This window comes from Pseudoxanthomonas dokdonensis, from assembly GCF_001431405.1.
GTDB classification, from domain to species: domain Bacteria; phylum Pseudomonadota; class Gammaproteobacteria; order Xanthomonadales; family Xanthomonadaceae; genus Pseudoxanthomonas_A; species Pseudoxanthomonas_A dokdonensis.
The window spans coordinates 1-56,783 of record NZ_LDJL01000012.1 but is presented as its reverse complement, the minus strand read 5'-3'; the positions used below and the strand labels follow the sequence as shown (position 1 = coordinate 56,783).

Annotated in this window: 53 protein-coding genes, 1 pseudogene and 1 riboswitch (1 of these 55 running past the window's edge); of the genes and pseudogenes, 32 read left to right on the top strand and 22 right to left on the bottom strand. The window is 65.4% G+C overall.

Translation table 11 applies throughout. The features are described 5' to 3' along the window. The 3 genes from ABB29_RS12595 to glnE form a co-directional block, all read left to right on the top strand. Positions 1-26, top strand: partial view of a DUF493 family protein gene (locus tag ABB29_RS12595; protein WP_057659618.1) — the 3' portion only. Its footprint begins 253 nt before the window's first position; only the last 26 of its 279 coding nucleotides appear in the window; its start codon lies beyond the left edge, outside the window; the stop codon is at positions 24-26. Further along, positions 14-682, top strand: a complete 669-nt coding sequence (lipB, locus tag ABB29_RS12590) for a lipoyl(octanoyl) transferase LipB (protein ID WP_057659616.1) — start codon at positions 14-16, stop codon at positions 680-682. The genes ABB29_RS12595 and lipB overlap by 13 nt, the downstream gene beginning before the upstream one ends. A 67-nt stretch (positions 683-749) precedes the next feature. After that, entirely contained in the window at positions 750-3,611 is a 2,862-nt protein-coding gene (gene glnE / locus ABB29_RS12585; protein ID WP_057659614.1) for a bifunctional [glutamate--ammonia ligase]-adenylyl-L-tyrosine phosphorylase/[glutamate--ammonia-ligase] adenylyltransferase, read from the top strand. A 596-nt stretch (positions 3,612-4,207) separates the two neighbouring features. On the opposite strand, the gene ABB29_RS12580 is transcribed toward glnE, so the two are convergent. Continuing rightward, the gene (locus ABB29_RS12580; protein ID WP_057659612.1) at positions 4,208-5,185 is read right to left on the bottom strand and encodes a mitochondrial fission ELM1 family protein; all 978 of its coding nucleotides are present in this window, start codon (positions 5,183-5,185) and stop codon (positions 4,208-4,210) included. Positions 5,186-5,312: 127 nt separating this feature from the next. Between ABB29_RS12580 and ABB29_RS12575 the strand changes: the two genes are divergently transcribed. From ABB29_RS12575 to ABB29_RS12555, 5 genes are all read left to right on the top strand, one after another. Further along, positions 5,313-5,906 carry a malonic semialdehyde reductase gene (locus ABB29_RS12575; RefSeq protein ID WP_057659611.1) on the top strand — a complete coding sequence of 198 codons (594 nt, stop codon included), beginning with the start codon at positions 5,313-5,315 and terminating at the stop codon, positions 5,904-5,906. A gap of 35 nt (positions 5,907-5,941) precedes the next feature. After that, complete coding sequence (locus ABB29_RS12570) at positions 5,942-6,523, top strand: YceI family protein (RefSeq protein WP_057659609.1); 582 nt, start codon at positions 5,942-5,944, stop codon at positions 6,521-6,523. A gap of 150 nt (positions 6,524-6,673) precedes the next feature. Next, on the top strand, positions 6,674-6,871 hold the full coding sequence (locus ABB29_RS12565; protein WP_057659607.1) for a zinc-finger domain-containing protein: 198 nt from the start codon (positions 6,674-6,676) through the stop codon (positions 6,869-6,871). A gap of 140 nt (positions 6,872-7,011) precedes the next feature. Beyond that, positions 7,012-8,151: a glycosyltransferase gene (locus ABB29_RS12560; RefSeq protein WP_057659604.1), complete on the top strand. Its 1,140-nt coding sequence runs from the start codon at positions 7,012-7,014 to the stop codon at positions 8,149-8,151. Then, the gene (locus tag ABB29_RS12555; protein ID WP_057659603.1) at positions 8,123-9,460 is read left to right on the top strand and encodes an O-antigen ligase family protein; all 1,338 of its coding nucleotides are present in this window, start codon (positions 8,123-8,125) and stop codon (positions 9,458-9,460) included. Before ABB29_RS12560 ends, ABB29_RS12555 begins: the two co-directional genes overlap by 29 nt. Before the next feature lie 22 nt (positions 9,461-9,482). Here ABB29_RS12555 and ABB29_RS12550 read toward each other — a convergent pair whose 3' ends face one another. Further along, the gene (locus ABB29_RS12550) at positions 9,483-10,394 is read right to left on the bottom strand and encodes an LpxL/LpxP family Kdo(2)-lipid IV(A) lauroyl/palmitoleoyl acyltransferase (protein ID WP_057659601.1); all 912 of its coding nucleotides are present in this window, start codon (positions 10,392-10,394) and stop codon (positions 9,483-9,485) included. 34 nt (positions 10,395-10,428) lie between these two features. On the opposite strand from ABB29_RS12550, the gene waaA reads away from it, so the two are divergent. The 5 genes from waaA (at position 10,429) to ABB29_RS12525 (ending at position 15,575) form a co-directional block, all read left to right on the top strand. After that, the gene (waaA, locus tag ABB29_RS12545; protein WP_057659599.1) at positions 10,429-11,733 is read left to right on the top strand and encodes a lipid IV(A) 3-deoxy-D-manno-octulosonic acid transferase; all 1,305 of its coding nucleotides are present in this window, start codon (positions 10,429-10,431) and stop codon (positions 11,731-11,733) included. 172 nt (positions 11,734-11,905) lie between these two features. Next, positions 11,906-12,526: a hypothetical protein gene (locus tag ABB29_RS12540; protein WP_057659597.1), complete on the top strand. Its 621-nt coding sequence runs from the start codon at positions 11,906-11,908 to the stop codon at positions 12,524-12,526. A gap of 395 nt (positions 12,527-12,921) precedes the next feature. After that, positions 12,922-13,545, top strand: a complete 624-nt coding sequence (locus ABB29_RS12535) for a hypothetical protein (protein WP_157062638.1) — start codon at positions 12,922-12,924, stop codon at positions 13,543-13,545. Between the two features lie 16 nt (positions 13,546-13,561). Then, positions 13,562-14,983: a phospholipase effector Tle1 domain-containing protein gene (locus tag ABB29_RS12530; RefSeq protein ID WP_083487870.1), complete on the top strand. Its 1,422-nt coding sequence runs from the start codon at positions 13,562-13,564 to the stop codon at positions 14,981-14,983. A 22-nt stretch (positions 14,984-15,005) separates the two neighbouring features. Beyond that, positions 15,006-15,575, top strand: a complete 570-nt coding sequence (locus tag ABB29_RS12525; RefSeq protein ID WP_157062637.1) for a hypothetical protein — start codon at positions 15,006-15,008, stop codon at positions 15,573-15,575. A gap of 78 nt (positions 15,576-15,653) precedes the next feature. Here ABB29_RS12525 and ABB29_RS12520 read toward each other — a convergent pair whose 3' ends face one another. The 3 genes from ABB29_RS12520 to ABB29_RS12510 form a co-directional block, all read right to left on the bottom strand. Next, a complete protein-coding gene (locus tag ABB29_RS12520; RefSeq protein ID WP_057659587.1) occupies positions 15,654-17,039 on the bottom strand; it encodes a TolC family outer membrane protein in 1,386 nt (461 codons plus the stop codon). A 29-nt stretch (positions 17,040-17,068) separates the two neighbouring features. Continuing rightward, positions 17,069-17,725 (bottom strand): protein-L-isoaspartate O-methyltransferase family protein, encoded by a 657-nt coding sequence (locus ABB29_RS12515; RefSeq protein WP_057659585.1) that lies wholly within the window; start codon positions 17,723-17,725, stop codon positions 17,069-17,071. A 148-nt stretch (positions 17,726-17,873) separates the two neighbouring features. Then, on the bottom strand, positions 17,874-18,542 hold the full coding sequence (locus ABB29_RS12510) for a TetR/AcrR family transcriptional regulator (RefSeq protein ID WP_057659583.1): 669 nt from the start codon (positions 18,540-18,542) through the stop codon (positions 17,874-17,876). Between the two features lie 79 nt (positions 18,543-18,621). On the opposite strand from ABB29_RS12510, the gene ABB29_RS12505 reads away from it, so the two are divergent. The 9 genes from ABB29_RS12505 to ABB29_RS12465 all read left to right on the top strand — a co-directional run bounded on the left by ABB29_RS12505 (position 18,622) and on the right by ABB29_RS12465 (position 29,622). Next, positions 18,622-19,746 carry an efflux RND transporter periplasmic adaptor subunit gene (locus ABB29_RS12505; protein ID WP_245622627.1) on the top strand — a complete coding sequence of 375 codons (1,125 nt, stop codon included), beginning with the start codon at positions 18,622-18,624 and terminating at the stop codon, positions 19,744-19,746. A gap of 90 nt (positions 19,747-19,836) precedes the next feature. Further along, complete coding sequence (locus tag ABB29_RS12500; RefSeq protein WP_057659580.1) at positions 19,837-23,016, top strand: efflux RND transporter permease subunit; 3,180 nt, start codon at positions 19,837-19,839, stop codon at positions 23,014-23,016. A 143-nt stretch (positions 23,017-23,159) separates the two neighbouring features. Next, complete coding sequence (locus tag ABB29_RS12495) at positions 23,160-23,822, top strand: thermostable hemolysin (protein WP_083487868.1); 663 nt, start codon at positions 23,160-23,162, stop codon at positions 23,820-23,822. Beyond that, on the top strand, positions 23,819-25,315 hold the full coding sequence (locus ABB29_RS12490; RefSeq protein WP_057659576.1) for an AMP-binding protein: 1,497 nt from the start codon (positions 23,819-23,821) through the stop codon (positions 25,313-25,315). The genes ABB29_RS12495 and ABB29_RS12490 overlap by 4 nt, the downstream gene beginning before the upstream one ends. Next, positions 25,312-25,986: an iron-containing redox enzyme family protein gene (locus tag ABB29_RS12485; RefSeq protein ID WP_057659575.1), complete on the top strand. Its 675-nt coding sequence runs from the start codon at positions 25,312-25,314 to the stop codon at positions 25,984-25,986. The genes ABB29_RS12490 and ABB29_RS12485 overlap by 4 nt, the downstream gene beginning before the upstream one ends. Continuing rightward, the gene (locus ABB29_RS12480; RefSeq protein WP_057659573.1) at positions 25,986-26,828 is read left to right on the top strand and encodes an SDR family oxidoreductase; all 843 of its coding nucleotides are present in this window, start codon (positions 25,986-25,988) and stop codon (positions 26,826-26,828) included. Before ABB29_RS12485 ends, ABB29_RS12480 begins: the two co-directional genes overlap by 1 nt. Continuing rightward, positions 26,806-27,483 carry a tetratricopeptide repeat protein gene (locus ABB29_RS16580; RefSeq protein WP_083487866.1) on the top strand — a complete coding sequence of 226 codons (678 nt, stop codon included), beginning with the start codon at positions 26,806-26,808 and terminating at the stop codon, positions 27,481-27,483. Before ABB29_RS12480 ends, ABB29_RS16580 begins: the two co-directional genes overlap by 23 nt. Positions 27,484-27,505: 22 nt before the next feature. Further along, positions 27,506-28,195, top strand: a complete 690-nt coding sequence (locus ABB29_RS12470; RefSeq protein ID WP_057659571.1) for a response regulator — start codon at positions 27,506-27,508, stop codon at positions 28,193-28,195. A 17-nt stretch (positions 28,196-28,212) separates the two neighbouring features. Further along, positions 28,213-29,622 (top strand): ATP-binding protein, encoded by a 1,410-nt coding sequence (locus ABB29_RS12465; RefSeq protein WP_057659632.1) that lies wholly within the window; start codon positions 28,213-28,215, stop codon positions 29,620-29,622. 77 nt (positions 29,623-29,699) lie between these two features. Here the strand turns inward: ABB29_RS12465 and leuB are convergent, their stop codons facing one another. The 8 genes from leuB to ilvC form a co-directional block, all read right to left on the bottom strand. After that, complete coding sequence (gene leuB, locus ABB29_RS12460; protein ID WP_057659569.1) at positions 29,700-30,788, bottom strand: 3-isopropylmalate dehydrogenase; 1,089 nt, start codon at positions 30,786-30,788, stop codon at positions 29,700-29,702. Beyond that, positions 30,778-31,359 carry a 3-isopropylmalate dehydratase small subunit gene (gene leuD, locus ABB29_RS12455; RefSeq protein ID WP_057659568.1) on the bottom strand — a complete coding sequence of 194 codons (582 nt, stop codon included), beginning with the start codon at positions 31,357-31,359 and terminating at the stop codon, positions 30,778-30,780. The genes leuB and leuD overlap by 11 nt, the downstream gene beginning before the upstream one ends. Position 31,360: 1 nt before the next feature. Beyond that, positions 31,361-32,797: a 3-isopropylmalate dehydratase large subunit gene (gene leuC / locus ABB29_RS12450; RefSeq protein WP_057659566.1), complete on the bottom strand. Its 1,437-nt coding sequence runs from the start codon at positions 32,795-32,797 to the stop codon at positions 31,361-31,363. 57 nt (positions 32,798-32,854) lie between these two features. After that, positions 32,855-34,420 carry a 2-isopropylmalate synthase gene (locus ABB29_RS12445; RefSeq protein ID WP_057659564.1) on the bottom strand — a complete coding sequence of 522 codons (1,566 nt, stop codon included), beginning with the start codon at positions 34,418-34,420 and terminating at the stop codon, positions 32,855-32,857. Next, positions 34,417-35,571, bottom strand: a complete 1,155-nt coding sequence (locus ABB29_RS12440) for a threonine dehydratase (protein WP_083487864.1) — start codon at positions 35,569-35,571, stop codon at positions 34,417-34,419. The genes ABB29_RS12445 and ABB29_RS12440 overlap by 4 nt, the downstream gene beginning before the upstream one ends. Positions 35,572-35,691: 120 nt before the next feature. Further along, entirely contained in the window at positions 35,692-35,949 is a 258-nt protein-coding gene (locus ABB29_RS12435) for an ACT domain-containing protein (RefSeq protein ID WP_057659562.1), read from the bottom strand. Next, on the bottom strand, positions 35,933-37,690 hold the full coding sequence (ilvG, locus tag ABB29_RS12430) for an acetolactate synthase 2 catalytic subunit (RefSeq protein ID WP_057659560.1): 1,758 nt from the start codon (positions 37,688-37,690) through the stop codon (positions 35,933-35,935). Before ilvG ends, ABB29_RS12435 begins: the two co-directional genes overlap by 17 nt. Then, on the bottom strand, positions 37,687-38,694 hold the full coding sequence (gene ilvC / locus ABB29_RS12425) for a ketol-acid reductoisomerase (RefSeq protein WP_057659558.1): 1,008 nt from the start codon (positions 38,692-38,694) through the stop codon (positions 37,687-37,689). The genes ilvG and ilvC overlap by 4 nt, the downstream gene beginning before the upstream one ends. Before the next feature lie 405 nt (positions 38,695-39,099). Between ilvC and ilvD the strand changes: the two genes are divergently transcribed. The 3 genes from ilvD (at position 39,100) to ABB29_RS16505 (ending at position 43,325) form a co-directional block, all read left to right on the top strand. After that, on the top strand, positions 39,100-40,941 hold the full coding sequence (ilvD, locus tag ABB29_RS12420; RefSeq protein WP_057659556.1) for a dihydroxy-acid dehydratase: 1,842 nt from the start codon (positions 39,100-39,102) through the stop codon (positions 40,939-40,941). Between the two features lie 49 nt (positions 40,942-40,990). Continuing rightward, a riboswitch (TPP riboswitch) is annotated at positions 40,991-41,091 on the top strand. A gap of 114 nt (positions 41,092-41,205) precedes the next feature. Continuing rightward, on the top strand, positions 41,206-43,083 hold the full coding sequence (gene thiC / locus ABB29_RS12415) for a phosphomethylpyrimidine synthase ThiC (RefSeq protein WP_057659628.1): 1,878 nt from the start codon (positions 41,206-41,208) through the stop codon (positions 43,081-43,083). A gap of 80 nt (positions 43,084-43,163) precedes the next feature. Beyond that, complete coding sequence (locus tag ABB29_RS16505) at positions 43,164-43,325, top strand: hypothetical protein (RefSeq protein WP_170185873.1); 162 nt, start codon at positions 43,164-43,166, stop codon at positions 43,323-43,325. Positions 43,326-44,034: 709 nt separating this feature from the next. Here the strand turns inward: ABB29_RS16505 and ppa are convergent. Then, positions 44,035-44,571, bottom strand: coding sequence for an inorganic diphosphatase (gene ppa, locus ABB29_RS12410; protein ID WP_057659555.1), 537 nt, complete (start codon positions 44,569-44,571; stop codon positions 44,035-44,037). Between the two features lie 207 nt (positions 44,572-44,778). On the opposite strand from ppa, the gene ABB29_RS12405 reads away from it, so the two are divergent. The 6 genes from ABB29_RS12405 (at position 44,779) to ABB29_RS12380 (ending at position 48,501) form a co-directional block, all read left to right on the top strand. Continuing rightward, positions 44,779-45,279: a hypothetical protein gene (locus ABB29_RS12405; protein WP_057659553.1), complete on the top strand. Its 501-nt coding sequence runs from the start codon at positions 44,779-44,781 to the stop codon at positions 45,277-45,279. 118 nt (positions 45,280-45,397) lie between these two features. Next, positions 45,398-45,799 carry a hypothetical protein gene (locus tag ABB29_RS12400; RefSeq protein ID WP_057659551.1) on the top strand — a complete coding sequence of 134 codons (402 nt, stop codon included), beginning with the start codon at positions 45,398-45,400 and terminating at the stop codon, positions 45,797-45,799. 197 nt (positions 45,800-45,996) lie between these two features. Next, complete coding sequence (locus ABB29_RS12395) at positions 45,997-46,356, top strand: EF-hand domain-containing protein (RefSeq protein ID WP_057659549.1); 360 nt, start codon at positions 45,997-45,999, stop codon at positions 46,354-46,356. 150 nt (positions 46,357-46,506) lie between these two features. After that, positions 46,507-47,232 (top strand): HAD family hydrolase, encoded by a 726-nt coding sequence (locus ABB29_RS12390; RefSeq protein ID WP_057659547.1) that lies wholly within the window; start codon positions 46,507-46,509, stop codon positions 47,230-47,232. Positions 47,233-47,454: 222 nt separating this feature from the next. Continuing rightward, positions 47,455-47,910 (top strand): hypothetical protein, encoded by a 456-nt coding sequence (locus ABB29_RS12385; protein WP_157062635.1) that lies wholly within the window; start codon positions 47,455-47,457, stop codon positions 47,908-47,910. 81 nt (positions 47,911-47,991) lie between these two features. After that, entirely contained in the window at positions 47,992-48,501 is a 510-nt protein-coding gene (locus ABB29_RS12380) for a hypothetical protein (protein WP_245622626.1), read from the top strand. Between the two features lie 16 nt (positions 48,502-48,517). Here ABB29_RS12380 and ABB29_RS12375 read toward each other — a convergent pair whose 3' ends face one another. The 8 genes from ABB29_RS12375 to ABB29_RS12340 all read right to left on the bottom strand — a co-directional run bounded on the left by ABB29_RS12375 (position 48,518) and on the right by ABB29_RS12340 (position 56,303). Then, positions 48,518-49,639, bottom strand: coding sequence for a cupin domain-containing protein (locus ABB29_RS12375; RefSeq protein WP_057659544.1), 1,122 nt, complete (start codon positions 49,637-49,639; stop codon positions 48,518-48,520). 1 nt (position 49,640) lies between these two features. Continuing rightward, complete coding sequence (gene kduD / locus ABB29_RS12370) at positions 49,641-50,399, bottom strand: 2-dehydro-3-deoxy-D-gluconate 5-dehydrogenase KduD (protein ID WP_057659542.1); 759 nt, start codon at positions 50,397-50,399, stop codon at positions 49,641-49,643. A 60-nt stretch (positions 50,400-50,459) separates the two neighbouring features. Beyond that, entirely contained in the window at positions 50,460-51,308 is an 849-nt protein-coding gene (gene kduI / locus ABB29_RS12365) for a 5-dehydro-4-deoxy-D-glucuronate isomerase (protein ID WP_057659540.1), read from the bottom strand. Positions 51,309-51,444: 136 nt separating this feature from the next. Next, a complete protein-coding gene (locus ABB29_RS12360; RefSeq protein WP_057659539.1) occupies positions 51,445-52,506 on the bottom strand; it encodes a LacI family DNA-binding transcriptional regulator in 1,062 nt (353 codons plus the stop codon). 125 nt (positions 52,507-52,631) lie between these two features. Next, positions 52,632-53,912, bottom strand: a complete 1,281-nt coding sequence (locus ABB29_RS12355) for a TRAP transporter large permease (protein ID WP_057659537.1) — start codon at positions 53,910-53,912, stop codon at positions 52,632-52,634. Between the two features lie 3 nt (positions 53,913-53,915). After that, positions 53,916-54,437, bottom strand: a complete 522-nt coding sequence (locus ABB29_RS12350) for a TRAP transporter small permease (RefSeq protein ID WP_057659534.1) — start codon at positions 54,435-54,437, stop codon at positions 53,916-53,918. A 10-nt stretch (positions 54,438-54,447) separates the two neighbouring features. Further along, positions 54,448-55,446, bottom strand: a complete 999-nt coding sequence (locus ABB29_RS12345; RefSeq protein WP_057659532.1) for a TRAP transporter substrate-binding protein — start codon at positions 55,444-55,446, stop codon at positions 54,448-54,450. A gap of 14 nt (positions 55,447-55,460) precedes the next feature. Further along, on the bottom strand, positions 55,461-56,303 hold the full coding sequence (locus ABB29_RS12340) for a 2-keto-4-pentenoate hydratase (protein WP_057659530.1): 843 nt from the start codon (positions 56,301-56,303) through the stop codon (positions 55,461-55,463). A gap of 205 nt (positions 56,304-56,508) precedes the next feature. On the opposite strand from ABB29_RS12340, the pseudogene ABB29_RS12335 reads away from it, so the two are divergent. Continuing rightward, positions 56,509-56,783 (top strand): annotated as a pseudogene (locus tag ABB29_RS12335) (2-keto-4-pentenoate hydratase); the annotation flags it as partial.

Below are 56,783 nucleotides of genomic sequence, written 5' to 3'. Positions count from 1 at the left end.
ATCCCGAGGTCAAGTGGACCCTGTGACCCCGGCCTGCCTGGTGCGCGAGCTGGGCCGGCAGCTGTACGAGCCGGTGTGGCGGGCGATGCAGCGCTTCACCGATAGCCGCGACGAGACCAGCGCCGACGAAATCTGGGTGGTCGAACACGATCCGGTGTTCACCCTCGGCCAGGCCGGCAAACCCGAACACGTGCTGGCGCCGGGCGATATCCCGGTGCTGCAGGTGGATCGCGGCGGCCAGGTCACCTATCACGGGCCCGGGCAACTGGTGATGTATCCGCTGTTCGATCTGAAACGGCTGAAAGTCGGCGTGCGTGATTACGTCTGCAAGATCGAGCAGTCGATGATCGACACCCTGGCCGAATGGAACATCGAAGGCCGGCGCAAGGACGGCGCGCCCGGCGTATACGTGGCCGGGGCCAAGATCGGCGCGCTCGGCATCCGCGTGCGCCGCGGCTGCACCTTCCACGGCCTGGCCTTCAACATCGACATGGACCTGGCGCCGTGGCACCGGATCAATCCCTGTGGTTACCAGGGCCTGCAGGTCACCACCTTGCGCGATCTCGGTGGTCCGTCGGGAATGGCCGCGGTCAAGCCGGTGCTGCTTGAAAAGCTGGCCGCGCAATTCGGCCTGGTGTTGCAGGCTCGCGATCAATTGCCGGATCTGGCCAGCGCGGCCTGAATCGTGAGCGCCGTCGAGCACGTCCACTCGCGGCCGGTGCCGCGGGTGTCCATGCCACAATCCAGTGATGGATACTTCGCACGACCCGACTGATTCAACCATTGCCTCCGATCTGGATGCGTTGATCGAACGTGGCCTGTCACGATTGCAGGCGGCATCGCCGGCGCTGGCGCGGGCGTTGCAGCAGGCGCAGGCGCGGGATCGCGTGCGCACGCTGCTGCAGGCCAGTGACTTCGCCCTGGAAACCCTGTGCAGGCAGCCGCAGTACCTCGAGCAGTGGTTGACCGATGATGGCGCGACGGCAGTGCCACTGCCGGTGTTGCAAGCCGGTCAGTCCGAACAATGGCCGGGGCAGCTGCGCCGCTATCGCACGGCCGAATCCAGCCGCCTGATCTGGCGCGACGTGCACGGACTGGACAGCGTCGATGACACCTTGCGCGGCAGCACCCGGCTGGCCGAAACCTGCCTGCAGACCGCGCTCGATGCACTCGAAAATGATTTCGCCAGCCGCCACGGCGTGGTCCGTGATGGCGATGGCCAGGCGCAGCGGCTGATCGTGTTCGGGCTTGGCAAACTCGGTGGCGGCGAACTGAATTTCTCCTCCGATGTCGATCTGGTCTACGCCTATCCGCACGGCGGCCAGTCCGATGGCGCGCGCACGCTGATGGCCGAGGATTATTTCGCCCGGCTGGGCCAGCGGCTGGCAAAACTACTCGACGAAGTGACCGTTGACGGTTTCTGCCACCGCGTCGATCTGCGCCTGCGCCCGTTTGGCAGCGCCGGCCGGGTCGCGCTGTCGCTGGCCGGCATGGACGCGTATTTCCAGCGCGAAGGCCGCGACTGGGAGCGCTATGCCTGGCTTAAGGCGCGCACGGTGGCGGGTGACATCGAAGCCGGCGAGCAATGGCTGCAGACGCTGCGGCCATTCGTCTATCGCCGCTACCTGGATTTCACCGCACTGGATGGCCTGCGCGAGATGAAGGCGGCGATCACCGCCGAAGTGGCACGCCGTGAACTGGCCGACGACATCAAGCGCGGCGCCGGCGGCATCCGCGAAATCGAATTCCTGGTCCAGGCCCTGCAGTTGATCCGTGGTGGTCGCGAGGAAACCCTGCGCGAGCGTCGATTGTTGCCGGCGTTGCGGGCACTGGTTGAACTCAACCAGGTCGCGGCCGAGGAGGGCGATGCGCTGGCTGCTTCCTATCGCTACCTGCGCCGCGTCGAGAACCGCCTGCAGATGCTGCGTGACGCACAGACCCATGTGCTGCCGGACAGTCCGCTTGATCGCCTGCGGCTGGCGCGTGGACTTGGCCATGCCGACTGGACCGGCCTGCGCGCACAGATCGATGGCGTGCGCGCGCATGTGGCCGGCGAATTCGCCGCGCTGCTGGCGCCGCGCAAACCGGGCATGGCCAAGACCGATCTGGCCCAGTACTGGCGCAGTCTTCCCGATGATGGCGACGCCCAGGCGTTGGCTGATGCCGGCTTCGAATCGCCATTGCAGGTTGATGCGGCGTTGCGCGAATTCGCCCGCTTTTCCGCGGTCGATGCCCTGTCCGACAGCGCCCGCGCGCGGCTGGACCGGGTATTGCCGGCGGTGCTGACCGCCGCCGCGGCCTGCGCCAAGCCCGACGCGGCGCTCAAGCGGGTATTGGCGCTGCTGCAGGCCATCCTGCGGCGCACCAGCTATCTTGCATTGCTCGACGAACAACCCAGCGCACTGACCCGTCTGGTCGATGTACTGGCGCGCAGTGCGTTGCTGGCCGAGCGGCTGGCGGCGTATCCGTTGTTGCTCGACGAGATGCTCGACAGCCGGGTTGGCGGGCCGATGCCGGACCGCGCGTTGATGCACGAAGAGTGCACCGCCGCACTGCGCGAGGAGGATCCCGAGCAAGCGCTGCGTGCGTTGAACGAAACCCGCCTGGCATTGAGCTTCCGGGTCGCGCTGGCGGCGCTGGATCAGCGGCAGTCAGCGCTGGACAGCACCCGGCAACTGGCGTGGCTGGCCGATGAAGTGGTCAAGGCGGTATTGCAGATGGCCTGCGATGAGGTCAGCAGCGCGCATGGCATTGTCGGCGACGGGCGCTTCGCGATCATCGGCTACGGCAGTCTCGGTGGCCAGGAGCTGGGCTTTGGCTCGGATCTGGATCTGGTGTTCGTGTTCGATGCGCCGGTCAACGCCCAGTCCGATGGCAAGCGGCCACTGGAGGCCGGTCGCTGGTATGCGCGACTGGCGCAGAAAATGATGGCGCTGCTCGGGGCGGTGACCAGCGCCGGCCGCCTGTACGACGTCGATGTTCGTTTGCGGCCCGACGGCGCCAAGGGCCTGCTGGTGTCATCGTTGGCCAGTTTCCGCGAATACCAGCGCGAGCGTGCCTGGACCTGGGAACACCAGGCACTGGTGCGCGCCCGCGGCGTCGCCGGCAACGACGCTCTGCTCGGCGAGATTGAACAGATCCGCCGCGACGCGTTGGCCAGGCCACGTCAGCAACAGCAACTGGCCGGCGAAGTTGGCGACATGCGCGCGCGCATGCGCAACGAACTGGATCGCAGCCGCGGTGAGCAGTTCGATCTCAAGCAGGGCGCTGGTGGACTGGTCGATCTGGAATTCCTGCTGCAATACCTGGCATTGCGCGACGCCAGCCGGCAACCGCTGTGGCTGGCACCGCGCGACACCCCCGGATTGCTGGTCGTGGCCCGCCAGCAGCAGGCGTTGCCCGACGCCGACATCGATGCGCTGGTGCAGGCACACGCCACTCTGGTGGCGGCTGGCCTGGGCTGCACCCTGGACCGGCGCCCGCGCATCGTTACCGTCGAGGACGACATCATCCACGCCCGCCAGGCGATTGAAGCGGCGGTGCTGCGCGTGGGGCTGGTCTACCAACGACTGATTAAAAGCCCGGACAGCACCGAACCGCCGCTGCCGTAGCGGTGGTCGGCATTGTTGTTGCATCCGATGGGCACCGCCCGACAGCGGCGCGGCCGACGATGGTGAAGACCGCGCCGGCCTCGTCGCCATTGCGGCCAACCCCGCCCGATTGTCACTCTCAACCCCTCGTGATCCCGGCGAACGCCGGGATCGCGCTTTTTTTTTCCAAGCGCAATGGATGCCGGAGGTCGGATCACCCAGCCTTTGCGAACTCCCGGACTTCGTCATCCCGGCGAACGCCGGGATCCAGCTTTCGCAGTCCGAAGCACGATAAATGCTGGATGACCCGACATCCGTCGGTTGAAAGCCTGGCTTACGCTAGGATGACGATGCTATTTGGCGATGGTTATTTGCATGGTCCGCGAGCGATCCCGCATCAGGACGACAATCCTATTTCATGTTTATTTAGGGGTGAACAGCAGAGAAAATCCTGTCAGCCCAAGATCATTCCTTATTTTCGTCATCCCGGCGAACGCCGGGATCCAGCCTTTTCCCAAGCGCAATAGATGCCGAAGGGCGGATCACCCAGCCTTTGCGATGGCCGCCACCCACGCAGCCAGTGGACAACCATGCAAGCGAGCTATTGATCCGCGGCGCTATGCCAGTGGCAGCCGTTCGCGCAGCAGGGCGGCGATGCGCGCGGTTTCGCGCAGCGGCGTCACTTCGAAATCGGCCAACGTGCTGTCCATCACCTGGATCCGGCCACTGGCCAGCAGGCTGTCGAGGAACCGCCGCGGTCGGCCACGGACGCGATGCGGATCGAACACGTGCACTGGCACCCGGGTGGCGCAGGCTTCGGACACCATGTTGACCGAGTCCGGCGTGCAGACGATGCGGTCGGCCCAGGCCAGCATGCCCGCATAGGGATTGGCGCCGTCGGCGTCGCCGCACCAGACCACGCCGGGTGTCTCGACGTAGCGATCACGCAGCGGCCGGATGACCTTGTCCGGGGTTCGCCGCGAGGTGGTGATCATGACGCTGCCGCCATCGCGGGCCAGCGCGACTTCGAGCTTGGCCGCCAGTACTTCGAACGCTCCGCGATCAAAGCGCGCATGGGCACTGTTGCCGCCCAGCAGCACCGCCGTGCGCGGTCGCGGCAACTGCCCGAGTTCGGCAAAACTGGCCCGGCCGAGTGCCAGCCAGGCATCGTCGACCGGATTCAGGCTGCCCTGCATCTGCAGCACGTTGTCGCCTTCGATGCCGTCGTGGCGCGGCACCACCAGCCAGTCCCAGTAAGCGGGTTCGAGCCGGGGGTCGAGGATCTGCACCACCTGGCTGCCGTGTTCGCGCAGCACCCGCGTGGCCAGGGCCGCCTGCCGGCCGCAGCCCACCGCCAGCGTCGGCGGTTGCGCCAGCGCATTGGCGAATTGACTGCCGAAGGCATCGACCGAACCCGGCCAGCGGCGAGGGGCGAGCCATCGCCACGGCGCCGAGGTCTGCAGCTGCCATTCGCTCAGGCTGGGCGTGCGCAGGGCATGGGCCAGCGCCGAGGCCTGGCGCACATTGCCGGCGCGGCCGTCGCTGAGCGACCACAGATGGGCGGAATACGGCGCGGGAGGCGTGGTTTGTTCCATCGGTTAAAACAATCCGTTCCGAACGGGCTGGCTGTCGCCATCGGCAGGACACTCTACACTGGACACCTGATTTGCTCACACGCAGTGAATCGTTGTTGCCTTCTACTGCCTCTTACAAGGATTGATGATGACCCAAGCCCTAGACGACCGCGCACTGGACCAGTTGTTCCGCACCGCCCGCAGCCAGAATGCATTCCTGGATACGCCGGTGACCGATGAGCAGCTACATGCCCTGTACGAGCTGCTGAAGTGGGGGCCAACCGCGGCCAACACCACCCCGGCGCGGTTCGTGTTCGTCAAGTCGGCCGAGGCAAAGGCCAGGCTGGCACCGGCGCTGGACGCCGGCAACCTGGACAAGACCTTGGCCGCGCCGGTCACGGTGATCATCGGCTTCGATCTGGATTTCCATGAAAAAACCCCGCTGCTGTTCCCGCACGTGGCCGATGCCAAGAGCTGGTTCGAAGGCCCGCGCGAGAACCGCCACGAAGGCGCTTTGCGCAATGGCAGCCTGCAGGGTGCGTACCTGATGCTGGCCGCACGCGCGCTGGGCCTGGATTGCGGGCCGATGTCCGGCTTTGACAACGCCAAGGTCGACGAAGCGTTCTTCACTGGCACCGCCATCAAGTCCAACTTCCTGGTCAATCTCGGCCACGGCGACCCGGCCAAGGTGTTCCCGCGCCTGCCGCGCCTGAGCTTTGATGAAGCCGCCCGCATCGAATGATCCACACCCGCCCCGTTACCGATTGGAGAATCCCCATGCGCAAGACCCTGCTGTTTGCCGCCCTGTTCGCGTTCGCCGGTTCCGCATTGGCGGCACCGGTCAGCTACAAGATTGACCCCAACCACACCGACGTCATCGCCCAGTGGAGCCACTTCGGCTTCTCCAACCCCAGCGCCCACTTCGGACAGGCCGACGGCACCATCGTCTATGACGCCGACGACATTCCGGCCTCCAGCGTGCAGGTCACCCTGCCGTTGAGCGGGCTGAACAGCTTTGTCGCCGATTTCGACGCGCACCTGCGCAGCGGCGATTTCTTCGAGGCCGAAAAGTACCCGGCGGCGACCTTCAAGAGCACCCGGGTGGAATCAGCGGGTGGCAACAAGCTCAAGGTCACCGGCGACCTGACCATCAAGGACATCACCAAGCCGGTGACCCTGGACGTGACCCTCAACAAGGCCGCCGAACAGCCGATGGCCAAGCGTGCGGCGATCGGTTTCGATGCCACCGCCACCGTGCTGCGCAGTGATTTCGGGCTCGGCAAGTTCGTGCCCAACGTCAGCGACGAAGTGACCCTGCGCATCACCACCGAGGCGATGGTGCCCAAGCCGGCCGAATAAGCCGACGGTTTGTCTCCACCGGCAGCACGGCGCTCCCTCTCCCCGCCGGGCTGTCGCAACGCCGGTCTGCTGGATGCAGGCCGGCGTTTTCTTTTGCAAGCACGGGTAGGCTGGTAGACTGCCGGTCTGCCATTTTCCAGCCACAACGCCATGAGCCATACCGCTTCCGCACCCGCCAATGCCGAAAAACGCTACACCGTGCAGCGGTCGGATCTGCCGCTGAGCTGCCCGTTGCCGGAGATGGCGCTGTGGAACTCGCACCCACGGGTGTACCTGCCGATCGAAGCGGCCCCCGGCCATGAAGTCCAGTGCCCGTACTGCGGCTCGCACTTCGTGCTGGCCGATTGACGCCCGCGCATGCGGCCAGCCGGTTGCGGTGGCCTTGAGGCGTCAACGATGAGCGACCGTCAACGCCAGCCCGCTGCGGTCATGCCGCTTGCCCTGCTTGACTGCCGACGCGACAGCACCGGCTGCGGAGCCAGGCGGCCATGCGCCGGCTGACCGTACTGCAACTGCTGCCCGCGCTGCATTCGGGTGGGGTTGAACGTTCGACCATTGAAATCGCCGATGCGCTGGTCCGCGCCGGCCATCGCGCGGTCGTGGTCTCGGCCGGCGGTCGCCTGCTGCCGGCGTTGCTGGCCACCGGCGCCGAACACATCAGCGTCGACATCGGCCGCAAATCGCTGGCGACATTGCGCCACATCGGCACCCTGCGGCAGATCCTGCTGCGCGAAAAGCCCGACATCGTGCATGCGCGTTCGCGGCTGCCGGCGTGGCTGGGCTGGCGCGCGCTGCGGGGCCTGCCGGCGCCGTTGCGGGCGCGCTTCGTCACCACCGTGCATGGCCTCAATTCGCCCGGCATCTACAGCCAGGTGATGACCTTCGGCGAACGCGTCATCTGCGTCTCCGACAGCGTGCGTGGCTACGTGCTGAAGCATTACCCACGGACCGCGGTCGACAAGCTGCGGGTCATCCCGCGTGGCATCGACCCGCTGCAGTTCCCGCCACGGCCACGGCCGGACCCCGCCGCGCGGGCGCGCTTCGCGGCGGCCGATCCGCGGCTCGGCGGCGACGGTCCGCTGCTGCTGATGCCAGGCCGTGGCACCCGCCTCAAGGGCCATGCCGATGCGCTGCAGCTGCTGGCCGGGCTGCGCGCCACTGGCGTCGATGCGCGCTTGTGGCTGCTCGGCACCGACGAGCCGGGCCGGCAAGCCTACGTCGCCGAACTGACCTCCCTGGCGGAGCAGGCCGGGGTGGAAGCAGCGCTGATCATCGCGCCACCGACCGCCGCCATTGCCGACGCCTATGCCGCCGCCGATCTGGTGCTGCAGCTGTCGCGCAAGCCGGAAGCATTCGGCCGCACCGTGATCGAAGCGCTGGCCGTGGGCCGGCCGGTGGTCGGCTGGGACCACGGCGGGGTGGGCGAACTGCTGGCCCAGCTGCAACCGGCTGGCGCGGTCACGCCGTTCGAGCAGGCGGCGCTGCTGCAGGCCGCCGGCGACATGCTGGCCTCGCCCGGACCGGCGCTGGCGTCGATCGCACCGTATACCCTGGCCAGCATGCAACAGGCCACCTTGAACCTTTACCAAGAGCTTGCCGATGACCCCCGCCACGCTGCCGCTTCCTGAAACTCCCGCGATTTCGCCGCAGGGCTGGCGCTGGGCGCCGGCGTGGGTGTTGACCTTCGTCGCGTTGTGGCCGGCACCGGGTTATGCCGAAGCGGTGATGGTGCTGGGCGCGGTGGCGGCGATCATCCGCCTGCTGCTGGCGCGCTTCCGTGGCAGCTCGCAACTGCTCAGCGGGCCGGCCTGGGCGCTGACCAGCGTGATGTTCTTCTGCTACTGGTTGCCGGAACTGATATCCAGCATCGACTCGGTCGATACCGGCCGCGCGCTGCGCGAGTCGGTGGTGGACCTGCGCTACCTGCCGTTCCTGTGGCTGGTGGCGGCCTCGGTGGCCAACGAACGCGCACGCCGTACCACCTTCGGCGGGCTGGCGATCATCGTCGGCATCTGGACCGTGGACGCGCTGCTGCAGGTAGTCAGCGGCACCAGTCCGCTGTTCTGGGCGCTGGATCAGTTGAAGTGGCTGATCAGCAACAAACCGATGTGCTCGGCGCTCGAAGTCGCCCGGGTCGATCGCCTCAGCGGTTTCCTCGGTCCCTGCAACCTCAAGCTGGGCGTGGTCATCGCCAGCCTGTCGCCGTTCGTGCTGTTCGCCGCCGGGCGCCGTTTCGGCGTGCTCGGCTGGGTGCTGGCCGCGGCCGCGGTCGGGGTGGTGGTGATGCTGGCTGGCGCGCGTGCGGCCTGGATTACCTTCGCGCTGGTGCTGGTGTTTTCCGGCTGGCCGCTGCTGGGCTGGAAGAAACTGCTGTCGGTGTTCGCCTTCGGCGCGGTGGTGCTGGTGGCGCTGGCGGTGTTTTCACCGCAGTTCCAGCAGCGGCTGGCGCGCACAGCGCAGGCAGTGACCGGCGACGAGAACGGGGTGGATCTGGCGCTCTCCGGCCGCACCCGGATCTGGGGCGCGGCGCTGTGCATGATCGAACACGATCCGATCAACGGGGTCGGCGCACGTGGCTTCCGCGAGGCCTTCCCGGCCTGTGACCCGGCTGCCGGCCAGGTCGCGGCGTGGGGCAACGGGGTGGCCCACCATGCCCATCAGATCGTGCTGGAGATCCTCAGCGAGACCGGCATCATCGGTTTGCTGCTGTGGCTGGCCGGCGCCGCACTGGCCTGGCGCGCCTGGCGTTACGCCAGCCCGGCCGACAAGGATCGGGCGCGACCGGCGATGCTGGCACTGGCGGTGACGGTGTTCCCGTTCAACACCCATCTGGCGTTCTATTCGACCTTCTGGGGCGGGCTGTCGCTGATGCTGGCGGCGCTGTACACCGGCAGCCTGCTGGCGCGTGACGAATCGCCCGCGGCATCCGCCCGCTGATGCGGGGCGGGCGCGGCTGGCGTCAGTCGTAGAAGTGGCTGCGTCCTTCCGGCTGGCGCTTGAAGCGGCGATGGATCCACAGGTACTGCTCGGGCGCTTCGCGGACCATGGCCTCAATCTGCGCATTGACCCGGGCGCTGTCGGCGGTGGCGTCATCGGACGGGAAATCGGCCAGCGCCTCACCGATGCGCAGGATGTAACGGCCACCTTCGCGACGATGGAAATACGGCACCACCGCGCAGCCGGTCAGCCGCGCCAGTTGGTGGGTGGCGGTGATGGTGGCCGCCGGCATGCCGAAAAACGGCGCGAACACGGTGTCCTTGCCGCGCATGTCCTGGTCCGGCGCGTACCAGAGAAAGCCGCCTTTCTTCAGATGCCGCACCGCGCCGCGGATTTCCTCGTTGGTGAACATGTGCTGGGCGTAGCGCATGCGGCCGCGCTTGACCGCCCATTCGAACACCGGGTTGCCGTGGCGCCGGTACATCCCGGACAGCGGCGCGTAATCGCACATCAGCCGCCCGCACATCTCCAGGGTCATGAAGTGGCCGGACACCAGCAACACCCCGCGGCCCTGCTGCTGGAAGCCCTTGAGGATTTCAACGCCCTCGACCTGGGCCTGGCGGCGCATCGGCTGGCCGCGGCCCCACCAGGCCCGGGCGAATTCGAACAGGCCCACGCCCAGCGCGTCGAAACTGTCGCGCAGCAACTGTTCGCGCTGCTCCCCGGGCATGTCCGGAAAACACAGCTTCAGGTTGACCCGGGCGGCGCGATGGCGGTCGCGGGCCAGCGCCGGTGCCAGCCTGCCGATCACATGGCCGAGCCCGCGCTGCAGTGACCACGGCAGCTGCGCGCCCAGCCACATCACCGCCAGCGCGGCCCACATCGGCCAGTGGCGGGGGGACAGCGGCGGTGATGATTGTTCATTCTGGGCCATGGCTTAATTCTAACGGCTTACCTATCCTTCTCCGATGCCGAAGGACATGACCGAACGATTGCTGCGCGCCGGATACTCGGCGGTGCTGTACCTGCTGACGCCGGTCACCGTCTACCACCTGATCTGGCGCGGCTTCCGCTTCAGCGAATATTTCCTGCGCTGGAACGAGCGTTACGGCTCCTATCCCGGTCCGGCGCAACGCTGCGATGTCTGGCTGCACGCGGTATCGGTTGGCGAGGTCAATGCCGCCGCCCCGGTGATCGATGCACTGCGCCGCCTGCGGCCGGAGCTGCGCTGGGTGGTGACCACCATCACCCCGACCGGGTCCGAGCGGGTGCGGGCGCTGTGGGGCGATGACGAGCAGGTGCAACACGTCTACGCGCCGTACGACCTGCCGGGCGCGGTCGGCCGCTTCCTCTCGCATTTCCGCCCCGGCGTGGCGCTGGTGATGGAAACCGAGCTGTGGCCCAACCTGCTGTTTGGCTGCCGTGATCGCGGCATCCCCAGTTACATCCTCAATGCGCGCCTGTCGGCGCGCTCGCTGCGTGGCTACAGCGTGCTGCGGCCATTGATCGCACGCACCGTGCGCACCATCAAGCGCATCGCCGCACAGTCGGCGGCCGACGCGCGCCGTTTCCAGGTGCTTGGCGCCGACAGCGAACAGGTGCTGGATACCGGCAATCTCAAATTCGATATCGCGGTGCCGCCGCACCTGGACGCCTTTGTCGCCAGTTTCGGCCAGCAGCTGGGGCGGCCGCGGCCGGTATGGATTGCCGCCAGTACCCACGAGGGCGAAGAGGCCGATGTCATCCGCATCCACCAGCGCCTGCGGCAGCAATGGCCGCAGCTGTTGATGCTGTGGGCGCCACGGCATCCGGAGCGTTTCCCGAAAGCGCTCGAGCTGGCTGCCGAGCAGGGACTGCGGACCGCCACCCGCCGCCTGCAGCAATGGCCGCAAGCCGACACCGATGTGTTCGTGATCGATACCCTGGGCGAGCTGATGGCGTTCTATGGCTGTGCCGATGTCGCCTTCGTCGGCGGCAGCCTGCAAGCGATTGGCGGCCACAACCTGCTGGAACCGGCCGCGGTCGGCACCGCCACCGTGACCGGCCCGCATCTGCATAATTTCGCCGAGATTTCCAAACGATTGAAAGAAGCCGGCGCGCTGGAAGTCGGTGCCGACGCCGACGCGGTGGCCGATCTGCTGCAACAGCTGCTGGCCGAGCCAGGCCGCCGCCAGCAGATGGCACAGGCCGGCCGGCAACTGGTCCAGCACGGCCGCGGCGCACTCGAGCGCACCCTGGCGATGATCGACGAAGACCTGCCAGCTCCCGGTTGATGACGGCTTCAACATCGCGCCGGGCGCGGTAACGATCGCGGATGGCTGCCTGCTGGATCGACATCGATCGCCACGCAGGTTGTCGCCGTCTCCACTAACCTTCGCAGCGGGTCGCGTTGCATACACCTGCGCATCGGCACTACCCTGCAGCCAGTTGGGCGAAGGAGAACCCATGCGCATCATTTTCTCGCGGCATGCCGCAATCGCGCTGCTGCTGGCGATAAGCCTGGCAGGATGCCAATCCACAGCCCCGTCTCCGGCATCACCGGGCAGTGCGGCGGAATCGCTGCCTCGGGGCAGCTATACCAATGTCGGGGCGACTTGGCCGCTGAAGTTCCGGGCGCATTACTTTGATGCCATTTGTTTCAGTACCTACGGCTGTCGCGTCCAGTATGGCCATTACCATCCCGGTAATCCGTCTGAAGACGTGCTCACCAAATCATCAGACTCCATACCGGACTACCCTAATCATCTCAGTGCGGGTTGGGGCCCGATAAAGAATTTTCCCGCGCCCGCCAAGGTTACCTGGCGTTCCAAGGATGGAGTACCGCATGCAGCCGAGATTGATATCGGCGAGATCTTCAGCGATCAGCGGATTCGCCACACTGTGAAACAGGAGGATGCCGCTGACCTGGCATCCAGCGGTACGCCGGGCATCATTCTGGAAGTCAACGACCGCACCATCAATGTCTATATGCAAACGGCAATATGGCTCAAGCAGCCCACAGAGCCAGACAATCCCCTAAGTGACGTGCAACGCGATCTGATCAAAGTCTTCAGTGAAACGTACTAGACAAGACGCACCCGTATCGAGGTGCGAGATCAATCGTCGGCGGAAATGCCTTGGTCGCAAGGGCCAGGAAAACGTAGGACGAAGCGCGCTACGCTATCTGGTCTGGAAGTCGCGTGGATATCACCTGATTCGCACATGCCAGCGCTGCTGGATCTGTCCGCAGCCGCGTTCGTTGTTGCTGTATGTCACATTGTTTAATGGTTGCGCTTCGGCCGGTACCGCGATGGGTTGCAGCCGCTGGCGGCAACGAAACTGCCTGCTTGCGGTCGTTGATTGTATGCCTTGGTTTCGCCGCGATATCGCAGGTCGAACCAAAGTCACAAATTAACGTTGCACGTGCGTTGCATATGACGGGCGTCGGGACTAGGCTTGGATGGTAGGGCGAAGGAGAACCCATGCAACGTATTGTCTCGCGGCGTGTCGCAACCGCCGCCATGCTGCTTATCGCAACGACAGGATGCCAGTCCGCAATGTCCAATCCCGAATCATCCGCCACGCCTGCGCCACCGCTGCCTGAGGGCAGCTACACCAATGTCGGGGCGCCATGGCCGCTGAAGTTCCGGGCGCATTATTTCGGTGTTTCGACCTACAGCACTTATGGCTGCAAGGTCGTTTATGCCGGAATGCCGCGGGTAATGGATCGGGACGACGAGCTCCAGAGTTCTTCGGAGGCCATTGGTTCAAAGTATCCGAATAACATGAAGGCGACCTGGGGGCCGATATCCAATTTTCCACCTGCCGCAAAAGTTACCTGGCGCTCGAAGGATGGGACGCCGCACGAGGCCGAAATTGATATCGGCGAGATCTTCAAGGATCAGCTGATTCGACACAATGTGAAACAGGAGGATGCAGCTGATCCAGCATCCAGCGGTACGCCAGGCATCATTCTGGAAGTCAACGACCGCACCATCAATGTCTATATGCAAACGGCGATCTGGCTCAAGCAGCCTAAGGATCCTGATAATCCGCTAAGTGATGTGGAGCGAGATCTGACCAAGGTATTCAGCCAGAAATACTAGCAAAGGAGTGCAGCATATGAATTCCAGGCGAAAGTCCCCGTCCCGTGATGGCGGCGTCGATACCTACCCGGCCGATGCTCATGACCTGGCGAGCTACAGCGAGGCAGAAGCAGGATTGGCGGAGATGCGAATCCCGTTGCTGCTCCGCTCAGGAGATCCACATGAGCGCCTGTATATCGCTGCATTGGATGGCACCGGCAACAGCATGTACGACGACAAGCCGGGAAACTGGAGCGTGGCCGCGAGAATCCATGATCAAGTGAACGCGCTCAACGACAAAGGCATTGCCAACATCTCCGGCGGCTACGTCGAAGGCGTCTACACCCAGAACGGTCTGCTGAAACTACCGTCCAAGATGCTCGATGGCCGCTATGCGCATACGGCGGATGAGCGGGTGGAGACGGCGTACTTCCAGCTTTGCGAGCAGGCACGCGTCTGGCGCGAGGAAGATCCGCAGGCAAAGATCCGCGTCGCCGGGGTGGGCTTCAGCCGCGGCGCCGAAGAAGTATCGATGCTGTTGCGGATGGTCGAAGAACGTGGCATCCGCGATCCGACCGGGGCGCGGGTGGTGCGTGACAAGGAGGATCTGATCACCGGGATCCAGTACGCCAACCGGCCACCGCTGGTGCCGCCTGGGCAGACCCTGCAGGCGGCAATGCTGTTCGACCCGGTATCCACCGGCATGGAGGAACATGACCGTCGTTTGCCAGGCTCAAGCATGTCGACATTCGGCCTCATCGCCGAAGACGAGCGTCGCAACCTGTTCCCGGCCAGCGATCAGATTCCGCTCGGTTTCAGCGAGGACAAGCGCAACTACAGCGTCATCGTCGGCGGTTCGCACAGTGATCTTGGTGGTACTTATCTTCGCAACGGCCTGGGTACGCTCAGCTTCAACCTCGGTGTGTCTTTCCTCAACCGGCTCAGCGATCAGGACTTCCTGCAGAAGCAGCCGGTGCCGACGGATCCGGCACAGTTCGTGGTGCATCGGTCCGACCAGCACATGATGGGTCTGTACGGGACCCGCAATTACGACCGCGATGGACTGCGTGACCACGTCAATCAATTGGCCCCGGCCAGCATGTGCGCGGATCGGGCGGCGCAGGACTGCCAGCGCAAGGAACCGATCAATCCGCTGCTCGAGCAGCAGATCGAGCGCCGCACCGCACCCACGACAGCGCCGGCGGCCCCGGCGGTGGAAAAGAGCGGACTGGACGAACTGTTCGAGCGGCTCTACCAGGGCGCGTTCAACCGCGACGACCGGGCCATGGGCGCGGCCACCGCCGGTTATCTGCAAAGCGCCGATGCGCGGCCATTCCAGGCCGAGGTGGCGCGCCAGCAGGAACGGATGGATGCCCACGACCGCCAGCTCGCCGCGCAGGCGCTGGAGGCGCAGCAGGCCGAGGCCAGCCAGCAACAGCATCGCAGCATGAGAAGGTAGCAGGGCGATGGAACAAACGGACTTGAAGCAGTTCATCCTTCAGCTGGCGGCAATCGGCGAACGCCTGGACGAGCGCAGCGCGGCGGCGGTGCAGGCAGTGGAAACCAGCGCCCAGCGCATGGGTAGCGAAGCGCGGCGTCTGGCGTCGAGCAGCGATGGCTTTAGCCACGAAGTCGCGCAGGCCCTGCAGCTGCGATCCGCCGAGATCATCGGCCAGGGCCTGGGCCAGGCCTTGGCGCAGATCAGCCAGCAACTGGACGCGGCCGGCGGGGTCGCCAGCCGGGCGGCGGCCGGGCTGGAACAGGAACGGCAGGCCCTGCGCGCGGAACGACGGACCTGGCTGTGGCTGGGCTGCGGCGCGTTGCTGATCGGCAGCGTGCTGGCGGTGGCGACCTCGGTGTATGTGGTCAAGCAAAGCTACCAGCAGCTCAGCCAGAACCGGATCGAAGCCGAGCTGCTGCGCGCCTACAACGCCGCCGACGTGACCCTGTGCGACGGTCGCCTGTGCGCCAACGTCGACAGCAAGGCCAAGCGCTTCGGCCAGAACGAGCAATATCTGCTGGTGCAACCGCGCCGCGCATCGCAGCAATGACCGGCATCGGCTGACGGGGAGCGAAAAAAAAACGGCGGGCAATGCCCGCCGTTGTGTTATCCGCGATGACGCCGTGGCTTACTGGATGTTCGGGCGCACGGTATCGCTGGGCTTGAGCTGGGCTTCGGCATCGGCGGTCAGCAGGCGGTTGATGTCCTGCACGTCGTTGATGTCGAGGGTGCCGGCGGCGGCTTCCAGCAACAGCCGGTTCTGCAGGAAGCGGTACTTGGCTTCGGCGTAATCCAGTTGCGACTGGAACAGGGTCTGCTGGTTCTGCAGCACGTCCAGCACGGTGCGGGTACCGACTTCCAGGCCGACCTGCGATGCGTCATAGGCGCTTTGTGCCGAGACCACCGCCAGGCGACGGGCTTCGACTTCGCTGATGCCGGCGGACAGGGCCTGGTAGGCGCTGCTGGTGTTGCGGATCAGGGCGCGACGGGTCTGTTCGTACTGGTCCTGGGCGATGTCGCGCTGGTTGATGGCCTGGCGGACCCGTGACTGGATCGCGCCACCGGCGAAGATCGGCACGTTGAGGGTCAGGCCGACCGTATAGCCTTCGTCATCGGCGTAGGTCGGCGTACCCGGGCCATGCACCGAATCCCAACCGGCGCCGTTGTTGTAGCTGCCGCCCAGGTTGAGGGTGGGGTAGTGCGCCGCGCGCGCGGTCGACACACCGTATTCGGACGCCTGCAACTGCGCTTCGGTCGACTTCAGGGTCGGGTTCTGATCGACCGCGGCGCTGACCCACTGCTGCGGGTCCTGCACCGGCGGCAGTTCCGGACGGAAGTCTTCGGGCAGGCCCTTGAGGTTGGTCACCGGCTGGCCGGTCAGTTCCAGCAGGGCGCGGTAGTTGTCGTCCAGCGCGTTGCGGACCAGGATGGTGTTGGCGCGGGCTTCGTCATAGCGTGCGCGGGCTTCGTGGACGTCGGTGATCGGGGCCAGGCCGACGTCCAGGCGCTTCTGCGCGTAATCGAACTGCTTGCGGCCGGCTTCTTCGTTGGTCTCGGCGGCGGCCAGCGATTCGATCGCCACCAGCACGTCGAAGTAGGCCTGCGAGGTGCGCGTGATCAGCTGCTGGTTGGCGGCGGCCAGATCGTAATCGGCAGCCTGGCTCAACGCGCCTTCGGCGCGCAGGTTGGAGATCCGGCTCCAGTCGAAGATGGTCTGGCTGACGTCGATGCCATAGGTGCGGCCCTTGGTGTCGCCCAGATCCAGGCCCGATGGCGCGATATTGCCCGGGCGGCTGCTGTGGCTGCGGCTGTAGCCGGCGCTGCCGTTGATCTGCGGCAACAGGGCGGCGCGTGCCTGGACCTTGCCTTCCTGGTTGAACTCAGTGGTCGACTCGGCGATCGAGAGCTGCGGGTCGCCGGTGCGGGCCAGCTCGTAAGTCTGCAGCAGGTCGGTGGCGCCTGCCGAAAATGGCAGGGCCATGGCAAGTGCTAGTGCGAGGGGGCGACGGATCATGCGGCTTCCTTTGGATGATGGCTTTGTTTTCAGAACACGAACAGCGGCGCGGGTGCGGCGCCGGCAAGATAGGCGATGTCGGTTTCAAACAACGATTCGATGCGCGGTCCGTTGACATCGTTGTGCACCAGCACCGCTTCCATGACCGGTGAATGGCCGCGCACGACGAACAGGCGACCGCCCGGACGCAGCCACTGCAGGAAATGCGCCGGCAGGGTCTCGACCGCGGCGGTCACGCAGACCACGTCGAACTGGCGGCTGGCCTGGTACTCCATCGCATTGGCGGTTTCGACGCGGACATTGGTGCCCAGCCCGGTGCGTTCCAGATTGGCGCGAGCGGCGTCGGCGATGTCCGGATACAGCTCCAGGCTGAGCACTTCGCGCGCCAGCGCACCCAGGCAGGCGCTGAGGTAGCCGCTGCCGGTGCCGATTTCCAGCACGTCGTCGCCCGGCTGCACGTCCAGCGCCTGCAGGCAGCGGCCTTCGACCACCGGCTTCATCATCTTCTGGCCGTGAGCGAGCGGGATTTCCATGTCGGCATAGGCCAATGCGCTGTGCGCGGCGGGCACGAACTCCTCGCGCGGCAGGCGCGCGATGGCTTCCAGCACGCGCGGCTCCAGCACGTCCCAGGGACGTACCTGCTGCTCAACCATCTTTTCGCGGGCCTGGGAATAATTGATTGTCATGGGGGTTATCCGGCGGGAAGGCGGGGGCGGTACAGTTTACCGGCGCTCCCGCCCGCATGGTGGAAGAATCGCGGCTGCGGCGGCCAGCGCGCAGTGCCGGAAGTCACCGGGACCACCGGAACCACTGGCTTTGCGCCGGCAACGGGTTTCAGCGAACCGCATAGGCACGCAGGAACATCGCCACGGTCGCGTCGATATGGGCCAGCATTTCGGCCTCGCTCGGTTGCGGGCCAACGCCGCACATCGCGCGTTCGTGCAGCTTGCCCTTGAGCAGCGCGAAGAACTGTTCGGAGGCACGACCGACGTCGTCGATGCTCAATTCGCCCGCGTCGCAGGCCATCTGCAGCATGCCCGCCAGCGCATCACAGGTACGCTTGGGGCCGGCTTCCCAGAACAGCCGCTTGAGGCTGTCATCGCATTGCCCCGGGGTCAGCAGCATGCGCTGGGTGCCAAGGGCCTCCTCGCTGGTCACCAGCCGGAAAAAGCCGCGGCCGATGGTGGTCAATCGCTCGCCCAGCGGTCCGCTGACGTCCTGCTGGAACAGATCCGCCGGCATCAGCTCATCGCACTTGGACTGCACCGCGGCCAGGAACAGGGCTTCCTTGTCGCCGAAATGGCTGTAAACGGTGAGCTTGGAGACCCCGGCCTCGGCAGCGATCTGATCCATGCTGGCGCCAGCGAAGCCCTGCGCGGTGAACAACTGCTTGGCCGCCTCCAGGATGGCATTGCGCTTGCCCAGATCCTTGGGCCGTCCCGGGCCGTTGACGGCCTTGCTGGCAGGCTTGGATGTCTGAGCTGGCGGGCGTCTGCTGACCATGACCGGTAATACTAGACTAGCTGGTTCGATATTTATACTCTACCGCCAAGTCCATTAATTGATTGTGCCGGGAGCCGCCGTGTCGATGTTGCGCTGGAACGCCTTGGGCGTGGGTCTGCTGATCTGCCTGGCCGGTTGCGGTGAGACCGCGCCGCCGCCGGAAGATCCACCGCCGGCGCTGGTCGTGCATCCGGCGGGTGGCGACGCCGCGCTGTCGGCCTATGCCGGTGAAATCCGCGCCCGCGAGGAGAGCGCGTTGTCGTTCCGGGTTGGCGGCAAGCTGGTCAAGCGCCATGTCGACAGCGGTAACCGGGTCGAGCGCGGGCAGTTGCTGGCCGAGCTGGACCCGACCGATTTCCGGCTGCAGGCGCAGTCCGCGCAGGCGCAGCTGGCCGCCGCCGAAGCGGATCTGGCCCGTGCCCGCGACGATCGCGACCGCTACGCCGCGCTGGTCAAGGAAAAGCTGGTCAGCCAGTCCACCTATGACGCCCAGGTCGCGGCCTATAAAGCCGCCGAAGGCCAGGCCAAGGTCGCCCGCGCGCAGCTGAGCGAGGCCGGCAACCAGACCGGCTACGCGCAGCTGCGGGCGCCGGCTGCCGGCGTCATCGCCAGCCGCCAGGCCGAAGCCGGACAGGTGGTCGGCGCTGGCCAGACCATCTACACGCTGGCCGTCGATGGCGCCCGCGAAGTGGCGATCAACCTGCCGGAAAACCGCTACCGTCAGTTCGCGGTCGGCCAGCCGGTACAGGTCGAGCTGTGGAACCAGCCCGGCCAGCGGCTGGATGGCCGTATCCGCGAAATCAGCCCGGCCGCCGATCCGCAGACCCGCACCTATCCGGCGCGGGTGGCGTTGAGCGGTGACGCGGCGCTGGCCGCGGTCGAGCTGGGCCAGAGTGCCCGCGTCCATGCGATGCAAACCGGTGCCGCGCTGAGCGTGCCGCTGGCCGCCATCCAGCCGGCCGGCAACGGCGGCAGCGCGGTCTGGCGGCTCGACCCGGCCAGCGGACAAGTGCATCTGCGCCCGATCAAGACCGGCCAGTTCGGTGCCGACAGCGTTCCCGTACTCGCTGGCCTGAGCGCCAGCGACTGGATCGTTGCCGGCGGCGGCCACCTGCTGCGAGAAGGCCAGAAAGTCACCCCGGTGGATCGCAGCAACCGTCCGATCACGCAAGCGTCGCCGAAGCCGGCGAAGGCAGGTCAGTGATGGATCAGGTAGCCGCTACCGGGCTGCGCTGCGGGCAGCGTGGCGCCTCCCGGCTCGCGCGCAATGACCGCGCCCAGGGAAGCCACTGACGTGCGTCGTTTCAATCTTTCCGAATGGGCGTTGAGCAATCGCAGCCTGGTGCTGTTCGCGATGATTGCACTGGCCATCATCGGTACCTGGTCGTACCGCCACCTGGGCCAGTCCGAGGATCCACCGTTTACCTTCAAGGCGATGGTGGTGCGCACGGTGTGGCCCGGTGCGACCGCCGAAGAAGTCTCGCGACAGGTCACCGAGCGCATCGAGAAAGCGCTGATGACCACCGGCAACTACGAGTACATCCGCTCGTACTCGCGTGCCGGCGAATCACAGGTGATCTTTGCCGCCCGCGACTCGATGAAGTCCAGCGAGATGCCCGAGCTCTGGTACCAGGTGCGCAAGAAGGTCGGTGACATCCGCATGACTTTGCCGGCCGAGGTGGTCGGGCCGTTCTTCAATGACGAGTTTGGCGACACCTTCGGCAACATCTACGCGTTGACCGGCAAGGGTTTCGATTACGCCTTGATGAAGGACTACGCCGATCGCATCCAGTTGCAGCTGCAGCGGGTGCCGGACACCGCCAAGGTCGAGCTGATTGGCCTGCAGGACGAGAAAATCTGGATTGACCTGTCCAACACCAAGCTGGCCAACCTGGGCATTCCGGTGGCCGCGGTGCAGCAGGCGCTGGACGAACAGAACGCACTCAATCCGGCTGGTTTTTTTGAAACCGGCAGTGATCGCGTGCAGATCCGGGTGACCGGTGCTTTCAAGTCGGTCGACGAGGTGCGCGCGTTCCCGATCCAGGCGGGCGGTCGTACCGTCAAGCTGGGCGATATCGCCAATGTCCATCGTGGCTTTGCCGATCCGGCGGCGCCGCGGATGCGGTTCATGGGCCAGGATGCGATCGGCATCGCGGTGGCGATGAAGGATGGCGGCGACATCCTGCAACTGGGCAAGGCGCTGGAGGATGAGTTCCAGCGATTGCAGAAAACCCTGCCGGTCGGCATGCAGCTGGACAAGGTCTCGGACCAGCCGGCGGCGGTGCAGGCCTCGGTTGGCGAGTTCGTGAAAGTGCTGGCCGAGGCGGTCATCATTGTGTTGATAGTGAGCTTTTTCTCGCTCGGCGTGCGTACCGGACTGGTGGTCGCGGTCAGCATCCCGCTGGTGCTGGCGATGACGTTTGCAGGCATGCATTACTTCGGCATCGGCCTGCACAAGATTTCACTGGGCGCGCTGGTATTGGCGCTGGGCCTGCTGGTCGATGACGCGATCATCGCGGTCGAGATGATGGCGATCAAGATGGAGCAGGGCTTCGACCGGATGAAGGCGGCCAGCTTTGCCTACGAGTCGACCGCATTCCCGATGCTGACCGGCACACTGGTGACCGCGGCGGGGTTCCTGCCGATTGCCACCGCCGCTTCCAGCACCGGTGAATACACCCGCTCGCTGTTCCAGGTGGTGACGATTGCGCTGGTGGTGTCGTGGATTGCTGCGGTGTTGTTCATTCCCTATCTCGGCGACAAGATGCTGCCAGACCTAGGTCATCCGCGACAGCCACCGAAACCGGGATCGCTGGCCGCGCGCTGGCGCGCCCTGCGTGAGCGCGCCGCCGACCGCCATCCGGCGTTCGCCGACTGGCTGGCGCCGATGCCCGATGATGGCGGCCACGGTCACCGCGAACACGAACGGGATCCGTATCAGTCGCGCTTCTACCAGCGCTTCCGCCGCCTGCTCGATGCCTGCCTGCGCCATCGCTGGCTGGTCATCGGCATCACCGTGCTGGCGTTCGCTGGCTCGATAGCCTTGTTCCGTTTCGTGCCGCAGCAGTTCTTCCCGGATTCGGTACGACCGGAACTGATGGTGGATCTGGAGCTGGCCGAAGGCAGTTCGCTGACATCGACCGACGCGCAGGCGCGGCAACTGGAGAAACTGCTGGCCCGACAACCGGGCATCCGCAACTACGTGGCCTATATCGGCACCGGTTCGCCACGCTTCTATCTGCCGCTGGACCAGCAATTGCCGCAGACCAACTTTTCCCAGTTCGTGGTGCTGGCCGAGGACACCGGGCAACGCGAGCGTCTGCGCAGTTGGTTGATCAACGAAGTCGCACCGCAGTTCCACGATATCCAGTTCCGCGTCACCCGCCTGGAAAACGGCCCGCCGGTCGGCTATCCGGTGCAGTTCCGGGTTTCCGGCGAACACATCGACCGGGTCCAGGCGCTGGCCCACCAGGTCGCGGCCAAGGTCCGTGCCAATGGCCATGTCGCCAACGTCAATCTGGACTGGGACGAGCCGAGCAAGATCGTGCGCCTGAACATCGATCAGGAGCGGGCGCGGGTGATGGGCATCAGCAGCAGCCAGTTGTCGCAGTTCCTGGTCAGTTCGCTGTCGGGCCTGCGCGTCAGCACCTATCGCGAGGACAACGAGCTGATTGAAATCCTGTTGCGTGGGCCACAGGACGAGCGCACCCGGCTGGACCTGCTCGGCAGCCTGGCGCTGCCGACCAGTAACGGCGGCAACATCCCGCTATCGCAGATCGCGACGCTGGAATATGCATTCGAGGACGGCATCATCTGGCATCGCAACCGCTTGCCAACGGTGACCGTGCGCGCCGACATCAAGGATGATCTGACGTCACCGACGGTGGTCAACCAGATCCTGCCGACGCTGAAGGACATCCGCGCCAACTTGCCGGACGGCTACCTGCTGGAAACCGGCGGCACCCTGGAAGACTCGACGCGCGGCCAGAAATCAATCAACGCCGGGGTGCCCCTGTTCCTGCTGGTGGTGACCACTTTGCTGATGCTGCAGCTGCGCAGTTTTTCGCGGGTGGCACTGGTGCTGCTGACCGCGCCGCTGGGCATGATCGGGGTGACCCTGGCGCTGCTGATCTTCCGGGTTCCGTTCGGTTTCGTCGCCATGCTCGGCACCATCGCGCTGGCCGGCATGATCATGCGCAACTCGGTGATCCTGGTTGATCAGATCGATCAGGATATCCGTTCCGGGCACGACCGCTGGCAGGCAATCCAGGATGCGACCGTGCGCCGGTTCCGACCGATCGTGCTGACCGCACTGGCGGCGGTGCTGGCGATGATCCCGCTGTCACGCAGCGCCTTCTTCGGGCCGATGGCAGTGGCGATCATGGGCGGGCTGACGGTGGCCACGCTGCTGACCCTGCTGTTCCTGCCGGCGCTGTACGCGGCGTGGTTCAAGGTGCGGCCGACATCGGAGTAAGGCCGCTCGGCAGCGGTTTGCGTGGGCTGACGTTCAGCCAACGACGGTGTGCGTTGGCGGTTGAATGGAATATTGATGCGGGACTTACAATTGCGTAACAAGCGCCTAATCGTGCTTTAATTCTCGGCGGCCACGATGTGGCCATGAAAACATCGCGTGGTTCTTCGCCGTCCGACCCTGCCGGCCACTTTTCGGAGTGCATCTGGGTCAATCCATCGCATCCACTCAGGTCCGAGGTAGAGGCATTGATTGCCCAGGTCTACCGGGATCGCTACGGCGCGCAGTTGCGTCATTTCCTGCCCCATCTGCTGGCATTCCGTGACGCCACCGGCAGGCTGAGTGCGGCCATCGGGCTGCGCTGTGGAAGCGAAGGCCAGCTGTTCACCGAACAGTACCTGCAAGGCCCGGCGGAACAGACCATCGCCGAGCACGCCGGACGCATCGTCGCCCGCGAGCAGGTGGTGGAAGTGGGCAACTTTGCCGCTCTCGGTGCCGGCGATGCCCGCCAGGTGATCATCCTGTTGACCAGCATGCTGCACCGGGCCGGATTCCGCTGGGTGCTGTTCACCGCGACCCGCAATCTGCGCAATGCATTCGATCGCCTGCATCTGCAGACGGTCGAACTGGCCGCGGCACGGCAGGAGTGCCTGCAATCCGACGACAGTGACTGGGGCAGTTACTACGACACCCAGCCGCGGCTGATGATGGGCGACATCGCCGCCGGCCATGCCTACCTTGCCCGGATCAACCACGCTGGCGCGGATCGGGTGCCGCTGATGGCCTGCATGGGCGGAGCGCTGGCATGAATACGTTCGCCGGCATGATCGCCGGGCTCAGGCAGCAGCGGGTGCAGGTATCAGGCAACGATCACGAATGGACTGACACGCAACTGATGGAAGCCATCGAAGGCCTGGCGACGCAACTTCAACAGGCGGGTGTGCAGCGTGTTGCCAGTCGCCTCGACAATGGGCCGGCCTGGATCGCACTGGATCTAGCGCTTCGTGGAATGGGCGCGGTACACATACCGTTGCCAACCTTCTTCAGCGACGGCCAGCTCAGGCATGGCTTGCACAGCAGCGGCGCCGACTGCCTGATACTGGCCGACGGCGACGTGCTGCCCGAGGCAGTGTCGGCCGGACACCGTCAGCCGCTGTCGCATGGTCTGTCATTGCTGCGCCTGGATGCAGCACCAGTGGCGCTGCCGACGGGGACGGTGTGCATTACCTACACCTCCGGCACCACCGGCCAGCCCAAGGGCGTGTGCCTGGATGAAAGCGCCCTGCTGGGCGTCGCCACCGCACTGGCTGATGCCGCCAGCCCGCTGCGGCCAACCCGCCACCTGTGCCTGATGCCGTTGTCGACGTTGCTGGAGAACGTGGCCGGGGTCTATGCCGCGCTGATTGCCGACGCCAGCATCGCGGTGCCGTCACTGGCGGAGATCGGCTACAGCGGCGCCAGCGGACTGGACATCGGCAAGTTGCTTGCCTGCCTGCATCGCTACCAGCCCGAGAGCATCATCCTGGTACCGCAGTTGCTGCTGGCGCTGGTGATGGCGGCCGAGCAGGGTGCGCCGTTGCCAGCTTCGCTCAAGTTCATCGCGGTCGGCGGTGGCCGTATCGGCACGGCGCTGCTCGCGCGTGCCGAGCACCTGCGGCTGCCGGTATTCGAAGGGTATGGCCTGACCGAATGCGCCTCGGTGGTGTGCCTTAACCGCCCCGGTGAACAACGCCAGGGCAGCGTCGGCCGGCCATTGCCGCATGCGCGGGTAAGCATCATCGATGGCGAGATCCATGTCGCTGGCCAGACCCACCTTGGCTATCTGGGTGAACCTGCCGTGCGGCCGCAGACGGTGGCGACCGGCGACCTGGGATACATCGACGACGACGGATTCGTGCACATCATCGGTCGTCGCAAGAATGTGTTCATCACCGCATACGGCCGCAACGTGTCACCGGAATGGGTCGAGAGCGAGCTGCTGCAGCAGCCCATGTTCGCGCAGGCGGTAGTAATTGGCGAAGGCCGGCCCTACAACGTCGCCGTCGTCTGGCCGCGCCAGCGCGATGCCGGCGTCGCGCAGCTGCGCGATGCCCTGCAATCGATCAATGCGGGCCTGCCCGATTACGCGCGGGTACGTGACGTGGTGCTGGCCAGCGAGCCTTTCAGCGCGGCCAACGGGCTGCTGACCAGCAACGGCCGGCCGCGACGCGACGCCATCCTGGCACGCCATGCCATCGCCATCGACGACTGTTACCGGATCGGCATTGACGATCCCGCCATTGAAGGAGTTCTTCCAGCATGACTTTTCACCAGCAACTGCTGCAGGCCACCGAGGCCGAGCGCGCGTCGATGATCGCCACACCGATCATCCAGGATGCATTACAGGGAAACATCCAGCGCGCCGACTACATCGCGTTCCTCACCCAGGCCTACCACCACGTCCGTCACACCGTGCCGTTGCTGATGGCGTGCGGCTCACGGCTGCCGGCGCGGCTGGAATGGCTGCGTACGGCGGTGGCCGAATACATCGAGGAAGAACTCGGGCACCAGGAATGGGTGCTGGATGATCTGGTTGCCTGCGGCGTCGACCGCCAGCAGGCCGCCGCGTCGCAGCCTGCCATGGCCACCGAGTTGATGGTGGCCTATGCCTACGACACCATCGCCCGGCGCAATCCGGTCGGCTTCTTCGGCATGGTGCTGGTGCTGGAAGGCACCAGCGTTGCGCTGGCCACGCGCGCGGCCCAGACCATTGAAACCAGCCTGGGGCTGCCGCGTAATGCCTTCAGCTATCTACTCTCGCATGGCGATCTGGACGTGGGCCACGTCGACTTCTACGAGAACCTGATCAACCAGCTGGAGGATCCGGACGACCAGCAGGCGGTGATCCACGCCGCGAAATGCTTCTACAAGCTGTATGGCGATATTTTCCGCAGCCTGCGCCAGACCGATGCGTGGTTGGCGGAGGCCGCCTGATGCGGTTGCATGGCAAGCAGGTAGTGTTGACCGGTGCCAGCGGAGGCATCGGTTCGGCGTTGTGCGCGCAACTGGTAAAGCGCGGTGCGACGGTACTGGCGGTCGGGCGCAGTCGCGAGCGTCTGCAAAGACTGGCGATGCAGGCACCCTCGGGCCAGGTGGTGCCGGTGGTGGCTGATCTTGCCAGCGCCGAGGGGCGCCAGCATCTCCGGGAACAGGCGCAGGCACACACGCCATCGTCGCTGATTCTTGCCCACGCGCAATCCGCGTTCGGCATGTTCGAGGGCCAGAGCGAGGCCGATCTGCAACGGCTGCTGGAAACCAACCTGACCGCGCCGATGCTGCTGCTCAATGCGTTGCTGCCGATCCTGCAACGGCAACCGCAGGCATCGGTGGTGGCGATTGGCTCGACCTTCGGCAGCCTCGGTTTCCCCGGCTTCTCGGCCTACAGCGCCAGCAAGTTTGGCTTGCGCGGTCTGTTCGAAGCCTTGGCCCGCGAGTATGCGGATCGTCCGGTTGAGTTCCTGTACCTGTCGCCGCGGGCGACACGGACGCCGTTCAACAATGCGGCGGTCGAGGCACTCAACCACGAACTGAAGGTCGCCCAGGACGATCCGGAAGTCGTCGCCGCCAGTCTGGCCGATGCCATCGAGCGTGGTGACCGACGCCTGCAGATCGGCTGGCCTGAAAAGCTGTTCGCACGTATCAACGGCGTATTGCCCTCGCTGGTCGACGGCAGCCTGCGCAAACAACTGGCGGTCGTCCGCCGCCACGCCGGCACCACCGTCGCCGACCCTTTGTCCCATGGAGAACCCCATCATGAAACGTCCCCGAGTCCTTGAGACATGCCTGCTGCTGGGATTGCTGGCAGCGTCAGGCACCGCAGTGCTGGCGCAGGCGCAACAGCCTGCCGCGCTGCCGACTGACGTGGTTGCCATTCGCGACCGCTGGGCCGAGGTCAACTATCAACTGCCGAAGGCGCAGCGCGCCGCCGCGTTCGAGGCCTTGGCCAAGCAGGCGCAAGGCAGCCGAAGCGCGCACCCCAGGGATGCCTCCACGCTGATCTGGGAGGGCATCGTGTTGTCCAGCTGGGCTGGCGAAAAAGGGGGGCTTGGCGCGCTCGGTCTGGTCAAGCGGGCACGCAGCGACTTCGAACAGGCGATTGCGATCGACCCGGCCGCGCTCGAGGGTTCGGCCTATACCAGCCTGGGTGCGCTGTACTACCAGGTGCCCGGCTGGCCGCTGGGATTCGGCGACGACGACAAGGCCCGCGAGATGCTGCTGAAGGGCCTGGCGATCAATCCCGACGGCATCGATGCCAATTACTTCTACGGTGACTTCCAGCGTGACCAGGAGCAGTGGCAGGCAGCGGAAAAAGCCCTGCAGAAGGCACTGGCCGCGCCGCCACGCGCGGGTCGGCAAGTGGCCGACAGCGGGCGACGCAAGGAAATAGAGGCCAAGCTGGCCGAGGTCCGCCACCATCTTGCAAGCGACTGATGCGCCCGCCACACTGGCCCGCATGCGCATTCTGCTGGTCGAAGACGACATCTCGCTGGGCGAAGGCATTCGCACCGCATTGCGCCGCGCCGCCTATTCGGTGGACTGGTTGCGTGACGGCGGCAGTGCGCTGACCGCGATAGCCGACGGCGGCGTTGATCTGGTGTTGCTGGATCTGGGCCTGCCCGGCATCGACGGCATGGATGTCATCCGCAAGGCGCGGCAGTCCGGTCATGACGTGCCGATCCTGGTGCTCAGTGCGCGTGAACGGGCCAGTGATCGCACCCTGGGCCTGGATGCCGGCGCCGACGATTATCTGGGCAAGCCATTCGATACCAGCGAAATGCTGGCCCGGGTGCGTGCGTTGCTGCGTCGCCATGGTGGCCGGGCAACGCCGCTGCTGCAATGGGGCGAACTGAGCATGGACCCGGCGACGCTGGCGGTGCGCTGGCAGGGCGCCAGCGTGGATCTTCCGCGGCGTGAGTTCGCGTTGCTGAGGCTGCTGATGGAAGCGCGTGGACGCCCGATCAGCCGCGAGTTCGCCCAGCAGCGCCTGTATGGCTGGGACGAGGATGTCGCCAGCAACGCGGTCGACGTGCATATCCATGCGTTGCGCAGGAAACTCGACCCGGGTTTGATCCGCACTCTGCGTGGGGTCGGTTATGCGCTTGAAGCGTCGGCTGGCGATCGCGGGGCCGGGCAGGGCCAATGAACTCCATCCGTCGCGTGCTGCTGGTCACCCTGATTGGGATCACCTCACTGGTGTTGCTGGTGGCTGCCGGTTTCAGCTATCGCGCCGGCCTGCAGGAAGCCGGTGAGATGTTCGATGCCAAGCTGGCCCATTCTTCGCGCGTGTTGATGAGCCTGGTCGACGAGCCACTGTCGGACCTGGCCGAACACCCGGGCAATCCGATCATCGTCAAGGGCTGGCACGGGCGGGCCAGCGGCGTTGGCGATGCACTGGCGTTCCAGACCGGACATGCCTACGAAACCAAGCTTGCGTTCCAGGTCCGGGATGCCCACGGCCGTCTGTTGCTGCGCTCCGACAGCGGGCCATCGACGCCACTGGCGCCGTTGCAGCCGGGCTATCGCACCGTGACCCTGCAGGGCGAGCAATGGCGCACGTTCACCCTGAGCACGCCCAGCGGCCTGTGGTACCAGTCGGGCGAGGAGTCGGCGATCCGCGAGGAGCTGGCCGAAGACATCGCGCTTGGCACGTTATGGCCATTGCTGCTGGCTTTGCCGGTCATCGCACTGGTGGTGTGGCTGGCGGTCAACTGGGCCAGCCGCAGCCTGCTTCGCGTTTCCGTTGCGGTCGCCGAACGCCAGCCTGATCACCTGCAACCGATCCGGCTGGCCGGCGTGCCCGAGGAAATCAGTGGCATCGTCGAAGCCGTCAACGGCTTGCTGGCGCGCCTGCGGCTGGCATTCGAGCGCGAACGTCGCTTCACCGCCGACGCTGCCCACGAGCTGCGCACCCCACTGGCGGCGATCAAGGTGCATGCGTACAACGCCCGCCATGCAGATGAAGCCGGCGACCGCTTCGAATCACAGCAAGCCCTGGATGCCTGCATCCTGCGCATGGAGCGATTGGTCAATCAGATGCTGGCGCTGGGCCGGATGGAAGCCGGTGACAGCGGTGAGCCCGACGCATGGATCCAGTTGGACGACATCGTGCGCGAGTACCAGCGTGACCTGGCGGCGCTGGCGGGACGCGATGGCAAGTCAATTACGCTGGATCTGCAACCGGTCAGCCTGCTGGCCCCGGCAACCGCCATGCATGCGATCGTGCGCAACCTGATGGACAACGCCGCCCGTTACGTGCCGGCGGGCGGCGAGGTCAGGGTGGCCGTCGACCAGCATGACCAGCAAGCCCGCCTGGTCATCGAAGACTCGGGCGCGGGTATTCCACCAGCGGACCGCGAACGGGTGTTCGAGCGTTTCCACCGCCGCCTGGGTAGCGGTGCCGAAGGCAGTGGACTTGGCCTTGCCATCGTCGCGCAGGCCCTGCAACGGCAGGGCGGCCACATCACGCTGGATGATTCACCTGCCTTGGGCGGCCTGCGGGTATCAGTGTTGCTGCCGTTGCAACCGGCGCCAGCGGCCATCGCGGCATCGCCGGCAAACACGGGACAATAAAAAGCCCCATCCCCCGAGAGCGATGGGATGGGGCGAAGACATGCATGACGTTCCAGGTCTGTTCGGGGGGCGGGTGCTCAGTCGCGCAGCTCGGCGACGTAGCAGCGGGCCTGGATCTGTTCGATGACCGCCTGTCCGGCGGCCTGGGTCGACAACGGGCGGGCACCGCCGGCCAGATCGGCGGTGAAGGCCTGGGCGTTGAGGGCGCCATCGACCGCACGTTCGATGCAGTCGGCCTCTTCGTACAGGCCCAGCGAATGGCGCAGCAGCATCGCGCAGCTGAGGATGGTCGCGTAGGGATTGGCGATGCCCTTGCCGGCAATATCCGGGGCCGAGCCGTGGATCGGTTCGTACAGGCCGACCTTGCCATCGCCCAGTGACGCCGAGGGCAACAGGCCCAGCGATCCGGCCAGCATCGAAGCCTCGTCGGTGAGGATGTCGCCGAACATGTTCTCGGTGACGATCACATCGAACTCGCGCGGCTTCGACAGCAGGTGCATCGCCATCGCATCGACCAGTACGTGTTCCAGGCGCACGTCGGCGAACTCGTCACGGCCGATGCGGCTGGTGACGTCACGCCACAGGCGCGAGGTTTCCAGCACGTTGGCCTTGTCCACCGAGACCAGGTAACCGCGGCGCTGGCGGGCCAGCTGGAAGGCGCTGCGGACTACCCGTTCGATCTCCACCACACTGTAGCTGCACAGGTCGCTGGCACTGTCGGCGTCACGGGTCTTGTCGCCGAAATAGATGCCGCCGGTCAGCTCGCGGACCACCATGATGTCGACGCCGGTCAGCAGGTGCGGTTTGATTGGCGAGGCGTTCAATGCCGCGGCATGCGGCCGTACCGGGCGCAGGTTGGCGTACAGTCCGAGCCCGCGACGCAACGCCAGCAGGCCTTGTTCCGGCCGGATCCTGGCGTTGGGGTCGGACCATTTTGGCCCGCCGACCGCACCCAGCAACACCGCATCGGCCTGTTGGCAGGCGCGCAGCGTGGCTGGCGGCAGCGGGTCGCCATGCCTGTCGATGGCGACGCCGCCAATATCGTGTTGGCCGAATTCAAACTGGTGGCCATGGCGGCGGGCCACGGATTTGAGAACGGATACCGCGACGGCGGTGACTTCCGGCCCGATGCCGTCGCCGGGCAGTACGGCGATGTCAGCTTGCATGATGGCGTGCCTCGTAAGTGTCGATGTCAGGGGTGCGTGCCAGCAGATAGCCCATTTCGTCCACGCCCTGCATCAGGCAGGTGCGGGCAAAGGCATCCAGTGGAAAGGGGTAGACGCGGCCATCCGGGGTACGCAGTTCGCACGCGTCGATGTCGATGTGTAGTTCGTCGTCCGGACGCTGCATCAGGGCCTGCACGTCGGCCTCGTCCAGCACAATCGGCAGCAGCCCGTTCTTCAGGCTGTTGTTGCGGAAGATGTCGGCAATCTCGCTGCTGACGATGGCTTTCAGGCCCAGATCGGCCAGTGCCCAGGGCGCATGTTCGCGCGATGAGCCGCAGCCGAAGTTGCGACCGGCCAGCAGGATACCGCGCCCCTGGTTATGCGGCTGGTTGAAGGCGAAACCCGGATTGGGGGTGCCGTCGGCCTGCCAGCGCCAGTCATTGAAGGCATGCTGGCCCAGGCCCTTGCGTTCGGTCGTTGACAGGAACCGGGCCGGGATGATCTGGTCGGTGTCGATATTGGTTTCGCGCAATACCACGCTGGCGGAACGGATGCAATCAAAGCCGGCCATCTCAGGCTACCTCCTGGGTCTGCATCGGTATCCGTCGCGGATCGCTGACCCGGCCATTGACCGCCGCCCAGGCCGCACTCAGCGGCGAGGCCAGCAGCGTGCGCGAGCCGGGGCCCTGGCGGCCTTCGAAATTGCGGTTGCTGGTGCTCACCGCCAGTTGTCCGGGTGCGACCAGATCGCCGTTCATGGCGATGCACATGCTGCAACCGGGTTCGCGCCATTCGGCGCCGGCGGCGCGGATGATGGCATCGATGCCTTCGGCTTCGGCTTGGCGCTTGACCTGCTCGGAACCGGGCACCACCAGCATCCGCACCCGCGGATGGACGCGCCGCTGGTCCAGCACCTGCGCGACCTCGCGCATGTCGCTGAGCCGGCCATTGGTGCAGGAACCGACAAACACCACGTCCACCGGCGTGCCCTCCAGCGCATGGCCGGATTTGAACTGCATGTATTCCAGGCCTTTCTGGGCAGCCGCGTCATTGGCCGCCGGAATCGGGGCGTCGACCGCAATCGCGGTACCCGGATGGGTGCCCCAGGTCAGGGTCGGGCGGATATCGGCGGCATCAATCGCCACTTCGACATCAAAGCGCGCGCCTTCGTCGCTGCGCAGCTGCGCCCATTGCGCCCTGGCGGCGGTAAACGCTTCGCCCTTGGGCGCACGCGGTGCCCGTGCCAGCCATTGGTAGGTCACTTCATCAGGCGCGACCATGCCGGCGCGGGCACCGGCTTCAATCGACATGTTGCACAGGGTCATCCGCTGTTCCATGTCCATGGCGCGGATGGTCGAGCCGCGGTACTCGATGACATGGCCGGTGCCGCCGTTGACGCCGATCACGCCGATGATGTGCAGGATCACGTCCTTGGCGCCGACGCCGGCAGCCAGTTCGCCCTCGACCGTGATCGCCATGGTCCTGGCCTTGCGCTGCAGCAGGCACTGGCTGGCCAGCACATGGCCGACCTCGCTGGTGCCGATGCCGAAGGCCAATGCACCGAACGCACCATGGGTGGACGTGTGGCTGTCACCGCAGACGATGGTCATGCCCGGCTGGGTGAAGCCCAGCTCGGGTGCGATCACATGGACGATGCCGCGTGATTCGGACTGCATGTCGAACAGCTCGATGCCATATTCGGCGCAGTTGCGCGCCAGGGTATCGACCTGGTTTTCGGCGGCGGCGCTGGAATACGCCAGCTTGCCATCCGCACCTGCGGGCAGGGTCGGGGTGGAATGGTCCATGGTCGCCTTGGTCCGATCCGGACGCCGCGGCTTGAGTCCGCGCGCCTTCAATTCGGTGAACGCCTGTGGCGAGGTGACTTCGTGGATCAGGTGCAGATCGACATACAACACCGCCGGTGCGCTGTCGCTTTCCGGTACGACCACGTGGTTGTCCCACAGTTTGTCGAACAGGGTGCGCGGTGGCTGGGATTCAACGCTGGACATTTGCTGGTTCCGCTGGAAATGAAGAGTGGAAATGAAGGTGGGTGCGGGCGGGTGATGTCATGCCGTCGCGGTCGCCCGCGCCAGTTCGCTGCCGCGTCGTTGCCGCAGCAGGCGATTGGCGACGTCCAGCCACGCCAGTGCACTGGCTTCGATGATGTCGGGGCTGGTGCCACTGCCTTCGTACTCGTCACCATCGACATCGACGCTGAGGTTGGCTTCGCCACGCGCATCGGTACCCATGCCAACGCTGTGCACCTGGTAGCTTTCCAGCGTCATCTGCACGCCGGTGGCAGCCGACAGGGCACTGAACAGGGCATCGACCGGGCCATCGCCCAGGGCGCTTTCCGATACCCGACGACCGTCGGGTGCGGACAGTTCGACAGTCGCGCTGGCGCGCTGGCCGGCATCGGAAATCGTCATCGACGACAGCCGGTAACCATCGGCCTGGACCCCATCCTGCATCATGCTCTGCAGATCATCGTCCTCGACCACGCGTTGCTGTTCGCACAGCGCCTTGAAACGCTCGAACACCAGCTTCAGTTCTTCCTCGTCCAGCCAGTAACCCAGTGCACGCAGGCGCGCCTCGACGGCGGCGCGACCGCTGTGGCGGCCCAGCACCATCTGGGTGTCGGGCCAGCCGACATCCTGCGGGCGCATGATTTCGTAGGTGCCACGGTGGCGCAGCATGCCGTGCTGGTGGATGCCGGATTCGTGGGCGAACGCATTGGCGCCGACGATCGCCTTGTTGCGCTGCACCGGCATGCCGACCAGGCGTTGCAGCAACTGCGAAGTGGAGACGATGCGCGGCGTGTTGATGGCGGTGCCCATGTTGTAGAACGCGTTGCGCACGCGCAGGGTCATCGCCACTTCTTCCAGCGCGCAGTTGCCGGCGCGCTCGCCGATGCCGTTGATCGAGCATTCGACCTGGCGCGCCCCGCCTTCGATCGCCGCCAGCGAATTGGCCACTGCCAGGCCCAGGTCGTTGTGGCAATGGGTGCTGAAGATGACCTTGTCGGCGCCTTCGACCCTTGCAATCAAACGCGCGAACATGCCGCGGATTTCTTCCGGCGTGGTAAAGCCGACCGTGTCCGGCAGGTTGATGGTGGTGGCGCCGGCGGCAATCGCCACGCGCACGACGTCAGCCAAGAAATCCTCTTCGGTGCGGGTGGCGTCCTCGGCCGAGAACTCGACATCGTCCAACTGCTGGCGGGCCATGCTGACGTGCCTGTGTACCGATTCCAGCACCTGCTCGCGACTCATCCGCAGTTTGTGTTCGCGGTGCAGCGGGCTGGTCGACAGGAACAGATGCAGGCGCGGATTGGCCGCCCCCTGCAGCGCCGTCAGCGAGGTTTCGATATCGGCCTGCAGGCAGCGCGACAGCACCGCCAGGGTCGGCCGGCGCAGTTCGCGGGCGATCATCGCCATCGCTTCGCGATCCGACTGCGAACTGGCCGGGAAGCCGGTTTCGATGATGTCCACGCCAAGCTCATCAAGCGCCCGCGCCATCACCAGCTTCTGCGCCGGCGACATGCTGCAGCCGGGCGACTGCTCGCCGTCACGCAGGGTGGTGTCGAAGATCCGGATTCGGTCGTCTTGTCGGTGTGGAGTGGTTGTGGTGTTCACCAGGTGGTTTCCTCTTCTACGGCGACTGCGGCGCGTCGGGTCCTGGGCGCGGCAGTGGAATTCAGGGGTTGGATGCGTACAACGGGGGAGGGCGTGGCGCTGGCGGCTGGCGGTTGAAGTCGCGCCGGCTCGGTCTTGCGTCGACGTGGTTTGCGCGGTGGCCGCGGCCGTACATCGGACAACAACTGGGCCAGCACCTGAGCATCGATGTTGCCGCCTGACACCACCGCGCACTTGCGCTTGCCACTGACCCGACGGCCGGCGGCCAGCGCCAGCGCACCGGCGCCTTCGGCGATGATGTTTTCTTCCAGCGCCAGCCGGACCAGGGTTTCGCGCAGCTCGGCCTCGCGCACGATGACGATGTCATCCAGCAGGTTGGCGCACAGCCGGCGGGTGATGAAGCCGGGCACCTTGACCCGCACGCCGTCGGCCAGCGATGCGGCCGGCGCGATTGCGCGCACGTCGCCAGCCAGCGCACGGACCATCGAATCGACGCCTTCGACCTGGGCGCCGACCACGCGCACGCCCTGCGACTTCAGTGCCAGGGCCACGCCCGAGGCCAGGCCGCCGCCGCCAATCGGTACGATCACCACGTCCGGGGTGTGCGCGGCGATCTCGATGCCGACCGTGCCCTGGCCGGCAATCACGTCCGGATCATCGAACGCCGACAGAAAGCGGTAGCCATTCTGTTCGGCCAGCTCGCGCGCGAACATGAAAGCTTCGTCGTAACTGTTGCCATGCTGGCGCACGGTCGCGCCCCAGTGGGCGACGCCGGCAATCTTGTTCTGCGGCGCGCCGATCGGCATCACCGTGATGGCCTGTACGCCCAGGCGGTAGGCCGCCCAGGCCACGCCCTGGGCGTGGTTGCCGGCCGAGGCACAGATCACCGGCCGCTCGTCGCCGCGCTCGCGGGCGACCAGCAGTGAATTCAACGCGCCACGCACCTTGTACGAACCGGTGCGCTGCAGGTTTTCCAGCTTCAACATCACCCCGAAACGTTCGGCGTGATGCAGCGGTGTTTCCGGCAGGTAGCGGCGCAGGCGGGCCTGCGCGGCCAGGACATCGCCAACGCCTACGTTGACGTCGCCGACATCGGGGTCCTGGCTGCTGGCGCCGGTATCAGCCACGCGCACTCCCGCCGTCGGCGGCATCCGTCGCAAACATGGTGCCGGACCCTGCACGGCACGCTGGGAGAAGACGCCTCCGTGGGTAAGGGTGGGCGGCCATCGGTCGCACCTTGCCGGCATCGCGTCCGAGCTTGTTGCTGATGCTCATGGCCGCACCTCGGCCAGCGCATCCAGCGCGGTGATCTCGACCGCATCGCAGTCGTAGATCTTCTGCATCTGCAGGCGCAGGGTTTCCGGCGGGCGCTGGCCATCGACGACCATCTGCAGCCGCCAGCGGCCATCGACCGGGGCCGGTTCGCCACTGATCGATTGCGGGGTGAAGCCACGGCGCTCGGCCATGCCGATCACGCGCGTCAGCGCGCCTTCGGCGGGTTTCAGCACCAGGTCAAGCCGGTATCGCATGAGTCAATCCCTGGGCGGCGGTGTGTGGATCGGGCTTGGCCGGATTGGATTCCAGCATCGAACTGTTGGCATGGTTCGGTGGCACCAGCGGCCACACGTTGGCCTTGATGTCGATCGCCACGTGCAGCATTGCAGGGCCCGGTTGCGCCAGCAGATCGGCCAGTGCTTCCTCGACCTGGGCGCGGTGTTCGATGCGACGGGCGCGGATGCCGAAGACCTGGGCCAATGCGGCGAAGTCCGGGTTGTCGGACAGATCGATTTCGCTGTAGCGCTCGGCAAAGAACAGTTCCTGCCACTGCCGAACCATGCCCAGCGCGCTGTTGTCGAGCAGGATGATCTTGACCGGCAGTCGGCAGCGGGCAATCGTTGCCAGCTCCTGCACGTTCATCATGAAGCTGCCATCGCCGCTGACCAGCACCACGGTGCGGTCGGGACAGGCGAACTGCGCACCCATCGCCGCCGGCAGGCCGAAGCCCATCGTGCCCAGCGCGCCGCTGGTCAGGTGATTGCGCGGATGGCCGAACTTGCAGTGCTGGGCGACCCACATCTGATGCTGGCCGACATCGCAGGCAATGATGGCGTCGGCCGGTGCGATATCGGTCAGCCGCTTCAACAGCCCCGGGGCATAGATGTCGCTGCCCGGCGCGTCGTAGCGGAAACCGAACCGTTCGCGATGGCCGTAGCAGCGCTGGCGCCAGTCGTCGCAGGTACTGCGGGCGGCCGACAATACCTGCAGGCTGGTCGCCACGTCACCGGGCACGGCGATGTCGGCGCTGCGCAGCTTGCCGATTTCGTAGGCATCGCCATCCAGGTGGATGACGCGGGCGAACGGGGCAAACTCGGCCAGCTTGCCGGTGGCGCGATCATCGAAGCGGGCACCGACCACGATCAGCAGATCCGATTCCTGCACCGCCATGTTGGCCGCGCGGGTACCGTGCATGCCCAGCATGCCCAGGTAGTGCGGATGCTCGGCGGGCAGCGCGCCCAGCCCGCGCAGGGTCAACACCGTGGGGATGGCGGTGACGTCGACGAAGGTACGGAAGGTGTCGACCGCATCGGCCAGGGCGATGCCGCCGCCGCCGTAGATCACCGGCTTCTCGGCGCCGGCAATCGCCGCCAGTGCATCAGCCAGCGCGGCATCGGCCGGTGCCGCCGGCTTGTCCACGCTGGCCGGTTGATGGGCCGGCAGCTGCGAAGCATCGGCCATCTGCACGTCCTTGGGCAGATCGATCAGGACCGGGCCGGGTCGTCCCTCGCGGGCGATGCGGAAGGCTTCGGCGACCATCCGCGGCAGATCCTCGACCCGTCGGGCGATGAAACTGTGCTTGACGATCGGCAGGGTCAGCCCGAACACGTCCAGCTCCTGGAACGCATCGGTGCCCATCAACGGGGTGGCGACCTGGCCGGTGATGCAGACCATCGGTACCGAGTCCAGCATCGCGTCGGCGATGCCGGTCACCAGATTGGAAGCACCCGGCCCGGAGGTGGCCACGCACACGCCGACACGACCACTGGCGCGTGCATAACCATTGGCGGCCAGTGCGGCGCCCTGCTCGTGCCGCACCAGGATGTGGCGCAGGTTGGAGTCCACCAGCGCGTCGTAGAACGGCATGATGGTGCCGCCCGGGTAACCGAACAGCGTATCGACGCCCTCGGCTTCCAGGGCGCGGGTCAACCAGCGGGCACCGTTGACCGGTTGGGTCTGCGGCACCGGCGTGGCACTGGCCAGCTGCGCGTTCATGCAGCGGCCTGCTCGTCTGTATCCGGTTGCGAGGCGTTGGCGGCCAGCCACACCATCTTGGCGCGCAGCTGCTTGCCCACGGCTTCAATCGGATGATCCAGATCGGCCTGCTTGAACTTCTTGTAGTTGGGCAGGCCGGCTTCGTATTCGGCGATCCAGTTGCGGGTGAAGGTGCCGTCCTGGATGTCGGTCAGCACATCTTTCATGCGCGCCTTGGTGCTGGCGTCGATGACCCGCGGACCACTGACGTAGTCGCCGTACTGGGCGGTCTCGGAGACGAACTCCAGCATCCGGGTGATGCCGCCTTCGTAGAACAGATCGACGATCAGCTTCAGTTCGTGCAGCACTTCGTAGTAGGCGATTTCCGGCTGGTAGCCGGCTTCGACCAGGGTTTCGAAACCGGCCTGCACCAGTGCGCTGGCACCGCCGCACAACACCGCCTGCTCGCCGAACAGATCGGTCTCGGTTTCTTCCTTGAAGGTGGTCTTGATGACGTTGGCGCGGGCACCACCCAGGCCGGCGGCATAGGCCAGCGCCAGTTGCTCGGCGTTGCCGCTCCTGTCCTGGTGCACGGCGTAGATGCACGGCACGCCGCGGCCGATCTCGTATTCGCGACGGACCAGCGCGCCCGGGCCCTTGGGGGCCACCAGCACCACGTCCAGGTCCTCGCGCGGGCTGATCAGCCCGTAGTGAACGTTCAGGCCATGCGCGAACAACAGGCAGGCGCCGGCTTTCATGTTCGGCGCCAGCACCTCGTTGTACAGCGTCTTCTGCACCATGTCCGGGGTCAGTACCGCGACCAGGTCGGCATTCTTGACCGCTTCGGCCGGGGTCTTGACCACGAAGCCATCAGCCTTGGCCTTGGCTTCGGTCGGGCCACCGGGACGCAGGCCGACGCTGACATCAAAGCCCGACTCACGCAGGTTCAGGGCATGCGCGCGGCCCTGGCTGCCGTAGCCGACGATGGCGATGGTGGGTTGCGGGAGATCGTTTGCAGTGGTCATGGTCTGTTCCGGGATGAAGTTGAAAAGAAGGGAGTGGAGGAGAGAAGTCTTGGCTGGAACCGAAGGGGTAAAAAAAAACCCCGCGCCTTCCGGTGCGGGGTTTTGCGAATCTGGTGTTTTTGCTACTTACACACCGGTTCGTCCCGCACCTGTTGGCGAGGTAATAAGGACGAGGACGATAATGGCCGCAGCCGCCGGATGGGCGGTGGTCAGGTCATGCGTCAGGGGCGTGTGGCGTTGCAGCATGCGGTCAAACTAAACTTGCATCAACGGGCTTGTCAACAGGTTTTTCGTTTTCCGCGAAAATAAAAAGTTGCCAATGAAATGGTTGCAACTGCAACCTCGCAAACCCGGCACTATCCTGCGTCTCCCGCGTCTTTTACTCACGTTCGCAGCCAGTACGACATGCCTGAATACCGATCCAAGACCTCTACCCACGGCCGCAACATGGCTGGGGCCCGCGCCCTGTGGCGTGCCACCGGCATGAAGGATGGCGACTTCCAGAAGCCGATCATCGCCATCGCCAACTCGTTCACCCAGTTCGTGCCCGGCCATGTCCACCTCAAGGACATGGGGCAACTGGTCGCGCGCGAGATCGAGCGCGTCGGTGGCGTCGCCAAGGAGTTCAACACCATCGCCGTCGACGACGGCATCGCAATGGGCCACGACGGCATGCTGTACTCGCTGCCCAGTCGCGAGATCATCGCCGACTCGGTCGAGTACATGGTCAATGCGCACTGCGCCGACGCGCTGGTCTGCATTTCCAACTGCGACAAGATCACCCCGGGCATGCTGATGGCCGCATTGCGCCTGAACATCCCGGTGGTGTTCGTCTCGGGCGGGCCGATGGAAGCGGGCAAGACCCGCCTGGCCGACTACAAGCTGGATCTGGTCGATGCGATGGTGATTGCCGCCGACAGCAACGCCAGCGATGAAACCGTCGCCGAATACGAACGCAGCGCCTGTCCGACCTGTGGTTCGTGTTCGGGCATGTTCACCGCCAACTCGATGAACTGCCTGACCGAGGCGCTTGGCCTGTCATTGCCCGGCAACGGCACCGTGCTGGCCACCCACGCCGATCGCGAACAATTGTTCCTGCGCGCCGGCCGCACTGTGGTCGAGCTCTGCCATCGCTGGTATGGCGGCGAGGATCCGAGTGCATTGCCGCGCGGCATCGCCACCTTCGAGGCATTCGAGAATGCGATGACCCTGGATATCGCGATGGGCGGATCCACCAATACCATCCTGCACCTGCTGGCGGCGGCGCAGGAAGGCGAGGTTGGCTTCGACATGCGCGATATCGACCGCCTGTCGCGACATGTGCCGCAGTTGTGCAAGGTTGCCCCGAACACCCAGAAGTACCACATCGAGGACGTCCATCGCGCCGGCGGCATCATGGCGATCCTGGCCGAGCTGGCACGCGGCGGCCTGCTGCATACCGGGGTGCCGACGGTGCATGCGCGCACCCTGGGCGAAGCGATCAGCCGCTGGGATGTCGCCGGCACGGATGACCAGGACGTGCACACGTTCTACCAGGCCGGACCGGCCGGGATCCCGACCCAGGTCGCCTTTAGCCAGGCCACGCGCTGGCCCAGCCTGGACCTGGACCGCGCCGAAGGCTGCATCCGCGATGTCGCCCACGCCTATTCGCAGGAAGGCGGGCTGGCGGTGTTGTACGGCAACCTGGCCGCCGACGGCTGCGTGGTCAAGACCGCCGGCGTTGACGAATCCAACCATGTATTCGAAGGCCCGGCGCGGGTGTTCGAGAGCCAGGATGCGGCGGTCAGGGGCATCCTGGCCGACGAAGTCCAACCCGGCGAAGTAGTGGTGATCCGCTACGAAGGCCCGAAGGGCGGGCCGGGCATGCAGGAAATGCTGTACCCGACCAGCTATCTGAAATCCAAGGGCCTGGGCAAGCAGTGCGCATTGCTGACCGACGGACGCTTTTCGGGCGGCACCTCCGGCCTGTCGATTGGCCATGCCTCGCCGGAAGCCGCTGCTGGCGGCGGCATCGGCCTGGTCCGCGACGGCGACCCGATCCGCATCGACATCCCGCAGCGTTCGATCAATCTGCTGGTCGATGACGCCGAGCTGGCGCGTCGCCAGGCGCAGCAGGACAGTGCCGGCTGGAAGCCCGCGCAGCCACGCCCGCGCAAGGTCAGCACCGCGCTCAAGGCCTACGCCCTGCTGGCGACCAGTGCCGACAAGGGCGCGGTCCGCGACCGCCAGCTGCTGGACGGCATCTGAGCGGAAGCGGCCCGAGGGTGGCATCACAGCCGGCAAGGCTGTCTAATAGGCGTAGAAGCGGGGGTATCAGCGGCTTGGCCGGTGATTGAGACAGACCCTTCGAACCTGATCCGGTTGAGACCGGCGTAGGGAAGCTTCGCAGGATCTGGAATCCCGACCGCCCGGTCACCGCTCCGATCTGCCTGCGCCGCCGCTTCGTCCCCTGTAGTGCGAATCCCTCGCAAGCCCGCACCGCCAGTGCGGGGATTCAAAAGGACGATGCCGATGAATGCCGTACCCTCCAGCCTGCAGCAGCAGACCGAACAGCTTTCCGAATCCGTGACCCGGCCGATTCCCGGGTCGCGCAAGATCTTCGTCGAAGGTTCGCGTCCGGATCTGCGCGTGGCAATGCGTGAAATCACCCAGACCCAGACCCCGACCATCTTTGGTGGTGAAGAGAACCCGCCGATCACGGTCTACGATCCGTCCGGCCCGTACACCGATCCGGACGCCCGCATCGATTTGTCCGCCGGCCTGCCGGCGCTGCGCGCGAGGTGGATCGAAGAACGCGGCGACACCGAGCAGCTGGGCCAGCTGAGCTCGCAGTTCGGCCGTGGCCGTGAAACCAATGCCAAGCTCGATACTGTGCGTTTCCCCGGCCGGGTGCTGCCGCGCCGGGCCAAGGCCGGTGCCAATGTCAGCCAGATGCATTACGCCCGGCGCGGCATCATCACCCCGGAAATGGAATACGTGGCGATCCGCGAGAACCAGCGCCTGGAAGCCGTGCGCGATACGTTGCTGCTGAAGCAGCATGGCGGCGAGAGCTTCGGCGCCAGCATCCAGACGCTGATCACGCCGGAATTCGTGCGCGACGAGATCGCCCGCGGCCGCGCCATCCTGCCGAACAACATCAATCACCCCGAAAGCGAACCGATGATCATCGGCCGCAACTTCCTGACCAAGATCAACGCCAACATCGGCAACAGCGCGGTCAGTTCCGGCATCGCCGAGGAAGTCGAGAAACTGGTCTGGTCGATCCGCTGGGGCGGTGACACGGTCATGGACCTGTCGACCGGCAAGCACATCCACGAAACCCGCGAATGGATCATCCGCAATTCGCCGGTACCGATTGGCACCGTGCCGATTTATCAGGCGCTGGAGAAAGTCGATGGTCGTGCCGAGGAGCTGACCTGGGAGATCTTCCGCGACACCTTGATTGAACAGGCCGAGCAGGGCGTGGATTACTTCACCATCCATGCGGGGGTGCTGCTGCGTTATGTGCCGCTGACCGCCAAGCGGGTCACCGGCATCGTCTCGCGAGGCGGCAGCATCCTGGCCAAGTGGTGCCTGGCCCACCACAAGGAAAATTTCCTCTACACCCATTTCGAGGACATCTGCGAAATCATGAAGGCCTATGACGTGGCCTTCAGCCTGGGTGACGGCCTGCGTCCGGGCTGCATCGCCGACGCCAACGACGCGGCCCAGTTCGGTGAGCTGGAAACCCTCGGCGAGTTGACCAGGATTGCCTGGAAGCACGATGTGCAGACCATGATCGAAGGCCCCGGCCACGTGCCGATGCAGTTGGTCAAGGAAAACATGGACAAACAGCTGCGCGAGTGCGGTGAAGCACCGTTCTACACGCTGGGCCCGCTAACCACCGATATCGCACCGGGTTACGACCACATCACCAGCGCCATCGGCGCGGCGATGATCGGCTGGTACGGCACCGCGATGCTCTGCTATGTCACCCCGAAAGAGCATCTGGGCCTGCCCAACCGCGAAGACGTCCGCGACGGCATCATGGCCTACAAGATTGCCGCCCACGCCGCGGATCTGGCCAAAGGCCATCCGGGTGCGCAGGTGCGCGACAACGCCTTGAGCAAGGCGCGCTTCGAGTTCCGCTGGGAAGACCAGTTCCACCTTGGCCTGGATCCGGAAAAAGCCAAGGATTTCCATGACGAGACCCTGCCCAAGGACGCGCACAAGGTTGCCCATTTCTGCTCGATGTGCGGACCGCACTTCTGCTCGATGAAGATCACCCAGGACGTGCGTGATTACGCTGCCGAACATGGCGTCGACGAAAGCCAGGCGTTGCAGGAAGGCATGGCGGAAAAATCCGCCGAGTTCCTGGCCCAGGGCGCGGAAGTCTACCGACCCGGTTGAACCGTGGCGGGTGCCGGCCACGGCCATTCTGCGGTAACTTGATCTGGACGCGGGTGCCATCCGCGATGAGGAGTTGTCAGATGAAAGGAACCGCAAGCGTGGCCAAGGCCGGCATCGGCTTTGGCACGGCGTTGGCCATCACCATTTCCTGGAGCGCCAACAAGTCGCTGTTGTGGGCGGTGATACACGGCCTGCTGTCGTGGATCTACGTGGTGTATTACGCGCTGGTGTATCACTTCTGAGCTGGTTGTGAATTTGGCCAGACTGCGTTGGCGGCGCCGCAGCTGATTGGCCTGGGCACGCTGCGGGCCCAGCTCACGCCGTAGAGCGGAGCTTGCTCCGCTGAAAAATCCGGCACGCGACAGATGTGGACGTGGCGGGTAGAGCAGCGGAGCAAGCTCCGCTCTACGGGTCAGGGAGGCCCATCCCGTAGTCCGACTGCCGCCACCATTTGTAGAGCGGAGCTTGCTCCGCTGAAAAATCCAGCAGGCGGCAGATGTGGACGTGGCGGGTAGAACAGCGGAGCGAGCTCCGCTCTACGGGTCAGGCGAGGCCCATCCCGTAGTCCGACTACCGCCACCATGTAGAGCGGAGCTTGCTCCGCTGAAAATCCAGCAGGCGGCAGATGTGGACGTGGCGGGTAGAGCAGCGGAGCGAGCTCCGCTCTACGGGTCAGGGAGGCCAATCCCCTAGTCCGACTGCCGCCACCATATGTAGAGCGGAGCTTGCTCCGCTAAAAAAATCCAGCAGGCGATAGAGGCACGGGCGTGGCGGGTAGAACAGCGGAGCGAGCTCCGCTCTACGGGTCAGGGAGGCCCATCCAGTAGCCCGACTACCGCCACCATATGTAGAGCGGAGCTTGCTCCACTGAAAATCCAGCACGCGATAGAGGTACGGGCGTGGCGGGTAGAACAGCGGAGCGAGCTCCGCTCTACGGGGTTGCGAGCAGGCTTACGGATTGAGCTGCTGGTAGCGCTCGATGGATTCCATCAGTACCTGCTTGGCATCGGCGGCGTTGCCCCAGCCGTCCAGCTTGACCCACTTGCCCTTCTCCAGATCCTTGTAGTGTTCGAAGAAGTGGCCGATGCGCTCCAGCCAGTGCGAGCTGACCTGCTCGATGTCCTGGATGTGGGTGTAGCCGGAGAAAATCTTGTCCACCGGCACCGCCAGCAGCTTTTCGTCGCTGCCGGCCTCGTCGCTCATGCGCAGCACGCCGACCGGACGGCAGCGGATGACCGAACCGGGAATCAGCGGCAATGGCAACACCACCAGCACGTCGGCCGGATCGCCATCGCCACACTGGGTGTTGGGCACGTAGCCGTAGTTGCAGGGGTAGCGCATGGGCGTGGAAAGGATGCGATCGACGAAGATGGCGCCGCTTTCCTTGTCCACTTCGTACTTCACCGGTTCGGAATCCTTGGGGATTTCGATGATGACGTTGATTTCTTCCGGCGGGTTCTTGCCGGTGGAAACATGGTCCAAACCCATGAGTTGCTCCAGAGCGTGCGTGAAATGACAGGGAGGGCAATTCTACGCGCTTGCCTGCTGCGGCGCAGCAGGGGCGGCAATGGCCACGGACGGCTCTTTTCACCTGGCTGTACCGGTCACGGGCGTAGCTTCAGGATGTCCGCAGCCGGTCGTTGCGATGCCGGCCGCGGCCGCAAGGCCATCCCCTCGTTGCCCGGAGGTACCGCCATGAGCCGCCGTATATTCTGCGCCCCCGACATCAGCACCGCCGAAGCCGCCCTGAGCGCCGCCATCCGCGCCGGCATCGCCCCTGCGCACGCGGCCCTGGTCGCCGAATCGCATATCGAAACCGCCCTGGTACCGGACGAACAGAAGCAGGGCACCGCCACCGATTTCGGACCGGCCGCCGTGCGTGGACTGGTGTTTGGCGCGGTGGTCGGCCTGCTGGTGGGGCTGGTTGGCATGCATCTGCCGGCGGTCGGCTTCACCGCCATCGGCGTGGTCCTGACCACGGTCGGTGGCGCGCTGGTCGGTGGCTGGGCGGCGTCGCTGGCGGGCTCCTCGGTGCCCAATGCGGTCCGCCGCGATTATGACGGCGAACTGGCCGCGGGCAAGTTGCTGCTGGTCATCGATGACAGTGACGACGACGCGCTGGAACTGGCCACGCGTGCGGCGCTGGCCGCCGGTACCGTGCCGATGAACCCGCACGGCCACGGCCTGCTGCAATGACCGCGACGGTGCCGGCGCTGCCACCGTAGCCGGCATCGCCAGCCGGGTGCTGCCACAATAGCCACCGGCATCGGCGACAGCCTTTGTCTTTCCTTCGAAAACAAGGGCTTGTTGCAGCATGAACCTACCCCTCCATCTCGGCGCCCTGGGCAGCCTGGAAGCCGGCCTGATCGCGCTACTGATCGCGATGCTGGCGTTTGCCGGCTGGAACGCGATTGGCAGCCGCCAGCAGTGGCCTGTCGGCCGGATCATCGCGCTGGCGTGCCTGACCGGCATCGTGATTGGCGCCGGATGGGATACCTGGAACCTGTTCTATCTGGGCATGGTGCGGCTGGAATCCCCGCTGTATGCGCGGCTGGCGATCGCCGGAATCCACGACGTACAGAATCTCGGTGGCCGGGTGCTGATGGAATGGGTCGGCGCTCTGGCCGGCGGCGCGACGGGTTGGCTTTTGTTCAGTAAAAAAGAGGGCTTCGAAAGCCCCGCGCAGTCGTCTGAAAACACATCATCTGAACCTTGAAACCGGCGCTGCGTCACGCAAAAGATGGCTTGCTTACACGCGCCTCACGGCTGACTAACGGAGCGGGTAATCGAATCGTTTCGCGCGTGGGTTAAGCCGGCGTGCACGTTCATTTCAGCCCGCAATCGTGATTCATTCGAGCGCCTGCATCGTGGCTCCCGTGCACTTGGCACCATGAATCCACGGAGCAGACGACGATGAAGAACAACAACCGTAATTCGCTGATGGGCGTGCTGGCTTTGAGCGCTGTACTGGCCATGCCGGCCGCCTTCGCGCAGGAACAGAGCACCGATGCCGCGGCCACCCAGCCGACCGAACAGGCCACCGGCGCAGCCGAGCAGTCAGCGCAGCAGTCGACCCAGTCGGCCAGCCAGGGCAAGCAGGGCTGGGCGGACATTGACGTTGACGGCGACGGCAGCATCAGCAAGAGCGAAGCCACCGTCAACGCCAGCCTGACCCAGGTCTTCGATCAGGCCGATGGCAACGCCGACGGCATGCTGACGGCCGAAGAGTACAAGGCCTTCGTGGACAACAACCAGAACCAACCACAGCAGTAATCTTGAGGTTTGCCACCGCATGCTGGTGGATGGAAAGGGCGACCTGGTCGCCCTTTCTTTTTGTCTGCCGCCCGCCTCGCCGGACGAGCACCTGCACGCTGGCGGTTGACGCTCTATCATCTGCGTCCCTGGACGACACAAGGCAAGCGCATGGCCCGGATCAAGTGGGTGGGGTTCGACGGTGACGACACCCTGTGGAAAAGCGAAGACTATTACCGCGACGCCGAGCAGGCGTTCCAGGACATCCTCGGTGCCTATGTGGATCTGGCCGACGAGCGCAATACCCGCCATCTGCTGAGCGTGGAAAAGCGCAACCTGGCGGTGTTCGGCTACGGTGCCAAGGGCATGACCCTGTCGATGATCGAGGCGGCCATAGAATTGACCGGACAGCGCATCAGCGCCGCTGACATCCATCGCATCGTCGAAATCGGCCGCGCCACGCTGCAGCACCCGGTCGAGTTGATTGCCGGCATCCGCGAGGCGGTCGAGGCGGTGGCGCGGGATCACGAAGTCGTGCTGATCACCAAAGGCGATCTGTTCCACCAGGAAGCCAAGATTGCCTTGTCCGGCCTGGCTGATCTGTTCCATCGGATCGAAGTAGTGTCGGAGAAGGACACCGCCACCTACACCCGGGTGCTGCAGGAACTGCAGGTCGAGCCGGCTGAATTCGTGATGGTCGGCAATTCAATGCGCTCGGATATCGAGCCGGTGCTGGCGCTGGGCGGCTGGGGCGTGCATATCCCGTATCACGTGACCTGGGCGCTGGAAACCGAACATGGCGTAGCCGACGATGCGCCGCGTCTGCTGTCATTGGCGCAGGCCTCGCAGCTGCCGGCGGCGCTGCGCCGGATTGAAGGCGAGGCGGCGCTGGTCTGATCCATTGGCGGTGCGGATCAATGCCGGCATCCAGGCTGGGCCTGTTGCTGCACTCGGGACGACGGAAAAACGCGCGCATTGTTCGCCGCATTCCGCAGCGCATCATTAACCGTCGATGTAGCGGCGACGCCCACCCGCTGGATTCGTGCAGTTTGTTACATATGTGTTCACCCGCTTCACACCATCTTCTAGTCACCACCCACGGGTGAACAGGAGACGAGGATGACAAGCAATATCTTGATGCGCTGGTGCCTGCCCGCGCTGTTGGCTGGCGGATTGGGCCTGGCGGCGCTGCTGCCGGCACCGGCCAAGGCCGGCAATGACGATCTGGTGCGGGTGCTGGTCGACGTGGCCGATGTCATCTACCGCAGCGGACAGCCGTACTACCGTTATGGCAACTACGGCTACAACGATCGCGTGATCATCGTCCGTGACCGCTATCGCCGGCCCAGCTATTACCGTTACGTGCCGCGTACCGTGGTCTATCGTGCGCCGCCGCGTGGCAACGCCTACGGGTACTACCGCAATTCACCCCGCGCGGTGCGCTACGTCAGCTATCGCGATTACGACCGTCATGACGATCATCGCCACGACCGCGACCGCCATGACCGGCATGATCGCTACGACCGGGATCGCCACGATGATCGCCGCGGCAAACATGGCCGCGGTCGCGACTGACCGACGCGAACGCAGTGGCGGCTGGTTGCGGCGCCATCACATGGCAGAATGGGCGGCATGTATGTGTCGCCCATTTTTCGTATGAAGCCTCTGTGGCTGGCCGCAGCGCTCGCCCTGGCGCTGCCGGCGATCGCTGCTGCCCGCCAGGACGGCGAGGCCGGGCAGGGTGGGCAGGCAGAGGCGGTTGCCGCCGCGCCGACGCCGGCGCCATGGCCGAGCGCCGGCGACCCTTGGGTCGATGTACGTCTGGCCGATATCAATCTGTACGCCGAGCGCTATCCGGCCAGCTTCGCCGATGAAGTCTCGCGCTACTACAGCGTGCCGCGCGCGTATGTGGTGGCGATGCTGGAACAGCCGGGCTGGTCGGCGGGCAATGTCTACATGGCCTGTGCGCTGGCCCGTGTCGTCGGCCAGCCTTGCCGTGCGGTGGTGCGTGAGTGGTCGCGTGATCACCAGCAGGGCTGGCTGGGCGTGGCCCGGCGTTTTGGCGTCGAACCGGATTCGGCGCCGTACCGGCGCCTGCGCCAGGGCATCGGCGACAGCTACCAGCGCTGGGCGCGACCGCAACCGGCCGACGCCAATCCCGGCTAGCCCGCAGCGGCAGCCGCTACGGCTTGGGCGTGTTCTGGTACATGATCAGCAGCGCCAGATCCTCGTCACCGTCCTGCTGGATAGCATGGCTGCTGCCGGGCCGGGTCAGCATGGCATCACCGGCGGCGACCGGGTGGACCTGGCCATCGATGATGTATTTGCCGCGCCCGGCCAATACGTAATAGATCTCGTCCTTGTGGTGCGGGTGCAGGCCGATGCCGGCACCTTTGTGCAGCACGCGCTTGCGGAACTGGAAACCCAGCGCCGGCGCATCGGCGAAGAAGGGATAGGCGGTGGTGCTGCCGGCACCGCCATGCGGGCCGACCTGCTGCACCGGAATGTCGCGTTCATGCACGAGCGCCGACGGATGGGGCTGTTGCCGCAGGTCGCTGGCAGCAGTGGCCGGCGCACCGCAATCGCTGTCGCGGACCAGACTGGCCTGCAGTCCGGGGTCCAGCGCCAGCCAGCCGCGCACCACCAGGCAGGCCACGGCCACTGCGCCGCGCTGCTGCAGATGGGTGTCGTCCTGCAGCGCCTGTGCCGGCACGTGCATGAAGTAATCGCGTGAAGCCTCATCACCCAATGCCCGCAGCCAGTCGCTGCTGCTGGCATTCAGATCGATCAAGGCGACTTGTTCGGCCTGCGCCAGTTGACGTACGGCTTGGGTGTACAGGCCATGGGTATCCAGCAGTTGGCCGTGATCGAACTTGCGCCGTGCCAGCGGGGTGACAAGGATCGGGGTGGCATTATGCTGGCGCGCCAGTTCGACATAGCGGCTCAACCAGCGCGGAAACGCGACCGCCGGATCGTTGTAACGGCTGGGGTCCTCGATCTTTTCATCGTTGTGGCCGAACTGGATCAGCAGCACGTCGCCAGCGCCGATTTCGCTGGTGATGCCGTCGATCCAGCCTTCTTCGATGAAACTGCGCGCGCTGCGGCCGCTCCTGGCCAGGTTGCGCACCTGATAGCGGTCCGCCGCCAGGAAACTCTGCAGCTGCATGCCCCAGCCTTCGCGCGGGGCGCGCTCGGGACCGTACTCGCTGGCGGTGGAATCGCCAGCGATGAACACCTGCCGCGGGCCCGCCAGCGCCGCCGCCGCCGACAGCATCAGCAGCAGCGCGAAGACGGGCCGGCTCATCTCAACGTGCCAGCCAGCCGCCATCGACCGGGATGATCGCGCCATTGACGTAGTCCGATGCCGGCGAAGCCAGGAACACCGCGGTACCGCCCAGGTCCGACGGCTCGCCCCAGCGTCCGGCCGGGATGCGATCCAGGATCGCCTTGCTGCGCTGCTCGTCGGCCCGCAGCTGGGCGGTGTTGTCGGTGGCCATGTAACCCGGCGCGATGGCATTGATGTTGATGCCCTTGTCAGCCCATTCGTTGGCCAGCAGACGGGTGATGCCGGCGATGCCGGACTTGCTGGCGGTGTACGACGGCACCCGGATGCCGCCCTGGAACGACAGCATCGAGGCGATGTTGATGATCTTGCCGCGGCCCTGGCCGATGAAGTGCTTGCCGGCTGCCTGCGACATGAAGAAGGCGCCCTTGATATTGACGTTCATCACGTCGTCCCAGTCCTTTTCGCTGAACTCGACCGCGTCGGCGCGACGGATGAGGCCGGCGTTGTTGACCAGGATGTCGAGCCCGCCCAGGCCCTTGATGGTTTCGGCGACGATGCGTTCGACCGGCTCGACGCTGATCAGGTTGGCTTCGATGTTGATGAAGCGACGGCCCAGCGCGGTGACTTTTTCCGCGGTTTCGGCAGCCTCAACAATACCGGCGGCCGCGACGTCGGCACCGGCGGCGGCCAGTGCCAGCGCGATGCCCTGGCCCAGACCGGTGTTGGCACCCGTGACCAGTGCGACTTTGCCTTCCAGACTGAATGGATTGTTTGCCATGTATGTTCCTCGGTTGGATGCCTTGCGTGTGTTCGGGATGCCGGCCGGGCCGACGCGGGGTTACTTGAGCTGGCAGATGTCCAGCACGTTCATGTCGGTGTAGTCGAGGTTTTCACCGCCCATCGCCCAGATGAAGCAGTAGTTGCTGGTCCCGGACCCCATGTGGATCGACCACGGCGGCGACACCACCGCTTCGCCATCGGCGACCACGATGTGGCGCTGTGCGTCGGGTTCGCCCATGAAGTGGTAGATGCGATCGTTCTCGCCCAGATCGAAGTAGAAATACACCTCCGAGCGGCGGTCATGCAGGTGTGGCGGCATGGTGTTCCAGACGCTGCCGGTCTTGAGCACGGTCAGGCCCAGCAGCAGCTGCGAGGACTGGCAGGTGGCCGGCACGATGTACTGGTAGATGGTGCGCTCGTTGCTGGTTTCCAGCGAGCCGCGTTCCAGCGCCACTGCATCGGCAATCGCCAGCCGCTTGGTTTCGAAGCGGGCATGGGCCGGGGTCGAAGTCAGGTAGTACCTGGCCGGGTTGCCGGCGTCGTCGGAGGCAAAGCTGACCTCCTCGCTGCCCATGGCCACGTACAGGCCATCTTTCGGACCGAGCTCGTACACCGTGCCGTCAACGGTGACCTTGCCGCTGCCGCCACCGACATTGATGACGCCCAGTTCGCGCCGTTCCAGGAACGGCTTGCCGGCGGCCGAGGCCGGCTCGGTCTGGCGCGGCAGCTGCACGGCCTTGGCGACCGGCGCGGCACCGCCGATGACGAAGCGCTCGTTGTGCGAGTAGTTCAGCTGCACGCTGTCGGCAACAAACAGGCCGGTCATCAGGTAGCGGTCGCGCAACTGGTCGTTGCTGGCACCGTCCATCATGTCCGGATGGGTGGCATGGTAGGTCTTGCAGTACATGGCGTTGCTCCGTGGTCTGGATGGCGCGGGTTTCAGGGCGCGGGAGAGGATGGATTGCTGCCCATTCTAGGTTGTCTGGTAACCGGTGTCATTTTGCAATGCAATGAAACCTGGCAGGCCGCTGTGACGGGGCCGGTCAGGCTTCGGGTGGCTGGCAGGAATCGCGGATGATCAGGTGCGGGCGGATGCTGGCGGCCGACAGCGCAGCGCTGTTGTCCTGGTGCTGGATCAGCATTTCGGCGGCGATCCGGCCGGTGTCGCGGGTGTGGCGGCGCACCGAGGTCAGCGACGGCCACAACCGTGATGCCAACGGGCTGTCGTCAAAGCCGATGATCGACAACTGGCGCGGAATGCTGATGCCGGCGCGCAGCGCGACCTTGTAGACACCGGCGGCCATTTCGTCGTTACCGGTGAAAATCGCGGTGGGTCGCCGCTTGCCGGCCAGTAGCGCTTCGGCGGCCAGCACGCCCGATTCGAAGGTGTAGCCAGCTTCGACGATGCGCGACTTCGGCAGCTCGATGCCGCGCGCGGCCAGCGCTTCAAGGAACCCGGCGGTGCGCTCGTGCGCCGAGCGATAGGCATTGGGACCGGTGATCAGGGCAATATCGGTATGACCCAGCGACAGCAGGTATTCGGCCGCCTCGGCGGCACCGTTGCGGTCATGGGTCACCACCATCCGTGCTGGCTCGTCCATCGCCACCGAGGCGATGCGGGTGTAGCGGCAGCCGATATCGGCCAGCATGTCGGCCAGCGCCTGATCCTCGGATGCACGTGGAATCAGCATCACCCCATGCAGTTTCTGCTGCTGCACGAAGCGACGCACGCCATCGATGTAACCGGGGCTGCGGCTGTCGCATGGATGCACGACCAGCTCGAAACCCGAATCACGCAGCGCGTCCAGCGCACCGTACTGCATGTTGACGATGTACTGCGCGGTCGGGTTGTCATAGACCATGCCGATCAGGAACGAGCGGCGGAACGCCAGCCCGCGCGCCATCGGGTCGGGCACGTAGCCGACTTCACGCATCAATGCCTCGACCTTGTCGCGGGTGTCTTTGCGCACCAGCGGCGAGTTGTTGATGATCCGCGACACGGTCTTCTTCGACACGCCCGACAGCCGCGCGATGTCGTTGATGGTGGCCGCCTTGCCCATGGCGGGCCGGGCGGACGGGGCGTCGGGTTTGCTGCGGCTGGTCATGGCGTTCCGTGCGATGGAAGGACTGGGGATGATTCTAACGGGTTGTGGTTAAAACGCCGGAACCGCCGCGCCGGCGGCCAGGCCGGCCGGGTGGGGACGGCGCTGGCCTGCGGATGGCGGCCGGATCATTTCATCATCGCCGGCAACCACAGCGACATCTGCGGGAAGAACGCCACCACCATCAGCACCGCCAGCGCGGCCAGCCAGAATGGCCAGATGGTACGCATGCACTCACCAATGCTGATCTTGCCGATGGCGGTACCGATGAACAGCACCGAGCCCACCGGCGGGGTCACCAGGCCGATACCACCGGTCAGCACCAGCACCAGCCCGAAGTGGATCGGGTCGATGCCGTAGGCCTTGGCCACTGGCAGGAAGATCGGCGTGCAGATCAGGATCATCGGCGCCAGGTCCATGAAGGTGCCCAGCACCAGCAAGGCAAGGATGATCAGCAGCAGCACCATGGTCTTGTCGTGCGCGATCGACTGCAACGCGTCGACCGTGGCCGTCGGCACCTGCAGATACGCCAGCAGCCAGCCGAACACCGCCGCGGTCGCGATCACGAACAGGATCACGCCGGTGGTGCGCGAGGCGTGGGCGATGGTGGCGAAGAAGTTGCGCAGGCCCAGCTGCCGGTACAGCACGCCGGTCACCAGCAACGCATAGACCACTGCGATGGCCGCGCTTTCGACCGCGGTGAAGATGCCGGCGCGGATGCCGAAGAAAATCAGCCCGACCAGGCCCAGTCCCGGCAGCGCCGACACCGTGCGCAGCAGCACCGCACGGAAGCCGGGGAACGGTTCGACCCCGTACCCGCGTTTGCGTGCCACCAGCCAGCCGGTCAGCATCATCACCACCGTCATCAGCAGCGCTGGCACGATGCCGGCGGCAAACAGGGTGGCAATCGACAGCCCGCCACCGGCCGCGGCCGAGAACAGAATCAGGTTGTGCGATGGCGGCACCAGCAGCGCGACCAGCGCCGCGGTGATGCTGACATTGACGGCGAAATCGCGGTCATAGCCGCGCTTGACCATCTGCGGAATCATGGTGCCGCCGACCGCCGAGACATCGGCAATCGCCGAACCGGAAACACCGCCGAAGAACAGCGAAGACAGCACGCTGACCTGGCCAAGCCCACCGCGCAGGCGCCCGACCAGCGACGCGGCCAGGCTGATCAGGCGTTCGGAAATGCCACCGCGCAGCATGATCTCGCCGGCGAAGATGAACAATGGGATGGCGATCAGCGATGCGGTGCCGGCACCGGCGGAGATCTGCTGCACCATCACGATCGAAGGCAGGTCCAGATACAGCAGCGTTGCCAGCGAAGCGGCCGCCAGCGAGAACGCCACCGGCACGCCCAGCAACAGCAACATCACGAACACACCAAACAGAATCGCAATAGCCATGTTTCAGCGGTCCCCTTCGACGGCGCCTGCGCTGAGCGCCTTCCACAATTGATTGATCGCGAACACCACCATCAGCACGCCACCGATCGCCAGCGGCAGGTAGTTGATGCTCTGCGGCATGGCCGCGCCGGCGACACGGATGTCGATGCCATCGGCCAGCAGCCGTGACGCCCAGAATGCAATGACCGCGCCAATGGCGATGATCACCAGCGGGGTCAGCGCCGACAGTACCCGGCGCAGCCGCGGTGGCGCCGCATCGGCCAGCAGGAAGAAGCCGAAATGCCGTTGCGTATGCACGCCCGAAGCGGCCCCCAGGCTCATCGCGGTACTCAACAGCAACAGCGTGACCGGCTCGGTCCAACTCGGTGAATCATTGAGCACGTAACGGGCAATCACCTGCCAGCCCTGGACCACTACCAGGCCGAACAGCGCACTGGCGGCGACACCGATGGCGGCATCGGACAGCCGATCGATTGGCCGGCGCGGTGCCGGCGATTGCGGGTCAATGGTCGTGTCTTCGGACATCGCGGTTGCCTCAGGCGAAGTCGCGGATGCGACGGTAAAGGGACTGGATGTCCGGTTGTGCCAGATACTGGTCCAGCAGCGGTTTGGCTGCGGCGCGGAAGGCCGGCATGTCGACCGCGTTGATCTGCACGCCGTAGTCGAGGATCGCTTTGCGCGCGACCTGTTCCGATGCATCCCACAGGGTGCGCATGACCTGCACCGACTGGCGCGCGGTACGCAGCAACAAGGCACGGTCGTCCGGCACCAGCGCCTCCAGGCTCTTCTGCGAAATCAACAGGATGTCCGGCGCGTACGAGTGCTCGCTTTCGGACCAGTAGCGCGCGGCCTCGAAGTGGCGGCTGGAATGGAAGCTGCGCAGGTTGTTCTCGGCGCCATCGATCATGTGCGTCTCCATCCCGGAGAAGGTCTCGCCCAACGACAGCGGGGTCGGATTGGCACCCAGATCCCGCAACAGATCGATGAAGATGTCCGAGCCAGGCACGCGGATTTTCATCCCGTGCAGATCGCCGGGCCGCTGAATCGGCTTGCGCGCGTTGTAGAAGCAGCGCGCACCGGAGTCATAGATGGCCAGGCCGACCAGGCCACGGCGCTGGAAACTCTGCAGGACCACGTCGCTGATGTCGCTGTCCATCGCCCGGCGCATGTGTGCAACCGAATCGAATACATACGGCAGGCACAGCGCCTGGGTCAGCGGAAACGCATTGTTGAGTGCGCCGGCGTAGACCCGGGTCATGTCGATGGCGCCGTACCGCGCCATGTCGATGGCTTCGGCCTCGCGGCCGAGCTGGCCGGAATGGTAAAGACGTATCTTCAGCCGGCCCTGGGTCTCGCGCTCCAGGGTCTGGCCGATCCAGCGCACTGCTTCGACGGTCGGATAATCACTGACGTGTACGTCGGTGGCGGTCAGCAACCGCGGCGCGCCGGTATCAGCCCAGGCCGGCAGCGACAGCAGCGGAGCGGACAGGCCGGCAGCGATGCCGCTGGCGAGGAACTTGCGTCGGTTCATCATCGTGCACTGGCCTTTCAAGCGTTGTCGGCGACGGCGGCCTGCGCGGTGGCGAGGATTTCACCAAAGCCGTCGAAGACAATGCGTGCCCGTTGTCCCGGCAGGATGTCGTGGATGCCGGTGGCGTTGCCGGTGGCAATCAGATCACCGGCCTTCAACGGCCGCCCGCGCTTGGCCGAGCGGGCCAGGGCGAAAGCGAACGCACTACGCAGCCCACCTGGCAAAGTGGTGGCACCGCCCTGACCGACCTGCTGTTCGTCGATGTAGGTGGTGCAGGTGAGCGCGCTGTCTTCGCGCGCGGCCCAGCCAGGGATTTCCTGACCGACGATCAAGCCATTGTTGTTGCCGAAATCCGATACCACCACGCGCGGGCCCAGCTGGTTGATGGTCGCCAACGGACTGCTGGCCACTTCCAGGCCGATGAACAGGGTGCTGGGCAATGCGGCGGCCTGTTCCGGCGTCCACTCCAGCTGATGTGCCGGTGCATCGCTGTCCAGCCGCATCACGTATTCGGCTTCAACCGCGCCGAAGCCACCGTCGAAGATCGAAAACACGTTGCCGTCGCTGCGCGCGTCCTGCAGGCGACGGGCGAAGATCGGTCCCAGCAGGCGGTCATCAGCCGATTCATCACGGCGCTCGGCGGCGATGTAACCGACCTTCCAGCCGACGACACGGTCCGGCCAGCGTTCGATCGCCGCATCCTGGATCCGGTAGGCACTGACCAGGTTGGCGGGAATCTCCGCCGGGAACGCATCCAGATGCCGGCCCTGCGCACGCGCCCGGGTAAAGGCTTCGGCGATGACATGCAGCGCCGCTTCGTCCGACGGTGTACTGGGTATGGCGGTGTTGTCGCTACTCAAAGCGGTCTCCTTTACAGCCTGATGGCGCCACCCGACAGCGGCGCAGAGTAAGTTCCGGTATATGGTAAACCGGTGTCATTTGCAATTTGCAGTGCATCAAAAGTCCACTCGAAGGGCCGTCCATGCGGATCCGTGGCGCACGCTGAAGGCGCGATGCGACAGGCCCTGGCTGCGGCTCGGGACAGGTTGGTAGCGGGGAGACATCATCGGCTGGCTGGGCCCGCGCGTGGTGGTATCGGATTTCGGCAACAACAATGGCTTGATCGTCGGTCAGGAAATCCCTGGCTGGGCCGCGCGCGAAGACAGCGCGCTCACCTGCACCACCTACATCGACGAACAGCAGGTCGGTCAGGGCGGTGCCACCACTTTGCCAGGTGGGCTGCGTAGTGCGTTCGCTTTCGCCCTGGCCCGCTCGGCCAAGCGCGGGCGGCCGTTGAAGGCCGGTGATCTGATTGCCACCGGCAACGCTACCGGCATCCA

Bases quoted from the DNA above. Each gene is read 5' to 3' on its own strand.
- ilvG (WP_057659560.1), bottom strand. From the start codon at position 37,690: ATGAACGCGCAGCTGGCCAGTGCCACGCCGGTGCCGCAGACCCAACCG.
- ABB29_RS12555 (WP_057659603.1), top strand. From the start codon at position 8,123: ATGACCCCCGCCACGCTGCCGCTTCCTGAAACTCCCGCGATTTCGCCG.
- ABB29_RS12540 (WP_057659597.1), top strand. From the start codon at position 11,906: ATGCGCATCATTTTCTCGCGGCATGCCGCAATCGCGCTGCTGCTGGCG.
- ABB29_RS12575 (WP_057659611.1), top strand. From the start codon at position 5,313: ATGACCCAAGCCCTAGACGACCGCGCACTGGACCAGTTGTTCCGCACC.
- waaA (WP_057659599.1), top strand. From the start codon at position 10,429: ATGCCGAAGGACATGACCGAACGATTGCTGCGCGCCGGATACTCGGCG.
- ABB29_RS12400 (WP_057659551.1), top strand. From the start codon at position 45,398: ATGAACCTACCCCTCCATCTCGGCGCCCTGGGCAGCCTGGAAGCCGGC.
- ABB29_RS12580 (WP_057659612.1), bottom strand. From the start codon at position 5,185: ATGGAACAAACCACGCCTCCCGCGCCGTATTCCGCCCATCTGTGGTCG.
- leuC (WP_057659566.1), bottom strand. From the start codon at position 32,797: ATGTCCAGCGTTGAATCCCAGCCACCGCGCACCCTGTTCGACAAACTG.
- ABB29_RS12350 (WP_057659534.1), bottom strand. From the start codon at position 54,437: ATGTCCGAAGACACGACCATTGACCCGCAATCGCCGGCACCGCGCCGG.
- ABB29_RS12565 (WP_057659607.1), top strand. From the start codon at position 6,674: ATGAGCCATACCGCTTCCGCACCCGCCAATGCCGAAAAACGCTACACC.
- ABB29_RS12395 (WP_057659549.1), top strand. From the start codon at position 45,997: ATGAAGAACAACAACCGTAATTCGCTGATGGGCGTGCTGGCTTTGAGC.
- ABB29_RS12480 (WP_057659573.1), top strand. From the start codon at position 25,986: ATGCGGTTGCATGGCAAGCAGGTAGTGTTGACCGGTGCCAGCGGAGGC.
- ABB29_RS12495 (WP_083487868.1), top strand. From the start codon at position 23,160: ATGAAAACATCGCGTGGTTCTTCGCCGTCCGACCCTGCCGGCCACTTT.
- ABB29_RS12515 (WP_057659585.1), bottom strand. From the start codon at position 17,725: ATGACAATCAATTATTCCCAGGCCCGCGAAAAGATGGTTGAGCAGCAG.
- ABB29_RS12470 (WP_057659571.1), top strand. From the start codon at position 27,506: ATGCGCATTCTGCTGGTCGAAGACGACATCTCGCTGGGCGAAGGCATT.
- ABB29_RS12360 (WP_057659539.1), bottom strand. From the start codon at position 52,506: ATGACCAGCCGCAGCAAACCCGACGCCCCGTCCGCCCGGCCCGCCATG.
- leuD (WP_057659568.1), bottom strand. From the start codon at position 31,359: ATGGCCGGCTTTGATTGCATCCGTTCCGCCAGCGTGGTATTGCGCGAA.
- ABB29_RS12490 (WP_057659576.1), top strand. From the start codon at position 23,819: ATGAATACGTTCGCCGGCATGATCGCCGGGCTCAGGCAGCAGCGGGTG.
- ABB29_RS12550 (WP_057659601.1), bottom strand. From the start codon at position 10,394: ATGGCCCAGAATGAACAATCATCACCGCCGCTGTCCCCCCGCCACTGG.
- ABB29_RS12435 (WP_057659562.1), bottom strand. From the start codon at position 35,949: ATGCGATACCGGCTTGACCTGGTGCTGAAACCCGCCGAAGGCGCGCTG.
- ABB29_RS12535 (WP_157062638.1), top strand. From the start codon at position 12,922: ATGCAACGTATTGTCTCGCGGCGTGTCGCAACCGCCGCCATGCTGCTT.
- ABB29_RS12570 (WP_057659609.1), top strand. From the start codon at position 5,942: ATGCGCAAGACCCTGCTGTTTGCCGCCCTGTTCGCGTTCGCCGGTTCC.
- ABB29_RS12345 (WP_057659532.1), bottom strand. From the start codon at position 55,446: ATGATGAACCGACGCAAGTTCCTCGCCAGCGGCATCGCTGCCGGCCTG.
- ABB29_RS12520 (WP_057659587.1), bottom strand. From the start codon at position 17,039: ATGATCCGTCGCCCCCTCGCACTAGCACTTGCCATGGCCCTGCCATTT.
- ABB29_RS12380 (WP_245622626.1), top strand. From the start codon at position 47,992: ATGAAGCCTCTGTGGCTGGCCGCAGCGCTCGCCCTGGCGCTGCCGGCG.
- ABB29_RS12390 (WP_057659547.1), top strand. From the start codon at position 46,507: ATGGCCCGGATCAAGTGGGTGGGGTTCGACGGTGACGACACCCTGTGG.
- kduI (WP_057659540.1), bottom strand. From the start codon at position 51,308: ATGTACTGCAAGACCTACCATGCCACCCATCCGGACATGATGGACGGT.
- ABB29_RS12440 (WP_083487864.1), bottom strand. From the start codon at position 35,571: ATGCCGCCGACGGCGGGAGTGCGCGTGGCTGATACCGGCGCCAGCAGC.
- ilvC (WP_057659558.1), bottom strand. From the start codon at position 38,694: ATGACCACTGCAAACGATCTCCCGCAACCCACCATCGCCATCGTCGGC.
- ABB29_RS12385 (WP_157062635.1), top strand. From the start codon at position 47,455: ATGACAAGCAATATCTTGATGCGCTGGTGCCTGCCCGCGCTGTTGGCT.
- ABB29_RS16580 (WP_083487866.1), top strand. From the start codon at position 26,806: ATGAAACGTCCCCGAGTCCTTGAGACATGCCTGCTGCTGGGATTGCTG.
- leuB (WP_057659569.1), bottom strand. From the start codon at position 30,788: ATGCAAGCTGACATCGCCGTACTGCCCGGCGACGGCATCGGGCCGGAA.
- ABB29_RS12560 (WP_057659604.1), top strand. From the start codon at position 7,012: ATGCGCCGGCTGACCGTACTGCAACTGCTGCCCGCGCTGCATTCGGGT.
- ABB29_RS12355 (WP_057659537.1), bottom strand. From the start codon at position 53,912: ATGGCTATTGCGATTCTGTTTGGTGTGTTCGTGATGTTGCTGTTGCTG.
- ABB29_RS12530 (WP_083487870.1), top strand. From the start codon at position 13,562: ATGAATTCCAGGCGAAAGTCCCCGTCCCGTGATGGCGGCGTCGATACC.
- glnE (WP_057659614.1), top strand. From the start codon at position 750: ATGGATACTTCGCACGACCCGACTGATTCAACCATTGCCTCCGATCTG.
- ABB29_RS12485 (WP_057659575.1), top strand. From the start codon at position 25,312: ATGACTTTTCACCAGCAACTGCTGCAGGCCACCGAGGCCGAGCGCGCG.
- ABB29_RS12375 (WP_057659544.1), bottom strand. From the start codon at position 49,639: ATGAGCCGGCCCGTCTTCGCGCTGCTGCTGATGCTGTCGGCGGCGGCG.
- thiC (WP_057659628.1), top strand. From the start codon at position 41,206: ATGAATGCCGTACCCTCCAGCCTGCAGCAGCAGACCGAACAGCTTTCC.
- ABB29_RS16505 (WP_170185873.1), top strand. From the start codon at position 43,164: ATGAAAGGAACCGCAAGCGTGGCCAAGGCCGGCATCGGCTTTGGCACG.
- ABB29_RS12405 (WP_057659553.1), top strand. From the start codon at position 44,779: ATGAGCCGCCGTATATTCTGCGCCCCCGACATCAGCACCGCCGAAGCC.
- ABB29_RS12510 (WP_057659583.1), bottom strand. From the start codon at position 18,542: ATGGTCAGCAGACGCCCGCCAGCTCAGACATCCAAGCCTGCCAGCAAG.
- kduD (WP_057659542.1), bottom strand. From the start codon at position 50,399: ATGGCAAACAATCCATTCAGTCTGGAAGGCAAAGTCGCACTGGTCACG.
- ilvD (WP_057659556.1), top strand. From the start codon at position 39,100: ATGCCTGAATACCGATCCAAGACCTCTACCCACGGCCGCAACATGGCT.
- ppa (WP_057659555.1), bottom strand. From the start codon at position 44,571: ATGGGTTTGGACCATGTTTCCACCGGCAAGAACCCGCCGGAAGAAATC.